Raw genomic sequence first — 50,014 nt, forward strand, 5'->3', positions numbered from 1 at the left:
CATCCGGTCAGGAGGGCGGTGCCGCCGGCCAGAAGGAGGACGGCTGCGATTCGAGATGGGATGTTCTTCATCTCCGCAATGTGTGCGGGTGGGGGTGTTCAGCTCACCGGAGGCGTTTTCGCCCCAGCAGTAGCAGCGCAGCGGTGGCAGCTACGGTTGCCGCCACGATCAACGTCGTCCTGCCACCTGATGACGAGTCGCATTCCAAGTGAGATGGCACCAAGGCTTCCTTAGTCGGAATTGACTTTGGAGATGCAGCGCCCAAAATGGCCGGTACTAGAGAGGCGAGAAGCAACGCGATTATTACGCCGATCAGCACATTTTTCACGATGGCCAGGGACTCATCGCCGTGAGGCAAGTTCTCGGCCGAGTACCCCGGAAGGCCGGTGTTCCAAACATAGAGCAGCGCCATCAGTTCTCCCAGAACGGTCGCGCCGAGCATTCCGACACCGTACACAAGGAGGACCCACGTCTTGGCGTCGGTACGCTGCGAATACTGCCTGAACTCGAGAAGGTGAGCGAAAAAGAAGATCGGGATCACCAGGGCGACAACCACGAAGTATTGCTGGTAGTTCATGGGCCCTCCGCAGGTTGGAGCCGTTCGGTGTGCCCTGAAGCATACCCTCGACCGAACCGGTCGTTACCCCTCGAAGGATCTTTGTCGGACTGCCGCGCCTATAATCAAATATGTGTTCGATGGTCTATCGAGGCACTCGAACATAAGTTTCAATGGTGGGAGGCTCTGGCATGGGCGAAGTAGCGGAGATCGGCGCGCTCGAAGCCGATCTCACCGGTTTCACAGGTGTCGCGGTTGCCCCGGTGTCCGTTGCAGCCGGCTTCCCGTCGCCAGCCCAGGACTATTTCACCGGTCGCGTCGACCTCAACAAGCACCTGATCAAGGACATTACATGCACCTTCCTGGTCCGGGTTGCCGGGCATTCGATGGAAGGCGCCGGCATCTCGGATGGCGACGAGGTTCTCGTTGACCGTTCCCTCACGCCCGTGGACGGCGACATCGTTGTGGCCGTCATCGATGGTGACATGACTATCAAACGACTTCGACTCGATCACGGCAGGGTCCGGCTCGCTGCCGAAAATGCAGGATACCCCGACATCGTCATCTCGGAGCTGAGCGAACTCTCGGTCTGGGGTGTCGTTACGCTTTGCCTGCACCACGTTTACCGCCGGCAGTGACACCTCGAATGCAAGGGCATCCAGGAGGCAAAGTCGACCGGGTCGCCCTGGTGGACGTGAACAGTTTCTATGTCAGCTGTGAACGGGTTTTTGATCCCAGTCTGGAAGGCAAGCCGGTTGTCGTCCTATCAAACAACGACGGCTGCGTGGTCGCCCGCTCCAACGAGGCGAAAGCCCTCGGCATCGATAACGGCGACCCCTGGTTCAAGCTCGCAGCGGACGCCAAACGCACCGGCCTGATCCACCGAAGTTCAAACTATGAGCTCTACGGAGACCTGTCTTCCAGGGTCATGGAGCTGCTTGGCCGCTTCTCGTACCTCATCGAGGTTTACAGCATTGATGAAGCCTTCGTCTCGCTCCGCGGCACCCCGGAGGACCTGTTGAAGGTCGGGCGGGAGATCAAAGCAGCGGTGGCAAAGAACATCGGCTTGCCGGTCTGTGTGGGGATAGCGCCGACCAAGACCCTGGCCAAATTCGTGAACCGGGTGGCCAAACAGAACCCAGCCCTCGAAGGGGTCTGCAGCTGGGACACCCTCCCGCCGGACCATGCCGAGACCATTATGTCCCGTGTCCCGGTGACAGGGATCTGGGGAATCGCCGGGCGCCTGGGCAAGAAGCTGAACGCGATGGGCATCTTCACGATCGCTGACCTGAAAGCCGCCGATCCGGTGGCAATGCGGAAGAAATTCAGTGTCCTGATGCAGCGAACCATCATGGAGCTCAACGGCATCCCGTGCATCCCTTTGGAGACAGAGATCGCAACCAAGCAGCAGTTGATTTTCTCGAGGTCGTTCTCCACCCCGGTGACAACGGCATCCCGTATGCACGAAGTCATGGCCATCTACGCACAACAGGCCGCGATCCGGCTCGCCAAAGACCACCAACAAGCGAAGATCATGTCCTGCTTCGCCGGCACGTCCTACTTCAACGAGAAGTTCTCATCCTTCCCGTCCGCGACCGTGAACCTGGCAGCACCGACGGCGGACCCGGTTCTCCTGACGAAAGCCGCCGTGGGCGCTCTCGAGCACTCGATTGTTGACGGCATCCCCTATGCCAGGGCCGGGGTGATGCTGACCGATCTGTCGCCGGCCGGCGCCGCGCCCCAGCTGCCGGTTTTTGCTACAGCCCACGAAGAGAAACACATCGGGGCCCTGCTCGGCGACGTCATGGACCGCTTCGGGGTCTCATCCATCGGCCTCGGACGGGCCGGAATGGCCGAAGCCCCCGACTGGGGCATGAAGCGCAAAGCCATGTCGCCGCGGTACACCACCGAATGGGATGAACTGCCGTTGGTCAAAGCCTCCTGAGTTGACTCGCGGTCAGACCTCGGGCGGACCCGATTCCAGGGTCCATGAGGCCGCGGCTCCGGCGTCGGCAACATACCCACCGCTCGTGATCGGCTTCGATGGCGCTCGTCAACCCCTCAAGGTAGGTAGAGAATGATCCTCTTGGGCTCTGTTCGTCCAGGAAGTTGACTGCCTTCCCTTGCGGGTACATGGTGCAGTCGATGCGCTCATCGTCATTCAGGAACGGTTCCAGAGCTACGGCGAGCCGGGTGCAGATCGGGTGGCTCGGCTCCAGGGCAAGGAGATGATCCTCGAGCGCGTAGTACCAGTCCTCATCAGCAGGATGCTCCTCCGCTTCCAGGTTCAGATGATCGGAAAGGTAGTCGCGGGCCTCGGCCGGGTCAGTCGTGGTCGTCATGCCCTGATTCTAAGGTCACGTCCGGGCGGTCGTCTGGACGGCCTGCCGATACGCCGATGGGAGAAAAGTTCGGTACTACAAACCCAGGTCCTTCACTGCGGTGATCCAGTTGTGGGCGATTGCCTTCTGCGCAGCGACAAGAGTAACCTGATGCGAGCAGACCGCCTTGTGCAGCGTATTCTCCACGGCATCTTTGGGGTTCGTGGTGCCGGTAGCTCCAGCCTTGTTAGGCTCAGGCCACAGGTTCGACACCGAATTTGATCCGGCAAGTTCCAAGGAAATCAGGTGGTCATACTCGGTCGTTTTTGCCGGACTCAGCCCATACTCGCGCAGGCTCTCGGCTTTGACCTTGTCGGTGTCAGAGGCCGGCGGACGGACCGTGGCCGTATAGCCGGACTTGCAGATGGTCGAGTCGATGTTGTCCTCGGTAATAGCCGGATCGGTGCTGCCTGGAGTGCACGTCGGGTCCGGCAGGTACTCGCCGGTGGCAGCGTCAACGGTCTTCGCCGAGCACTGTCCGGCGGCGAGTTGCTCGTCGATCGCAACGAGTCCCGGGGAGTGAACGGACTTCACATCCGTTGCCGCTGCCGACGTGCCAGCGGGAGCGGCCGCCGGAACGGATGATGCCGCCTGGGAAGCAGCCGCTGGGGCAACCGGTGAGACAGCAGGTGAGACGGCCTTCGTTACCGCCTCGGCGGCGCTGTGGGTGCCTTGCTGGCAACCGGTCAGGGCCAAGGTCGCGAAGAGGAATGCGGCGGGCAGGGTGAGATGTTTGCGGAAGTTCATGGCTCTCATGTGTACGGCAGATCGGAAGGCAGTCACCGGGCGGATTTGCTCGTCAACTCTGCCAGCATCCTATGACGCAGAACCGGTCGGACACGCTGAGGATGAATTTCGCGACGTCCATGATCAGGCGGCGTCGAGAGTATCGAACAACTGGCTGCCTTCGCGGACATGGACGGCGGTTCTCCAAGGGCGGCCCAGGGGATCTGTGCCGGCTTGTACAGCGACACTGTCCAGGACGTGTTTTCCGTTCATGTAGCGGGTCAGCTTGATGCCGATACGCCCGTCGGGCAGGACCTTCGCGGATTGGAAGGTGCCGGACACGAGCCGGCCGTTATGGTCAACGGAGCCCGTCTGGATGTGCAGGCCGTCCAGCTGCTTGGAGAGGGCGATGACGTCGTCGTTGGGGATGCTGCGAATCTGAATATTCATGCGCCCCATGTGTGCGGACCCGGGTGCCGCAGTCACCAGTCAGGTGCCGCACCTCGTGATGAGCTTTTCGTAATCACCGGACCTTGACTACCGAAACGTAATCACCGGGTCAGCTTCCCGAGCCGTGCCCCGGGGACTCGGTGCCTGGCAGATCATCACGGATGCCGAGGAGGTAGTCGTTCCGGACCGCGTCACGCTCCAGCTTGGCGACCTTGTCCTTCTTCGCCTGCAGACTGGCCTCGAACGATGTCAGGTCCTGCCGCGCGTCGGCGAGGTCGATCAGAGTGCGGGAACGCTCGGCGGGAAGCATGTTCAGCAGGTAACGCTCCACATGCGGGGCGAAGGCAGTGTCCTGGCCCGTGCGCTGCAGGTGCTCAACACGCATCCGGTTGACTGCCTCAACCTCCGGGATGCGCTGCAGCGACGGCCCCTGGACGGGGGCCAGATCGGTGGTCCGGATGACCACGAAGCCCTTCACTATCTCGATGCCTGTGACTGCGTGGAAGCTCACCTCGTGAGGAGTGCCGACCCACATCGGGGTCTCCGGCCCGGCCGGGTGAAGGTCGACGAACCCGTTACGGCCGTGACTGCGCCACGTCGTGTTCGGCCCGGTCTCCTTCAGGAAGTCGATGAGTTCGGCGACCGTGAGGTCCAGGGCGCCGCGGGCGATTGTGGGGGTGATCGACAGCCCGTCCACGAACGGGCGGTGCCGGAACAAGACTCCCGGGGTGCTGGCAGACCCAAAACCGGACATCTTTACGACGGCGTCCTGGGGGACCGCGGCGAGGGCGTCCAGGAATCCCTGGAGCGTGAGTTGAGTGGTCATGGACCTGATGTGTGCGGAAGGGCCGCCCCGGCTCACCGGGACGGCCCTTCGATTGTCGGCTTGCGGGATTTGAACCCGGATCTTCCGCGACCGTTCGCGGTGCTCTGGAGCTAACATGTTGGCGGTGCCGTGAGTGTCTAGAATCCGGCCCTGGTCCCTGTTTCGCCCTCGCCTGGTTGAGCTATCGGCCGTGGTGCCGCCGGGGCGAGCCGGCGGCGGGTCTTACTGAGGTGCGAGAAGGTGCATTCCGGCCCGGTAGTAGCGCAGTTCGTTGACGCCGGCGCGGATGTCGGTCAGCGCGGTGTGGTCGCTGAGCTTGGGCGGCATGGCCCTCCAGTAGTCGTACGCCCAGCGGCGGAAGAGTTCGCCCAGGCCGGAGATGTCGATGACGCGGTAGTCCATGTTCTTGCGTGTCTGCGGGAAAAACTTCTCTGTCACATCGAAGTCGTACTTCACGGAGTTCCCGCCGATCACCATGCCCCGGTATGTGGTGCCGTCAGCGAGTTCTTCACCCTTGATGGGGAAGTATGGGGCTGCGAAGCCTGCCAGGGCGGCATCGAACTGGGCCCGTGTGGTTGTGGAGGCCCGGACCTTGTCCAGCAGCCCGGTCTCGGTGTGCATGTTGCGCACGTAGTCCCCCATGTAGGAGAGCTCGTCCTCGGTGGCGTGGACGGTGATGCCTTCGAGGACGGCGAGTTCGTTCAGCTGGCCGTCGGTGATGATGGCGGCGCCTTCCAGCGGAACAGTAAACGGATCGCTCATCAGGCCGGTGGCCTCGTAGTCGATCCACAGAATGTTGTCGGAGTTCGGAGTGATCGTCATGGGGTCCTCAGTCGTTGTAGGGGTTGGCGGTCAGGTCGGCTTGGCCGTCCCAGTCGCGCAGGGCTTCGGTGCCATCCCTCCAAGCGGTGGCAAGTTCAGGGTCATCGTAGGGGCAATCGGAGGCGTCCACATCGCCGAAAATGTCAGCGATCAGCTCGGCGCCGCGCACCCAGGCGGCCGAGAGTGCAGCCAGCTCAGGCACGGTATCCGCCGCGTTCAAGCGCTGTACTGATGTCGATAACAGGATGCAGCCCGCAGTGGTGTTCGTGGATGCAACCCTCGGGGGCGTTCCACGAGGAGGCGACGCAGTTGCATTCCTTGACGTCCACGTGCAGGATGCCGTCCCGGATCACCAGGTCGTTCTCGTCCGGCAGCTCCGGCGCGGGGTGCTTCACCAGCAGTGCCGCCAGCTGCGACTTGGTGACGGCGCCGGGTGCGTTGATCGCTGCCTGGAGGGCCTGGTGCAGGGTGGTGGAAGATGCCATGCCCACCATGTGTGCGGAGGTGGCGGCCCGGCTCACCGCCTAGCGGACTGCCGGCAGGGTGGCAAAGCGTTCGAGTACTGCGGCCTCGTCGACGATCCGGCCGTCGGCGTCGTTATGGATCCCGCCGCCGACCATCTGCGCGTGGCGGGCGTGCCAATACATTGCCGCGAGTTCGGCCTCCGTCAGGGTCCTCGGGACAGCATGGCCGACGACCAGGTGGCCCCAGTTGTCTCTCGGCTTCTCGGCCAGTGTGCCCGGCAGGAAGTAGAGGCCGGTGGACTCCTCCCGGTCATAGAGGACGGCGTCGAACGGCTTGAATGCGGGCTCGGCCTGGGCGGTCATTTCCATGGTTTCTCCTGGGCTAGTCTGTTGCAGTGGGGTGGCGGAGGTGGTTGGCAGCCTGGGTCCAGCCGAGGTTCGTCTCGTCACTCCAGCGGAGCCAGTTCATGGAGGTCCGGATGGCGGCTTCTTCCTCGAGCTTGTCGGCCAGGCGCAGCCGCTCGGCCTTGGCGACGCCGGCGGTTTCGGCGATACCGGACTGTTCCATCAGGTCGGCGACGTGATAGGCGTGCTCGGACCAGATCGCGTCGTCTCCGACCAGATTCGCGTGGCTGGACTGGAAGCCGCAACCCTCGCCCATGCAGTCGATGATGACCGGACGCCCATCAAGGACGGAGGGTTGTGCCCAGTGGTTGGTCAGGATCTTGGCGATGATGTCCTTGCCGGTGGTGCAGCCTGGACCAGAGGTCCCTGCCGGCGCCTTCCGGGGTTGCGCGCGGTCGTAGGGTCCGCCAGTCGTGTTGGTGTGCATCATGCCTCCAGTGAAGTGGTCATGTCGATGAACTTGTAGGCATCCGACGCCCGGCCGGCGTACTGGACCGCGGGGTCGACCGCGGTGGACGCGGTCTGGGCGCGGCGGCCGCCGGCGGTCTTCCAGGGGCCGGGGACTTCGTTGACCCAGCCGTCCCAGTCGCGGAGCCATTCGGTGCCTTCAGTGTCAAACGCGCGAAACGCCTGGAGGCTCGGAGGCTTCGGCCCGGTGTTGCCCCATCCTTCGGAGAACAGGTCGCGGACCTTTTTCTCTTCGACGATGGTGATGGGAAATCGGGTCACCGGTGTGACGGTGTGCAGGCAGCCGAGGTCACAAACCGCCTGGTACTTGTCACCTTTTTCGTCGATGGCCACGACAGCTCCCGCCTGCAGCATCATGCGCTCCTAGCGATGACGACGAGGTTTTCGAGGGCTGAGACCAGCTCGGCGTGCGAGGCGCCTTCGGTCCGGATGCCGAGACGTTCGGCGGCGGTGATGATCGCTTCTTCGAGTTGGGCCAGGCGGGCACCGGGGCCATCTGCCGGTGGAGCGGCATGGATACGGACCTGAACGGACGTGAGCACCGCTGTGCTCCCGGGGTTCCGTTTCTGGATGTCGCTGTTTCGGACGGACAAGTCAGTCAGGACCTCCCAGCTCCGGGTGTTGTGCCGCTGCGGGTTGACGCTGTCCGACCAGCCGCCAGCGCCGCGCATCATGAATCCGGTGGAGGACCCGCCCCCGGACGCGAAGCTGTAGTGGAAGGACGCGACGGTCCCGACCGGTGGTTCTTGCTCGGGAACGAAGTGGTCGAACATCGGCTTGGCGGTGGCTGTCTCGGTGGTCATAGCACTCATGTGTGCGGCGTCCGTCGGTGCTTTCACCGCTGTCTCTCACGTTGCGCCAGCCCGGACGGGGCATTAAGCTCAAACCAACCCGGCAGTTCTGAGAGCTGCGAGTAAAGCATTGGCGGTGGCTTCCTGTGAAAGCGGGGAGCCGCCGCCTTTGTCATTCCCGGGACAAACCGCCGGCGGTCAGCTCGTCTTGCCGAGTTCGAATGCCCGTTGCGGCAGGCCCAGTACCCAGCCAAGTTCACTCGGCAGGAAGTCGGCCTTTGCGGAGTTGCAGGGATCGCAGGCGCCAACCAGGTTAAGCGGGTGGCTTGTGCCGCCCCTGCTGATCGGACGGACATGATCGATGGTCGTCGAGGGTGCCTCCCGGCACCACAGGCAGAGAACGTCCTCGGCCAACACCGCGTCCCGAAGCTCCGGCGGAACGATGTGGATGAGCCTACCGTCGCCGGTGTAGGGCCAGCGTGCGAGGTCGAGGATCCTCGGTTCTCCCAACTCCGCTCCCGGTGGGAGAAACCGGGCGGCTGCCCGCTGCAGCGCGTTGTGCAACCCGCGGGCGTGGTTCCTTTTCACCTTGGCGTTGATCGCTTCCAGTCTTGCCCGGGCTGCGATGACGCGCTTCTCGTGCCTCAGCCGTGCCTCGTGCGAGGAGGTGGCGGGATCATCGCGGTTCATGTGGTGTTTGGCCACGGGGTCTCGTCTCTCCGACCTAGCGCGGCGTCACGGAGTTTCTCGCGTGCGGTCACTTGCTCTCTCCATCGCTGATGAGACGCATGATCTTGTCCAGCGGCAGGCTCATGGCCATGCCCTGGGGTGTGCCGCGGAACGACACCGGGACGGTGACGAGCAGCTCCCCGGTGGTGAGGTGGCGGCGCATGTTCGTGGAGTCGGCGTCGGCTGTCGCGGTCCAGTGCTTGCCGCCGCGGCCGTAGACGAATTTCTGGCCGGCCTTGATGTTCTGGGCAAGGACGTAGTGGCGCGGCGCCAGCGGGTCACGCATGTCGAGCAACGTCCGGGAAACTGTCGTCATGATCTTCATGGCCTACAACTTCTGTCGAGCAGGCGCCGTGATCCACGGTCGTCCCACTCGCCAGGTACATCGAGACAGCGAGGACCATGTAGCCGATGGCAAAAAAAGCGATGAAGAACCCGCCCACGGAGAGTCGTACTGTTGTATCAGGCACTACTTGGTTGCTGACCGTGAAGATGACCGCAGCGAATCCGAACAAACCAAGCAACAGTGTGCTGGCGGCAATGAGCTGAACCAAGGGTGTTCGGTCACCAGCAGCCTGCTTCCTGCTAGCGAGGTACTTGGTGACCAGTGTCGTGACAAGGGCGGTGGCAATGACCAGAGTAATAGCTTCCATTTCCCCAATGTGTGCGGAGGAGGCTTGTGCCCTCACCGGCCGCTGTTCTCCCGGTCAGACCAAAGACCGGCCCGGAGAACGAGCCAGTCCTTCGTGACGATGGCTAGTCGAGGAAGTTCTCATCCTCGTCGGTTCCGTTCGACGCATCGATAAGCAGGTCGAGCAGGTCCTGGGCAAGCAGCTTGAATGTGGGCTCAGTGATCGGTTCGATCGAGGCAGTGCTCGTGATGCCGTCCAGGATGGCGTCGTACGCCTCGGAGTACGGCAGAGCGATGACCACGTCAGGGTGGCCGGTCACGTCCGGTACATCGCAGATGTAGCCGCCGGGGGTGATGATTCTCTCGGGCAAGGGTACCTCTTTCTGTTTGGACTCTGCTCGATCTACTTCGTAGTCGATACGGGCTGTCGAATGTTTAGCCAACGCTCGTGACCGGGGTCATAGCGTGCGTGCCGTCGGCGTCGTTGCGTTCGTGCCGGATGATCAGTTGGTTTATCGACATGTTCCGGACCACCTCGATCCGCTTGCCGTCAAGGTCGATCTGGACAGTGCCGTCGGCGAGGAGTGTCATCTGCAGGAGTCCGTGGACAGTGACCTGGGTGGAGCCGTCAACGGTTTCGACGGAGAGCGGCGTGTGCGCCATAGCGGTGCCTTTCGGGCGGGGTCTATTCGGAGGTTATGTGTGCGGAGGCCCCGGAACAGCTCCCCGGCCCGGTTAGAGGCCGACCTCCGCCCGGACGGCCTCTCGTGCTTCCGGGGCGACATAGGCGAGCCTCGGGTGATAGGGCGCGATGGTCATGCCGTTGACCGACTCGTCGCGCTCCGCGTAGACGCCGTCGTTGGCCAGCCGGATGGTGATCAGCCCGTCAACAATGCTCATCCAGAGGACGTCGTCGACCGTGATCTGGGTGGAGTCCCCGGACGTTTCGGTGGTGACCTTGTGCTGGGACACGGGGTGCCTTTCAGTTCGTGGCGGATTGTTCTGCTGACCCGGCGGCCGGGATGCCCCAGGACAGGCTCATCTCCCATTGCGCGGGGCTGAAGGTGAAGGTGTGCTTTCCGCCGCGGAACGAGGATTCCCAGAACATGAGGTGGAACATCGTTTCGCAGAGCGTGCCGACGACCGATTCGCAGCCGGACCATCCGGCGGTGATCAGGGTCAGTCGCTTCTCGGGCCGGCCGAAGTCGTTGGTGAAGTCCTCCAGGACGGAGAGCCCGTTGTACATGAGGGACCGCACGTAGGTGACGAACTCCTCCGTCGTGCCGGTGAAGGTGCGGAGGTGGTCGAGTGCTTCGTCAGTGGGGTAGCCGTCGTCGTCGATCACTTCGTCGGGCTCAGTCATCCTGGTCCTCCGGGTGGCCGGTATTGAGGGTTCCCCCGTTACGGACCGGTACCTTGGACCAGTCGGTGGAGCCGTCTTCGCGTTCGGCGTCCTTGGCGGCGTAGTAGTCAGTCAGGTATCCCATATTCAATGCTCCTTGGTCTGGTCGTGAAGGGGCTTAGGAGTGCTTGACGAGCCAGCGGTTGTTGATGGCTTTCATGCCGGTGCGTCCCTGGAGTTCGGGGATACGGGCGCCGGCGGTGTTGTGCCAGACGATGCCTTCGGCCATGACGGCCGGGTTCAACACCGACTTCATGCCTTCGACCTGGGCGAGGGCTTCCTCGACAGTGGCGGGCAGTTCAAGTTCCAGGATCGGGGTGCCGATCTCTTCGATCGCGGTTGGCCATTCGGAGCGGGGCACGAACACCCCGTCGCGGAGCACGTTGAAGGCGAGGAACTTCTTGCCCGGCTCCTTGAGTGTGTTTTTGGCCAGAACCCCGGCGCCGTACAACTCGCCCTGGACCGTGTAGCCCTGCGGCAGGCGCTTGAGGATGTCGTACTCGGCGGCGATCTTCCACGGGGTCGTGGCCTCAGCCGGGCTGGCCGGAGCAGCGTATTCCCAGCCGCGGCCGGCGACCCGCAAGGTGCCGTCGTGATTAATAAAAGTTGTGGATTCTCCGTCAATTTTTTCAGTGGCGATCCAGTCGTAGTCGGCACGGAGATCGGCGAAGACGTCGGTCAGGTTCTGGACACGCTCGGCACCGGTCTTGGGGGCGAAACGGGTCGGGAAAGCTCCTGTGGCCTTGCCAGCCATTTCGTCGGGGATCGGTTCCTCGTACTTGGTGACGCCCAAGACGGCGGCGAGTTCTTCGCCGTCGGCCAGGGTTTCCAGTTCCGGGAACAGGGTAGCCGGGATGGCCAGACCTTGCGAGTAGACGCCGCGCATCTTGGCGGACTTGAGGACATGGCCGTGGACACCGTTGAAGGTCTTGGCGCCGCGGGGTTCCAGGAACGCGAAGCGCGGGTCGGCCAGGGGCAAGTGGCTGTCGATTTCAAAGTAGACGACCTTGTCGCCGACCTCGACCTCGTCTTTCTTCACGACCAGGTTCCAGCCGCGGACCTTTGCAATGGCAATGAAGTCGGCGTTTTCAATGGAGGTGAGAGAGGTGACGGTTTCGACAGTGACGAGCGCGCGGACGGCTTCGAGTGTTTCCATGCCCCACATGTGTGCGGATGTGGGGAATTAGCTAACCGTCCACTCAAGGATCCGCTGCCGAGCGCCGTGTTAGCCGGGCTGAGCCAAGATATTGTTGTGCACGTCTAATCAGCCGTATCTTGGGGGAACCTCATGAAGAAGTTTGGTCTCGTCGTCTCATTGGCATGTGCAGTTGCATTGGCAGGCTGCGGGTCTCCGCAGCCTCAGTCTGCGACAACTCCAATATCGACGCCATCTTCGGCTTCGCCCACACCAACTCCCACTCCCACCCCTACGCCTACGGTGCTCACTGATCAGGCAGCGGGAAAATACTTCCTCGATACCATTTGCCCCGCGAACAAGCTTCTTATACCGCTCGAGGCGGCATTCGCAACAAAACCCATAGACTTCGACACGGCACACAGCGCGACAGCCGCGTATCGAGACGGCCTTGCCGCTGCTGCCAAGGCCCTCACTGCTCCTCCGCTTGCTTGGCCGCAGACGGTAAAACCTGACGTTGATTCGTTCGTGAACGCCCTGTACGCCGACGTGTCCGATAATGAGACCCTCGCGCAGCAGACCACCCTGGCCAATCTGATCGACGCATGGCACAAGCAGCCCAACGCCCAGGGAGGAGCACAAGCCGCGGCGATTCGAATCAAGCTGGGGCTGCCATCCGACGCGAAAGCTTCTTGTGGAATGTGATCAACTCACGGCGCAATCCTGATGGTCCTGCCGCCAGCCCTGTTATTGATGGCGTGACTGCAAAGTAGGGTCAAGCGAAGTGCAACTGCCACTCTTCCTTGGTCTCGTCTTCGGACTGGGGCCAGTTCTGGATCCAGGCGCTGGCTTCTGCACCGCAGCTGCATTTCCAGTGCCAGCCGGCGTAGTCGTCGTCCGGCAGCGACACGGTGGCGTAGCGCGGCCCGATCAGGACGTGGCCGATGGCATCTGCGCCGACGTGGTACTCGCGCACCTGGCTGATGTCGCTGATGTCCTGCACAACCGGTCTCCTCGGCTCCACTGGCCTCGCACTCCGGGCGAGTTGCTCGACTAATTGGCGGTGCTCGTCGGAGGTTCCAAAGACGTGGAACTCCTCTACCTCGCTCATGGCCGGACCTTCAGTGCCTCGTCGGTGTACTGGTTGATGAACCGGTTGGCGTAGGCGGTCCTGTCCGCGGGCGCATCATCGAGGGCCTTGAAGAAGGCTTTCATCTCGCCCAGGTCGATGACCGGATTGGGGTCCTCTTCAGTGGCTCGCTGCATTGCCAGCAGGCATGGCGCCTCGGCGTTGGCCCACTCGGTCAGGGTGATGCCGCTCAGGTGTGAATAGTGGCGGAAGACTGCTTCCAGTACCTCTGCCTGGACAGCGCTTACCGCGTCTGCGTTCCCGGCCGACCAGGACGTCTCCGTGTACCCGTCTGTCTGGTGCGGGAACATCGCCGAGATGAACGGGCCGGTCTTCCGGGTGCGGATCTCCTCCTCGAACAAGGGGCCGCCTGTCCAGGCCAAGTGCCAGCCCTGGGCGAAGTAGGCCATCCTGTGGAGCGAGGAGGTGCTCGCGTGACTGCCTTTCCTGGCCAGCAGGTAGGCAATGGCGTCGTGGACGCTGATGGTTGTCATGGGTTCCTAGAGTCCGAGTCCGATGCCGAGGTTTCCGGAGGGCGACATGGTCAGTCCGCCGCCCATGTCGATGCCGACACCGAGCTTCCCGTTCAGCCCGATCTTGGGGACGAGCTCGCCGGTGGTGTCATCACTGGATGAGGTGGACGACGATGGTGCCGGGGTGGGGGCAGTGGGGCGTTCTCCGCTGTGGCAGCCGGCCATGAGCAATGCGGTCAGGGCGACGGCTGCGAGTGAGAGAGCACGGATGGTCTTCATGTCCACTCATGTGTGCGGCGCAGCCGGCGCTCCTCACCGCGCCGGAGCGCTTAGGAGGCGAACTGGCGGGGGATTTCGAGTCCGGAGCGGCGGAGTTTGGCGACGAGGTTTTTCTGGGCGCGGTGGTCACCGGGGGTTCCGGAGTAGAAGACGGTCGGCTGGGCGGGGTACGGACTGCAGAACTTCACGTGTCCGCTGTTGGTGCGGCCGAACTCCCATCCCTGGGATTCGGCGAGCTTGACTAGGTTGCGGAGGTCTTTGGGAGCGTTTGTGTTTGCCATGCACCTCATGTGTACGGCGGTCCGGAGGGCTCTCACCGTTTCGGGCACGCCTGAAAACCCGTCGCCCATAGGAGGGCGGACGGGCTTCCGTGGACGCGCTAGGAGACGACCAGGACCTCGTTGCCGGCGTAGTCCTCGTCTTCGTCGATAACCGGACTGAAGGTGATGGCAACGTTGGTGAGTGTCTGCGGCTTGGTCATCGCCGTGATGGCCGGGATGCCCACGCCAAGGGACGGGGTGATCAGTTCGAAGTCGACCGAGGACTCCTGCTCCTCGCCGGCTGCCCCTTCGATGATCAGCGCGGCGTTCCAGGTGAATGTTCGAAACGGTGCGGAGACTTCGTGGACCCGTTCGGCCAGCAGGGGAGCGGCTTCCTCCATGGAGGTGAAAGCCTCCATTTCCTCTTCCGTGACGACGTCGAAGACGAGGGCTTCGAAGAGTTCGTCGCCGTCGTCCTCGTGAAGGTGCTGGAGCGCGGCGAGAACCAGCGCATAGGTGTCGCCGGTGGCCTTCAGGGTGATGCGCGGACGGGTGCCGTCCGGATTGGCGGGCACCTCAACACTGGTCGGGACGGGGACACTGAGGCTGATAGCAGCCTTTTCATCTCCTGCGGGGTTTGCGGCCAGGTATTTACGGTCAAGAGTTCTCATGCACCTCATGTGTGCGGAAACCGGGCCTGCTCTCACCACGTTCAGATGCTCATGTCGTCGTGCAGACCGACGGTGGCGAAGACGATCTTCCCGTCTGTACCGCGCCAGAAGTGCATGCGCCGGGCCGAGGCGGTCTTCACCTGCAGCGCCACCCGCCAGGCGGTGCCCAGTTCAGGGTCTTCAACGCAGGAGGATGTGCCCGGCAGGCCGCCGCGCAACCGGTGCATGTCCCGTCCGGGCAGCGAATCGGCCAGCCCGGTCAGTACCTCCATGGCGACCGCAACGATCTTGGACCGGTCAACACCCTGGATCTCCTCGGCGGCCGTCAGAAACCCATCGGCAAAGCCGTATTCAGCAAGTGGAGTCTCCGCTTTGGCTCCGGCCGGGATCCGGGTGGCCCATTCCAAGTAAACCTCGTGGCGGAACTGTTCGGCCGGGTCGTTGAACAAAGGGGCGGTGTCGGCGACGTCGTCGATGTCGCGGCTCATCTGGCGCGCACGGTCGGCGCGGGCGCGTTCCTTGCGGACGTCATCGCGGAGTCGTTCGATGGTGTGGGCCATGCGGGCGTTTTCAGCCGCCAGGTCGTCGGCGTCTGCCATCGCGCGGCGGTGGTCCTTCAGCATGTCGACCCGTTCCCGTGTCATCAGAGCCACCTGGGCGCGGAGGCGCCCTACTTCTGCACCGCCAAGGGCAGGGGAGGGGACCGGGATGGCTGCCTCCTCGTCGACGGACTCCACGAGCAGGTCTTCAAGGTCGCTGCTCAAGCGCTCGTTCTCAGCGGACAGGTGTTCGAGGCGTGCACGAACTGCGTCCAGAGCAGCGAAGGCATCCCCGCCCGTGAAGTCGGTGACAGGTGCTTCCTGATGGGTTGCCGCCGGGGCCGGTGCCACGTCATCGGGCTCTGCCGGTGCTTCGTTGACAGTGGGAGCGACTTCTACGGTGGAGGCATCGGTGTCCCAGCGGATCCAGGGCTCGCCGCCGGCCAGGAACGGCAGGGCGTCTGTGACCTCATCCGGATCCGTGACGGTGATCAGTTTCCAGGCCTTACCGTCCGCGCGGCCCGGGATCTCAACACGGACAGCGATAACCGTTCCTGGCTTCGCTTCGCTGGCATGGCGGACCGTCAGTCCGGGGAACAGGGCGATCGTTTTGGACGAGAGCACCAGAGCCGGCTGGATGGTGCCGCGGGCAGCATGGTCGGCGGCGTCGGCGGGCGTGTTCAGTCCTTCGGTGATAGTGAAGAGGCCGTCACGGACGGTGCCGGTAACTTTCTGGGACGGGCTGAAGAGCCGGTCGGGGCTGATCCCCGGCGCCAGCACCGAGGTGTCGATCCGGGCGATGCCGTCCTCGAGCTTGATGAGCACGCCGTCGGGTTCCAGGATGACAGAAACGATTCCGTCCACTGTTGCGGTGCTGGGCTGCTTCCGAGGGCTGGTGGATGTCACCTTGAGCGGTACGAGGGATTCCATGGCAGCGACGTCGTCGACGATCCTGACGATGGCTGCCTGGCCTTCTTCCTCGGTGTAGGCCAGGCGCAGCATCGACTTGAAAGGGTTCTTCACCCAGGCGGTGCCGGGCGGGTAGCAGCGCGCCGCGCCGCCGTAGACGGACGTCTCCAGGGGCATGGCATCGGAGAAGTCGTAGGCGAGGCTGGCGGAGTTGATCAGGTACACGTCGACGTCGTTGCCGAGACGGTCAGCCAGGGCCTTCGGGTTGATGACCGGACCGTTTTTGGTCGTCGACACCACCACGGCCGGACGCTCCCGTTCCGGGTGCAGCAACATGGCCGCGAGCTCGCGGGCGTCCCGCGGCGTGGTGATGGTGTTGTACGGGTTGAAGATGTCAGGCATGGCGGTTCGCATGGTTCCTCCGTCGGGTGATGGTGTGTGTTTCACCATGTGTGCGGACCTTCGAATCGCCCTGCCCGCGGGTGATTCGCGCCCGCCGCACCTACGAGTGATACCGCGCTCAGGACTCGGGCAGGTGCGCCGTCAAGGCCATGCCCAGACACGAGGAGCGGTCTGTCCTGTCCTGGCTCTACGGCTCTACGGTTCAGTCACCCGGAAGCTGCCAGCACACAGAACAGAAAGGGCGTCTCTCCGCTCGTTCGCCGACGCCGGGGATCAGTGTGCAATGCACAACCAACCTCAATCTGTGCTCGCCCCTCAGACGGCAAAGGAAGCCGCCCAGGGAGTAGTGGAGACGTGCTCTAAGAGGGATCACAGGGTGGCCTTTCTCAGGGTTTCCAGCGGAGCTGTTTGCAGGAAAGGTGTGGGAGTCATCGAGTTCTGCGGTCTGACTCGCCTTGCGTGGCGAAGGCGACGAGTTCCTCGTACTGCTCATTAGCCATATCCCGGATCCACTGGGGCAAGTCTTCGTTATAGCGGGGCTTGCCCTCCCAATCGACGCCTCCGCCCCAGTCCGCACTCATTCGCAGTCTTTGGTCCGGGTCGCCCGGGTAGGCGTTGATCCGGTGCCGGTCGTGGCTTGAGTCGACGGCGTTGCAGCTATGCCAGATACTCAATTCCGCCGGCACGAAAGGCTCGTTCGGGTAGCGGAGGGACCGGACCGGTGTCGCATGCTCCAGGGTCCACCTGCGATCGACACTGTAAGCCCAGGTGTCTTCGGTACCAGTATTGGGGCTGGTGGTGTTCTCGATCAGGTCGTCGTGGACGACGTCGGAGAGCTCCTGGATCCACGTCGGTAGGGGGCTGTGGTTGTAGCCATTGGTCCAGTGGGCCGAGACGCTGAGCTCACGCTCCGCGGGCCAGGCATAGATCGAGAGTGTGTGGTCTTCCACTGGTTGCCCGGCTGCCGTCTGCCACCAGATACGCAGATCGGCCGGGACGAAGGTCAGGTCACGGTGGAGGTACGAGTGGACCGGCTCGGCGTCGGTGAGCAGCCAGCGGCGCTGCAGCGAGCGGCTTGTGCTGATCTTTCTCAGAGTCGCTTTCATTCGGACTTGCCGAAGGTGTTGCCGTGGACAGCGGAGTCAGCGTAGATGGTCAAGGTGTGTCCTCTCAGGGAACGAGTTCGTTACCGACCATGTGTGCGGAACCCGAGGAGGGGCTCCCCGCCAGATGCAGGGGTCAGGGTGCTTTGCCCGAATCCTTGACCCGAACGATTGTGGGCAAGTGGAAGAACTGGTCCTTGGTGACCCGGAGCGTAACGTTGTGTCCGATCAGTCCGCGAAGCGTTGCGGTCAGCGTAGTGTCGTCCGGATCGTTGCGCGGCGGAGTGTAGGCGCTGCCGCGGCGGCCGGTTTTGCCGTTCCAGCCGGTGACGTAGTCGACGTGGTCGTTGTAGGCGTTGTCGAACCCGGCAGTGGACACTTCCTGGATGGTGACCTTGAGTCGCCTCGTGTCAGGCTTGTAGGCGGGCTCAACGGGTCCGGCCACCTCAGCGGCGCACTCCAGGACCATCACGGCTGCGGAAGCATGGCCCGGGGCTGTCGCCGGCCGGGTGTGGTATCAGGCGGCAGCGTCCTCGTCTTTGACCACGGCCAGGTGAGGTCGGGTTACAGTATTCGACGGCTCATCGTCGGTTTTGGTCGCCGGGCTGTCGGACTTGCGTGATCTAAACGCAGTCCATTTCGCCTTTATGGCCGGCAGTACCTTCTCGTCGAGGCCGCGCTTCATCTCCGGAGCCTTGACGGCAACAAAGGTCACCGCGGCGCCCACAGCGATGAGTATGGCATCGCGGATTGCCTTGTCGGAATCTGACTGGGACTCCGGATCCCTCACCTCGGCCGGACCCAAGTTATTACCGGATTCACGGTCAAACAGGAGCGCGCGTTCCGCGCCGGGAGTCTCATGGGACGACGCCAGATAGGACCCATCCGGCACACGAACGTCTTTGTTTACCCATTCATCGTTGCTCACTGGACTCCTCTGGTTGAACGCCTCAAGCAGGAGCCTACACAACCCGAGGGCCTGCAATGCGAGAAGCGCTCTACCAGTCCCGCTCCTCGGTCATAATGACGACGACACCCCCGTCGACCCGGACGCCCGAGACGTGCTGATGGCTGTTCTCGCCATACTCGGCCACCCAGACACCGGTGTTGTCGGTGACTGGGTAGTCGCCGCCCTTGTAGCCGGTGATGCCGTTCCTGCGGAAGCGGCGCAGGTCCTTGAGGAGGTCGGCGACCGTCCTGGGTTCGCGGCCGTTCGGTTCGATCCGCAGCTCGTCGTGGTAGCCGCGGTAGGAGCCCATGCTTCCAGGGCGTGACTTCCGGCCGAGGTATTCGACGACGACGGAGGCGTTCCGAGGCTGCTTGGCAAGGACGGCGATGATCGGGCCAAAGGTGGACGCTTCGACAGGCACGCCGTGGGCCGGCTGCTTCAGCTTGGCCGGCGAAACCAAGTACGTCAGCCGCTCCACCTCGGCGAGCAGCATCTCGTGGGATGACTCCACCGTCTGGCTGGTAGCGCGGCCGGTCTCGATCTGCCGGGCGACGTAGCGGTGGTGGTTGATGTCGAAGGCGGACAGTTCCTGGGTATCCATGAGTTTCATGTGTGCGGATCCAGTCGGCCGCCTCTCCGCCCTGTGCGGTGTCTGGACGATCCGATTCTTTAGTCGTCCCTGGCCATTGCCCGGGCGAAGTAGCTGTCTTCCCCGTATCCGGAATCATCGTCTAGACCCCGGGCGGAGTGGTCGTCGTCTAAGGAATCGTCGATGCCTGGGCGACTGCCCTTTCCGTCGCGGATCTGCGCGATTATCTCCGCCGATGAGTCCATAGCGTAGCCGGCTGCAGCGTGACGGATGCGGTTGATGCGCTCAGGCCGGAGGATGCGCTCCACCTGCTGCCAGAACTCGTCATCGTCGCACAGCTGCGCCGGTTCGTCCGGCATGACCCGCTCCTGCTCCAGTCCGTCAACGAAAGCGCTCTGCTCCTCTGTGGCCGGGACGAAATGGCGGGCTGTCTTGGCGTGGTGGCAGTCGGCGCACAGCAGCTGCAGATTGCCGGGGTCGCTTGAGTCGCCCTCAATGTGGTCAATCTCTTCGCCGGGTCCGCCGCACTGGACGCAGACCTTGTCGCGGCTGATAACCAGTGTCCGAACGTCAGCCGGGATTGTCCGGGCCACGGCGTTGTAGCCTCCGGCGAGGAGGTGAGCGATCCTAGTGTGCAGTGCCAGCCTGACATCCGGGTCGTTCTGCAGGCGCCCGTCCCGGAGGGCTTTGCGCCAATACCTGATGTCCTTGGCGACGCTGTTGCACAGCTCCGAGCAGAACAGGGCCGGTTTGTGCTTTTCATCGTTCGGGAGGGGCTCGAAGCAGTTCGCGCAACAGTCTGCCTCGAAGCGAAGTATCGGTGATTCTTTGGCTGCAGCGGGCGTCATGTCCTGATTGTGACAGAGGAGATGCCCGAAAGTGGCTACTCGCGGTGGTGAGACCGCAGATGGGAGAGACATCGGTCCCGAGGGCCCGGGTTCCAGTCCACCCGCGTCATGTCCGCTGTCTAATCAACTAGCCCGCTAGGCTGTGCACGTCACAACGCATCGTAGGGGGCGCATTGGAGTTCAGCAAGTCGGCTGGCGTATTTCTTTCCGGCATCATTTTTATCGTGGGAGGTGCAGTCCTGTCTGGGGTTTTCTCGTTCATGGCGGCACAGTTAGTCGCTCGCAACTCCGACCCCCAGCTATTTCTGATCCTGGTCTTCTGCGCAGGTGGACTAGTGCTCCTGGGTTTCATTCAGTTGCTTGTCGCTGTGTATCGTGCCCTCGTGAAGATTGACGCACTGCGTGTGCCGGCACCCCGGGCAGCTGAGTCTGAGTGGCGTAGGTAGCTGAAACCAAGGAAGCCCACAAACACTTCTTTGTGGGCTTCCTTGGTCTCTAGGCATTTTGAGAATTCGAGGACCTGGACAACTGGGACTAGCCTTCGCCGTCCTTCAGCATCCGGGCGAACTCCTCTGGGGTGACGATCTTGATGCCGAGTTCCTTGGCGCGGTTCCACTTCGCCGAGCCTTCCTCGCCGCAAACCAGCAGGTCCGTGGTCTTGGAGACCGAGCCGGATGCCTTGTGATTATGGCAGCTTGAATGGAGACCACTTCTGCAGTTTGAATCGAGCCCACTCGCGGCTCGCCGGTCGAGGAATCGCAGTTTGAACTGAGCCCACCCCACCGTTGATTTCATCAGGGTTGTTTTTCCGATGGTGGAAGGCAGTGATGGGGTTGAGGGTGGAGCTTTTTGCAAGGATCCGGCGGGACGCGCGCGTCAAGGGATTCTCGATCCGCGCGCTGGCCAGGGAGCATCATGTTTCCCGAAGGACTGTCCGGCAAGCCCTCGCAGCTGCTGAGCCGCCCACCCGCAGGATTCCTGCCCGCACGGCACCGAAACTGGATCGGATCAGGGCTGTGATCGATCAGATACTTACGGCTGATCTTGATGCTCCGAGGAAGCAGCGCCATACCGCACAAAGGATCTTTGACCGTTTGGTCGATGAGCATCAGGCGGTGATTTCGTATTCGACGGTGCGCCAGTATGTGAAGGCCCGCAGGGCCCAGATTGCCATCGAGGCCGGGCGGGCCCCCGTGGAAGTCTTTGTGCCTCAGGAACATGCCCCTGGCGCGGAGGCCGAGGTTGATTTCGGTGATGTGTATGTGGACCTCGCCGGCGTCCGCACCCGTTGTTACATGTTCGCTTACCGGCTCTCCCACTCGGGCAAGGCTGTCCACCGCGTGTACCCTACATGCGCGCAGGAGGCATTCCTGGAAGGCCATATCGAAGCCTTCAATGCTTTGGGCGGGGTCCCCACGAAGCACATCCGGTACGACAACCTCACGTCCGCGGTCACGAAGGTCATCTACGGTGGCGGCCGGCAACGCGTGGAGAACGAACGATGGGTGTTGTTCAAATCCCACTATGGCTTCGACTCATTCTTTTGCATCCCGGGCATCGAAGGGGCCCATGAGAAGGGCGGGGTCGAAGGAGAAGTGGGACGGTTTCGCCGGAACTTCCTGACCCCTGTCCCGGCCGTGGATAGCTTGGTAGAGCTCAATGACCAGATCCGGGTCTGGGACGAGGCTGAGGACCGCCGCCGGATTTCCCAGCGGCTCCGCACGGTCGGGCAGGACTTCGCCGTTGAGCAGCCCCTGCTGGCACCGTTGCCCCTCGAGGACTTCGACCCTGGGCTGATCCTGACACCAAGGGTGGACCGTTCATCCCTGGTGACGGTCCGCTCGGCGAAGTATTCCGTTCCGGTGCGGTTCATCAACCGAAAGGTCAGAGTGTCCCTGCGCGCTACCGAGGTGAGGATCTTCGATGGCAGAACCCTGATCGCCAAACATCCAAGGACCGTGGCCCGCGGCGGGCAATGCGTGCAGCTGGACCACTATCTTGAAGTACTCAGGATTAAGCCCGGCGCTTTGCCCGGGTCCACAGCCCTGGCGCAGGCCCGCGAATCGGGGGCATTCACCCCCGCCCACGACGCTTTCTGGGCTGCGGCCAGGAAGACCGATGGTGATGCTGAGGCCACCCGGGAACTTATCGATGTTCTCCTGCTCCACCGGAGCATGGACGCGCGTGACGTCATCGACGGGATCACCGCGGCGCTTCGTGTCGGTGCGGTCAGCGCAGACGTCGTCGCGGTCGAAGCCAGGCGTGTGGCCTCCGAAAGCAACACAGGGTGGGTCCGGCCCGATTGCCATCCCGGCGCAAATGCCGATGTTCTCGAGCACCGTGTTGTCAGTCTCACCCAGCGCCGGCTGGCGGATCCTGCAGCGGTCATCGCAGGTCTCCCACCGGACAAACGCCCGCTGCCCTCAGTGGCCGGCTATGACGACTTACTCAAATTCCGCGCCCAGCCCTCATCCATCCCGCCGTCCAAGGAGCAGATTTCATGAGTCCCACCGCACCCGTTGTTGTTTCCCAGACCCTCCGGCGCCGTCGGGGCCTGACTGAACAAGCCGCGGTCGCGGCCGTTGACCAGGCCTGCCGCCGGCTGCGCCTGCCCACGATCCGCGCAGTCCTGGATGAGGCCCTGGCAGTGGCAGGAAAGGAACAGCTCTCCTACCAGGGATTCCTCGCCGAGATTCTGCTGGCAGAGTGTGATGACCGGGACCGGCGTTCCTCCCTCCGGAGGGTGAAATCAGCGAACTTCCCACGGGACAAATGGCTCGGGGACTTCGACTACGAAGCGAACCCGAACATCAACCAGGCAACGATCAATACCCTGGCCACCGGGGACTGGATCCGCAAAGGCCAGCCCCTGTGTCTGATCGGGGATTCCGGGACCGGGAAATCACATCTGCTCATCGGACTCGGCACGGCGGCCGCAGAGAAAGGCTTCCGGGTCAGATACATCCTCGCCACCCGGCTCGTGAACGAACTCGTCGAAGCAGAAGACGAGAAAATGCTCGCCAAAACCATCGCCCGCTACGGGCGCGTGGACTTACTTTGCATCGACGAGCTCGGCTACATGGAACTGGACAAACGAGGCGCCGAACTCCTCTTCCAAGTCCTCACCGAAAGGGAAGAAAAAGCATCCGTGGCCATCGCAACCAACGAATCCTTCTCCGGGTGGACCAAGACCTTCACTGATCCACGCCTCTGCGCAGCGATCGTGGACCGGCTCACCTTCAAAGGCACCATCATCGAAACCGGCACCGACTCCTACCGCCTCGCCCACACAAGAAACCACCAACCCAGCAGCGCCGCCTGACCACACTCAAACCAGGCTGCCATCGCCTCCGCACCAGGACCAAGGCGGGCCCCAATCAAACTGCGATTCCCGACCAAAGTGGGCTCAAGTCAGATTGACAAAATCAGCCTTGCCGCCGTTGGCCTCGATGAGCTCCTGGACACCGCTCCGGGACAGCGACGCGAGGGTCGGTTCGCCCTTGACGCTACCGGTGATGACCACCGAAAGCGGCTTTCCGTCCGGCCTGGCCAACTTCGGGGCCTTGGCGCCCGCGGCCGGCGTCGGCTTCGGGGTGCCCATGTTCACGCCGGAGGCCCGCAACTTGGCGATGACCGGCTCGTTCTTCTTCAGCTGCTCGTGGATGACGAAGGCCTTCTTCTCACCGATCCCTTCGACGTTGGCGAGCTGGGACACCGTGGCAGCCTGGAGGGCTTCCATCGTCTCGAACTGGGCGGCCAGGCGGCGGCCGAAGGTGCGGCCGGTGAACCGCATGGACAGGGATGTGATGACCCGGTTCAGCGGCTGGGCCTTGGCCTTCTCGATCTCGGCCATGATCTTGGCAGCGTTCTTCTGGCCCAGGGTGCGGGTGCCGCCGGTGGAGGTCTCGCCCAGGTCCAGGTCCGCGAGCTGGTCCTCGGTCAGGGAGAACAGGTCGCCGACGTCCTTGACCAGGTCAGCCTCGATGAGCGCATCGCCGATAGAACCGCCGAGGCCCTCGATGTCGAAGCCGGCGTCACGGGACGCGGCGTACGCGATGCGACCGCTCACGCTGCACTCTGGCGTGTGGCAGCGCCACAGCTCCGTGGACTTGTCGAACGGCTCCGAGCACTGCGGGCAGACCGACGGTGGCTGCCACGGCTGAGAGCTCTCATCGCGGAGATCGGCACGGGGCAGGTGAACTTGGGGAATGATGTCGTTCGCCTTAAAAGTTTGGACTGTGTCCCCGAGTCGGATGTCTTTCCGCAGCAGATCGCCGACATTGTGAAGCGAGGCGTATTCGACGACGGAGCCGTCCACCTCGACCGGGGTCAGCCGGGCACGGATGGACAGGCGGCCCGTCTTGCCGATGTTGTACTCGATGTCTTCGATCACGGTCGGTTCTTCCACCGCTGGGTACTTGTACGCCACGGCCCACTTCGGGGCACGGGAACCCTCACCCAGCTCGTCACGTTCCGCGGCGGTGTTGACCTTCAGAACGGCACCGTCCATCAGGAAACCGAGGCCCTTGCGCTCTGCGCCCAGGGCGGCGATGGCGGCCATCGGGTCTTCGGCGTCCAGAACGGACTGGGGGAGCAGGGACCGGGCCGTCGTAAAGCCCATACCCTGGAGGCGCTCCATGTTGTCCAGATGATCTGCCTTCTCGTCGATCGTCGTGGAGTACGCAGCGAAGGAAAACAGACCGGCGTAGGAGCCGTCCTGCTTGTTCAGCATCCCGGCGACACCGTTGCGGGCGTTCGCGAACGGTGCCTTGCCGGCCGCGGTGCGGACCGCGTTGGCCTTCTCCTTGTTTTCGTCGTTCAGGTACAGCTCGCCACGGACTTCGTAGTCACCGTCGCCTGCCATTTCGGGCAGGCCGTCGACGCCGCGGACGCGGTCGGTCACATCCTCGCCGGTGTAGCCGTCGCCTCGCCTGGCGGCGCGGACCATCTTGCCGTCCTCGTAGCGGACGCTGATCGCCAGGCCGTCGATCTTGGGCTCGATGACGGCCTGCGGGTGCTTGGCCGCGAACTCGATGACGGCGTCTTCGCCTGGCTTGTCCAGGGACTTCATCATGGTGGCGTGCTCGACGTCTCCGCCGGCGGCACCGCCGTGGCCGACCGAGTCGTGCAGGTCGTGGGCGGGTTCGATCCCATTGGCTTCCTCATGGGAAGCGATCTTGGCCAGCAGCCGGTCGAAGTCGGCGTCCGTCATTTCTTCGATGTCGGTCGTCTCGTAGGCGCGGGCTGCGGACAGTGCGCTGGCGACCGCCGCCTCATACTCCTCGGCGCTGGCGAAGGTGCCGAGACCGATGCCCGGCTCGGCGTGGTTGGTGGCTGCGAACTGGCCGCCGACGGGGATTCCGACCGGCTGGCGGTTCTGGGGTGAAAGACTCATGTTCTTCCTCTGGTTGTCGTGAACTTCCTACACCTTTATGTGTGCGGCGAGCCACGCGAAAGTGCCCGATCCGCGCAGGCAGATCGGGCACTAGAAGGGTATCGCTACTCGGCGTCGAACTCTTCGAGGTCGTGCTGCCAGAAGACGCTGGCGGCCTTCTCGGCCAGGTCTCTGGCTTCGGTCAGGCTGGCCCGGGTCAAGGTGCCGTAGAGGATGTCCCGTGCCTGGGCCGCCAAGGTCCTGATTTCCGCGCGTGCCGCGGCGAGGGCATCCGTCTCCGAAGGAATCTTGAACACCGACGGGTCCAGGATGGTCGCCTTCGGAGTCTTCCGGATGACCCCGATCGTATTGGTGTCCCCGCGCTTGATGGCGAACGAGACGGCAGCTTCGACAGCGGCGTCGTAATCGGTGAGCGTGTACCGCCTGGAATAGCGTCCGGCGTAGTCGATTTCCAGGTAGGTACCACCGTGATTTCCGCCCAGACCCATCGTGACGATCGCGTAGGCGGGCTCCGGTGTCGCCTTCCAAACTTCGCCGTCAACGATCAAGATGTCTTTGAACCGCTTGCCTGCCTCCTCGATCGCCTCATACTCCCAGGCGCTCCAGGACTCATGGCTGTCTGTTGACGGGAATGCGCCGGAACCGGCCATGACCGGCAGCCGGCCACGCATCTCAGCGACGTAAAGCTTTCCGGCATGAGCACGCAGCGGGGCCTCATCGCGGGTCATCGTGCCGTAGTAGCCGCGGTCATCCGGCACCAGCGCAACCATAGGGGCATCAGCAGAGCTGACGCACGGGACGGGGAACTCGTGCGTGAACGTCTCCTGCACCGGACGGGGCTTCCGGCAGCGCGGCGGAATCCGGTGCGGACGGAACGTAATGGTGCTCGTGACGGTGAAATCGCTCATGGTTTCCATGCCCACAATGTGTGCGGACCCACCGACAGTCCTTCCCGCCGATCAGAGGATTCTTCGGGTGAAATGGTCGCCATCCCACTCGATCACCGCAACGCCGTCTCCTGCTGGGTCAGTGAGTCGGAGCAACTCATTGATTGCCCGTGATGCAGTTGCCTCGTCAACATTGTCGACGAGTTGACCGCCTATTGACATTTTGCCGATCGGGGTGAGGGACACCCATGAATTGTTGCCACTGAGGATATGTGAGAACCCCTCGATGTTGTCGAGAAGGTAGTGGGAATGATGGTGCTTGATGTAGATGCGCATGCGTGGAAGGTACCAGCCGGTGAGCCGTTCCCGGTGGTGAGCGGGGGCGCCTCGCCCGGACACATGACTAGGGAAAGCCATCAATCCAAGGAGTTCTACCATGTCAGCCCATGCCGGAAGCAAAGCGATCGTCGCTGCGCTCGGCGCCAACTTGTCCATCGCAGCCATGAAGGTTGTCGCGTTCGCCCTGACCGGGTCCGCGTCCATGCTTGCCGAAGCGATCCACTCGGCCGCCGACTCGGTGAACCAGATGCTGCTCATGTTCGGTGGCCACAAGGCCCGGCGGAAGGCCACGACCGAGCATCCGTTCGGTTACGGTCGCGAACGCTACATTTACGCCTTCGTCGTCGCTATCATCGTTTTCACTCTCGGCGGTCTGTTCGCCCTCAACGAGGCGATCGAGAAGTTCCAGCACCCGCACGCCCTCGACATGGCCTGGGCCTGGGTCCCGATCGCCGTCCTGGTCGGATCCATCGGCTTGGAAGGCTATTCGTTCTCCACTGCGATCCGCGAATCGAACACCACTCGTGGCAAGAACACCTGGGCGCAGTTCATCCGCACCGGCCAAGGCACCGGAACTGCCCGTGGTCCTGCTGGAAGACTCCGCGGCCCTGACCGGCCTGGTCTTCGCACTGTTCGGCGTCGGTATGACCGTCCTCACCGGCAACGGGATGTGGGATGCCGCCGGCACCGCCCTGATCGGCCTGTTGCTGGTCGCCGTCTCCGTTGTCCTGGTCGTGGAAACAAAGTCCATGCTGATCGGCGAGGCAGCCGACCCGACCGACGTCGACGCGATTGCCGCCGCCCTGGTCGGCCCCGGCGTGGAGAAAGTCATCCACCTCAAAACCATGCACCTGGCGCCCGAAGAGCTGCTCGTCGCCGCCAAGATCGCCGTCTCGAAGACTGCCAGCTGTGAAGAGATCACTGAGGCCATCGACGCTGCCGAGAAGCGCGTACGCGCCATCGTGCCCATCGCCCGCTACATCTATCTGGAGCCGGACGTCTACTCGACGCTGAAGTTTGGTGGTGTTAGTTCCTATGACAACTGACACCGCCATCGCCGTGGCTCGTACAGCACCACTTGGGTCCGGGGTTTCTCTTCAGGTTTTCCAAGCCGGAGCCTTCGCCTTGCTTGCCGGGGCTGAAAGTCACATGGACCGGGTTGGGCCCTTCAGGTGCAATCCCGAGAAGACTTAAAAAACTAGCGGGGTCGAGTATGAAATCGCTTATATTTTCATGCATTACGTCGAAATGGTAGATGACGGGATCATCCTCCATTCCCTCAACACCCGGTCCAGAAATCCTGCGGACTTTGGCTGCATTCCTTAGCTCTTTCTCGTCCATTTCCCCTCCTTGATGAGGACTAGATAGTACGGCTGGGTGTTGCGAATGTGAAGACACTGCGTCTCAAAGATGCCCGCGTATCCGTATTCCAAGAATCATCTGAGAATCGCGTAGCGGTGTGTCCGCCGGGCCGGTGCCTGCCGGTTCGGCATTGTGAGCCATGGAGCTTTCGATGGGCGAACGCAAGGCTGTCACGAAGGCGATCGCCACCCGGTACGCCCGGTCGGGCCGGGCGGCGAAGAAGACGATTCTGGACGAGCTGTGCGCGACGACGGACTGGCACCGCGATCATGCGCGCAAGGTCCTGCGGCTCGCGTCTGCTTGCTGCGGCACTGCCGGATTTGGTGCCGCGCCTGCGCCGGTTCAAGGAACTCCAGATCGATGACGGCCCCGCGGCGCTACTGCTGAAGATAGCCCTTGCCACGATTGACCTCCGGCTCAACGCAGACCGGGCAAAACTGGATCCACGGGGCCGGTCCCATACCAAGCCCGGTACACTTGACGGCGCACATGGTCTCTCATGGAGCGCTCATGACTTCATGTGTGCGGTCGCTCCTGCCTCCCTCACGACATCTATGACCAGTAGGTGTAGTGCACCGGTACGGGGGTCTTCCAGGTTCCCGGGTCGGTGAACAGATTGCCGAAGGACGCCAGTTCACGGATCTCGGCAGGGACCAGGCGGACCAACCGGTCGGCGGCCGCACCGGCGTCACGGAACAGTGGCTCGGATTCGACTGCCGGCTTCTCCATGGGGTTGCCGAGGACCAGCGAGGTCAGGATCTCGTATTCGTCGAAGTCGGGCACGGGGGAAATCTTGCGGGCCGCGGCCAGGAGCTGCTCGGGTGTGGCACCGTCCTGCAGCAGGCGCCGGAACCGCATCGGGAGGCCGTCGAACGGGTCAATGCCCATGCAGAGCTCCCGGACCATCGGGGCGAGATCCGGTTCGTCGCCGAAGTGGGCCCCGATGTAGTCGAAGGTGTCGTCGGAGCGCAGCCAGTCATTCGCCTGGGACGCGAGATGAGGACCAGCACCTCTTCCGAACCGGTCTCGGCGTTGTAGACAACGCAGTCGTCAAGGCCCCGGCTCGGGTGCGCCTGCCCGATCCGGCGGACAGTGTCGGCGGGATCGAGCCAGCTGAACTCCCGGCCCTTGACGGCATCGAGATGGTTGGCGAAGTCCGTGAACGCGGGCGCCGCGGTGAAGTCGAGCAGCGGTGATTCCCAGTTGATGCGCGGGTCGTGTGGCTGGACGTCGGTGAGGCCGTAGCCGAGGACCTTTTTGATGACTGATGACATGGACCTCATGTGTGCGGAAGCGGTTCTAGGTCTTCCCGCTGGCTTGCCCGCGCTTGACGGCTTCGTCAGCGGCGCGTGCGGCTTCAAGAATGCGCTTGGCGCCGGGGGCGTCCTCACCGAGGTACTCAGCCGTGATCCTCTCCACCTGTTCCGCCAGGACGCGCAGTATGTTGGCGGCAGCCTCAGCGTGCGTGGCGGGGTTGGCCGGCCGCCAGATCTCGGCAAGCTCCGAATACAGGTCCTGGTGGAGGCTGAAAGCCATCTCTTCCGGGGTGCGAGCCCTGACGACGAAGCTCTCCCGGCACTCTTCAGCGGTGTACGGGTAGGGCGGGTACTCGGCGTCGTCGAGAGCGGAGTTGTCAGCCATGGCTTGAGCCTAACCTTCCGTCGCTACGGCGGCGGTCTTCTTGTCGGCCGCGATGCGCTTCGCGATGCGCTTGGCGACCCGAATGCATCCCGGGCAGGTGATGCCGATCAGGGTGCGGATCGGCTGACTACTCGTTCGGGAGACGCTTCGCCCGCAGAATCCGATCGAATCGAATAGGCCGGGTGTCAGGTGTTGGACGAACCGGCCCTCACCGAACCATGGCTCACCGCCTGGCTCATTCGGCTTGCCGTAATCCCCAACCAGCAGGCCACGGAATTCACGGCGGGGAATGTTCAACCCTTTTACTTTGGCCATGGATTCAGGCCTCCACGTCGAGGAGTTCGCGGATGTCGTAGTCGAGCTCGGCGCCCCAGATTTTCGGGATGAACCGTCGGATGTCGGCGGCCTCGGGTCCGTCGTCCATGCACTCCCCTTTGTTGCGGCGCCGCAGGTAGTCGGCAATGAGCGCACGGTCTGCGTCCTCCCCGTCAACCTCCGGGTCATAGCGGAATTCGGTCAGGGCGCGGGAAACCAGGTACTCAAAGGCGCGGCTCACCTGCTCGTCAGTATCGAAGGGCAGTGCGACTTCGACCTGACCGACCGAGCGGCGGTTGATGTTGAGGATCTTCATGCACCCAATGTGTACGGCGGCCGCCGGCCGGCTCCCCGCGGGTCAGCGGAGGCGGCGAGCTCCGCGATCTCGTGCTTGAGCGCCTTGCGGGTCACGTCCATCTCGGTCGCGTCGAACAGGCCGCCTCGGCCCACCGTACCCAATGCCTTCAGGTATTCAGTTTCCACCATCTCCAGAGCCTCCGGGAGGTGCTTCTCGTATCGCTCCATGGTCCTGTCGCGGAACTCGTACAGCTCCGGGAGCAGCCTGGCGTTCTCGATCTCTCGCAGGCCAGCACGGTCGACGGCGCGCCAGGCAGTGATGCATAGCTGGCTGTGGTCGAAGCTGCCGCGGCCCATCAGGCCGTCAGCGGCCTCCTCTTTCCACCGTTTCGAAGCCATGGAGTGGAAAGCGATCTGCCTGACCGCGTGCTCGAAGTCGTCGTCGGGGACACCCATCAGGTGGATGTGGTCTGGCTCGGCGTGGGCGGTGGCAGTGAATTGGCCGCCGGCAGGTGTGCCCGCGGGCTTGTGTGCTGGTTTGAACGTCATACTCGTCTGTGTGCGGCTCAAGTCAGGAGTTGAAGGGTTTGGTAGCGCAGCGCCGCGGCGCGTGCGGTGGGGCGGAAGTGTTCGCCGCGGCCGAACCGGCCACGCACATGGCGCAGGCACAGTTCGAAGCACACGTACTTCATACGTTCGCGATTGCGGCGCCGCAACGCCTTCTTGCGTGCACCGACAGTCGCAGAGAGGAGGTTGCGTTTCACCGGGTCGCCTTCGTGAAGCTGAACAGGTCGAGGCCCGGCAGTGGCGCCCGGTCCGGCATCGGGTGCTCGTGCAGCGTCGTCGTCTCGGCCAGTTCTGCCTCGCCCCAGGTGCCGACCTGGAAGCCGCCGGACTCTTCAAGCGTCTCTCGCATGCGCTCGTGGAAGGCCATCGGGATGTCGTGGGAAACCATCTCGGCCGGGTCAGCTTCGAGGTAGGTGTAGACCTGCGGAATTTCCCAGGACTCCTGATCCTCTATGAGGCGGATCGGAATGCGTACCGTCAGGTGGCCGATTACTTCGTTCTTGAGCATGGGGGTTCTCCTTACAATGCCGCCGGCGGGCGCCGCGGCTTCACCTCATGTGTGCGGCAGGGGTGCGCGCGGTCCCCGCCTCGAGCTTCCGGACAAAGTGATCCAGGAACACCGGCGGGAACGCGGCCGCGTCTGCGGTGGCCGACCAGTCCAGCCAAAACACAGCTGCGGTGCGGGCCCAACCCTCGGTCACCGGCTCGGGCCGGATGAGCTCGCGGGGGTAGCCCTGGCGGACGGACCTGTCACCCAAGTAACGGCTGACCTTGATCCGGTCGATACGGGCGGATCCCGGGGGAGTGACCCACAGGTCTTTGCCATCAGTTTCGAAATTGTGGCCATCCAGGGAAAGGGCCAGCGGTTCGGCCGGCGCCGGACGGGTCCGGAGGTAGCCGCGTCCGCGCTCAAGAGGGCCCGGCCTACCCATCGGCCTTCTTCTCGGGTTTGATCCGCTCGGAGCGTCGCACCGCGGCGAAGGTGCCGACGACGGCCAGGAGCGCCAGGACGGGGCCGAGCCGGTCGACGGTGAAATAGATATTCAGCAGCTCATGCATTGGCAGTCCCTTGTGCGGGGATCGTGGCCGGGTCGAAAGCCTTCCCTGCGAGGGAAGCTTCGCTGCAGGCGTGGAAGATCCGACCGGCCCACTCATGGGTCATGCCGGCGGTGTCCTCCAGATAATCCTCCATGGCGAATTCGTTGCGGAGGCGTAGCCGGTTCCAGTTGTTGTCATCCGCCGGGTCCTCGGCGGAACCCCAGACGTAAGTCTGTTCCGGGAACTGCTCCGTGGCTCGGAAGATGCGGTGGATGACAGAGTTTGCCTGCATCCTCTTCATGCAGGGTGTGCAGATGAGCAGCTCGAGGTGCTCGCCGCCGAACGTGTCGTAGACGGTCGAGCCGTAGTGGCCGGTGCTGGTGAAGATGTTCGCCCCGTAGGGGACGTCGGCGTGGCCGTCCATGCGTTCCTGCGGTGTGAGGCAGACGGCGCAGGGCAGGGTGGTGTGTGGCGCGGCGGGGCCGTTCCCGGTCATTGTGCTCCAATCAATTCGTGGTCTACCTCTTCACATGCGTTGATGAACTGACCAAGCTCGTCGAAGGAGACGGGGCGCTCCCAGGCGTCGAAGCCGACGTTGACCTGGCGGCCCTGCACCTTCCACGCTTTGTGGACGTGGCCGTGCAGCAGCCATAGGCCTTCATCACGCAGCCGCCACTGGCTGTAGCGGTCCTCTTTAGCGACTCCGTCCCCTTCATAAGGGAAGTGGGAGAGCAGGACGGTGCGGTCACCGATGCGGCGGCTGGCAGCCATCTGCACAGAGGAGAAGACGCCGAGGTATTTGCGGAAGTGCCTGTGAGCGTCCGTATACAGGGCATGCACAGGGTCGTGGTTGCCGGTGACCAGGTGTTTGGTGCCGGGAAGTTTTGCCAGCAGCTCCAGAGCCGGTTTCGGGTTGGACGAGGCGAGGTCGCCGAGGATCCAGACCGTGTCCTTCTTGGTCACGTTTTCCACCCACTGCTGGGCGAAGAAGTCATCGTGGTCTTTGGTGCAGGAGAAGCCGCGGTCCGCTGCGACAATGGCGTGGGCAATGTGGGGGTCACTCGTGGTCAGGACAGTAGTCACTCTGCACCCTTCAGCTCCAGCGCTTTGCGCAGGTCTTCGGTCATAAGGAAGAAATCTCCGGGGATGACAGCATTGCGGTCGAGGAGGTCTTCCATGGTGGTGAGGACCTCCTCAACCTTCTGCAGCCGCGCGGCCATCGCCGGGACGTCGGTGAATGCTGCGGCAACGAATCGAGCCGTGGCTTCGTCTTCGCCGAAGCTGACGGTGTTCTTGCCGTAACGTTCGCGGGCGAGATCGCAGATCAGCCATTCCTGACCCCCGGGAAAACCGGTGTGATCGTCAATGACGTCAACGAATTGAGGGCCGGGTGTAGCGGCCGCGTGGCGGTCAATGATGGTCTGCAGGTCTCTCATGGACACAATGTGTGCGGAGCGGGAGCTTCCACTACCCGGTCAGGCGCCTGCGCCGGCAGTGGCAGGCGAGGATGACGTGAACATAGACCGCAGCTTCTTCTTCAGCTTGGTGCCGCGGCCCTTCCACCAGTCATCGTTGTCCTTGATGTGTTGCCAGTCGCGGTGCATGGTGTAGGCCAGATAGCCATCGATCAGGACCCCGAGCCATTGCTGGGTGAAAACATCCAGTGCGACATCAAAGACGAAAGCGCCGAAAAGGGGCAGGCAGAGCGTCTTCATGATCGTCGATGCCATGTACTCGCGGTGGCTTCCTTCCACTGACATCCGCCAGTCGATTTTAGCGGTGAGGTAGGTGAACATGGCCATGGTGATGGCGAAGCTGATTCCCACCCAAAGTGGCGATGAACCGAACCGTGTCCAGTAGTCAATGATCATTGTGGAGGCCTGCAATTCAGTTGTTCGGAGTTTCGGAGGGCTGATCGGGCACCGTGGCGCGGCCGCTTCGAATAAGCGCTGCGTAATAGGGAGCCGAGCCGGCCTCGTATTCTGCTCGGAGTCGGTCGAGCTCGGCTGCGCTGCGACGGCTGACGACCACATAAGCGATGACGATAAATGTCATGAACGCCGACGCGACTCCAGCAGCCACGAGAATGGTTTCGATACGGTCCGAGGTCATGTTGCGCCTGCTTGCTGGTTCCGAAGGTCTCGGGCGACGGCAATGATGAGGTCTTTGAAGCGGGCCGTCTCAACCTTGGTCAAGTACTTCTTGCGGCGCCGGCCCCGAGGAGTGCGGATGCGGAGCACTGCGAGCCGATCCAGCTTCCGTTCCTGGTGGCGGCGGAAGTTGTCCCGGACGGGGTCGCCGCCAATGGACGGAATCGTCTTGGATTTCGGGCGCGTCATCGGCTTCCTTCCGGTGAGTGGGCGGGCTGGCCCGTAGTGACGCGCTCCGCCTGGGCTTCGAGTTCTCGGATGCGCTCAATCAGGGACAGGACGGTTTCCGGGTTGGCAGACGCGAGATGCTGTGCGATCGGGCTGCGGACATCGACGATGTTCCCCCGATGGATCCCGTCATGCGTCCTGGGTGTGTTGTCGGGAAGGCCACGGTGGCGGGCAACCTCGTAGACGACCAGGTCCCTGACCGGCTGCTTGACGTTCCGCTCATCCGTGACGGTGAGGCGGGAGTCGGTGTTGGCGACTTCGTAATCCTCGTCAGCCCAGAGCCACTGACGCAGGTACCTTTCCTTGACGTCCTCGGCCAAGGTGCCGAAGCAGTCCTCGAGTCCGCGGATGTATTGGCGGGCTTCGAACGAATCGCGGACCCGGTCCACAGGACAATGGCCGAGGACTTCGACCCGGCCCAGGTTGGGCACGATGCAGCTCAGGGAAGGGTCTTCGTAGTCGGTGTTGCCGCGCCAGAACCATGGACCAGGCGCCATTTTGACGGCGGCCCGGGCGGTCTCTTCGAGAGCGTCAAGGTCCAGGACGTGCACGGTAGGTGACGCGGAAGTTTCAGTCATAGGGCCCATGTGTGCGGCGCCCTGGATCGGTCTTCCCAAAACAGTTCCGGGACAGGCCTGTTCGAGCACTTCGTTAGACGGTATGTTCTTGCCCGGGGGACGATCGACGGCCGGCAAGTGCGGCATGCGCAGGAAGCCCCGCGTAACCAGCACTCAGAAAGGTCCAACATGTCCTACCCGCAAGGCCCCGGCCAGCAACAGCCCTACCAGCCGAACTACCCGAACGTGCAGCAGAACAACTCGCTGGAGCACTTCCACGGTTCGAAGTTCAAGGAAAAAGCGACCATCTTTGGGGTGATCGGTTTCTTCTTCCTCGGCATTGTGTTCGGACCGCTCGCGATCTCGAACGCCAAGAAGGCAGAAGCGCTGCACCACTCGGCCACCCTTGGAAAGGTCCTTGGCTGGGTAGACACCATCGCGGGTGTCATCTGGCTGCTGGTCGTCGTGCTCATCATGGCCAACGCAGGCCATCACTAAACCCGCCCGGAAGAAGGGACCGGCCCCGGTGGGTCGGTCCCTTCTTCATTTCCCTGCCGCGGCGCGGGCGGCGTCCCGTTGTGGTCTGTTACTTGACGGGAAGCGGCTGGTAGTCGCCAGACGAGAGCATGACCGCAGTCAGTTTGCTGTCGTGTTGGACAAAGCGGACGAGGGTCGTCTCGCCATCACGGGTCAGCTCGGTGTCCATTTTGCCTTCGTCGTGATTCATGACGTTCGACACCATCTGAGATTATTTGAGCGACGTGTACGGAACAGCTGCGGCGTCTCCCCGCTACTTCCTGACCGGGATTTCCTTGGCGTCCTTGTCGACCAGAATGATCTGGCCGGCGGCCGAGGTGCCGTGGATGAGGGCGCCGTTGAAGATTACCGGGTTGGTCTCGTTCGAGGTCACCATGAAGCCTTTGTTGGTGAGCTTCTGCAATTCGGCTGCTTGAACGCCCGTCAACGGCACCTGATACCGGTCCCGCGCCCAGGAGATGAACTCGCCGTTCTTGTCCGAGGTCTGTGCACCTTTGACCAGGCCAACGAAATTGGGGACACCGTCGCCGCTGCCTGTGGCGAGATTCATGGCACCGGAGGCAAGGACGGGCAACACGAGCAACAGTCCGGCCGCCCAGAACGACCGTCTCGCCCAGACAGCGGAAAGCCTTGATTTATCCACTCTGCGTACAACGTAGATGACGATGCCGATGGCCAGAGCAAGGAACCAGCCTCCACTGAGAATGATGCCGTACAGCGTGTCATACACGGGGTTGTGGAACTGTGTCAGGACGGCGTAATCAAAGGCCCCGGCTGGGTCCTGCGAGGTCGGTAGGCTCATGGCGGGGATCTCCTAGGTCTGTCACACGCACACATGCGTAGACCCTGGAAGAACGCTCACCAATGAGATCACTGGGACCGGCCGTCGAACGGGTGTCGCGGGGTGTATTCGGCTTGTCAGCGCAATCTACGACTTCATGACCAGATGGGCGGAAGGAGACTTGACGGGAAGAATCATTGACTTACAAAGCGGTCTAGGGCGACGATGCTCCGCGAGTAACCAACGAAATAAACCGGTGAAACGGCGGAATACCGCGCGGGGTAAGCAAGGGCAAATGTATCGTTGGGCCGAAGTCATTCGCAGCGCAGGAGGAGTTAGCCCATGTCTAACCGTCAAATTCGTGCCCTGGCAGTATTACTGCCCCTTGGAATCGTTCTATCAGCATGCGCTGGAGGGTCGCCGGCAACGACGGCTAGCCCCACTCCGTCCGCGACTCAATCGTCCACGGCCTCGTCGATGCCATCAAGCTCTTCCTCATACTCGGCGCTTACATCTGTGACCCCGGTAGCAAAGCCAACCGCGGATGTTATGCCAGCCTCACTCGAAAAATATAGAGCGATGTCTGTCGAAGAGTTTGGGGCACTCTCAATCGCCGAACGCCAACCGTATGTACAATGGCTAGCAAAAGACCTGCAGGCACTTGCGGATGATTGGTACAAGGAGACAGGGAGCCCTGCAGACAGGTTAGTTCCTGCTTCTGAGACAAATACACCAACAGAAGCCTCTAATGATTTTGCATATAAAATACGCCTCGCCTTCACGTTGCCCCAAGGCCCTGATCGCGACAAAGTAATCTTGGGGGCTCTCCAACTTGGCACTGCGTCGGATGCCTATCCGATCTGGCATGCAAAGTCAGAAAGTGTGCCTATTGCTCTTGGTAAGATCAGCGGGTCAGCTTTCAACATTAAGCTCCTTACAAATGCCGACTTTCTCGGTAGTAGTACAGTTACCAAAAGCGATGGCCTTAAGAGGGAGTATGGCCAGATATGCCAGGTTACTCACTTTATCGACCCGACTGGGGCTAACGCCGACCCAACACAGAAGCTGTGCTTGGTCGAGTATGCCAATGCAAATGGGCAACCAGCAAAAACCTGGGTCCGCGGGCAATAGGTACCCCCTGGAACACTCAAAGAACCAAAGTGCAAGCACCCGGTCAGGAACTAAAAGACAGGGCTTCCACTTTTAATATTCGTCAATTTGTGCATAAATAAACGCAACATATGGCAGACACTCCAATACCAGTAGAACCAGAAGAAAAACACAAGGGCGTACGGCATTTCCCACAACGAGCAGCGACTTGAGGTAACACTTCGTCGACCACGCGGAACGCCTAAATCGCATCCGAATGTTCGGCTGGGAGAACATCGAGACTGCCCCCGGCAAGAAGTACAGCTTAGTTGGCTGGATGAGCCGGACTCGATGCATGCCTTCATGGATTTTCACCTTCTGGCAACTCATTGTCCTGCCTTGCGACGCGGCCTGCACTTCAACGGCCGGCGCAGAGCTTCACAGTCTCGTTGATGATCAGGTCCACTAGATTTTCGCGGCCGTCCGAGTCGACGAACTCGATTCCGGCATCGGTGAATTGGAATTTGCCCTGTCTGGACGGGGCCGAGGGTAACTGGACGGGCTCCGCGACCCGGGCGTACGAGTCGTTTGGACCGATCCCAATCTTGGCGAACCGTTGAGCGGTCGACGAGACGAAAAACCCGCGATTTGAGTCAACATCTTTACGGCCGCGGATTTCGCTGATCGCCAAGTTGACTATGAAGGGGCTGTAGAGCGTTCCGCTGCGTCCTAGTCCGAGGGAGTAGGACCCGAGCGCCCACAGCTTCTCCATCTGAATGGGGCGTAACTCGAGCCTCCCGTACTGGACAGAACTGAGATCAACGCGGGGGGTGGGCGGAACGCCGAGTGTGTCCAGCTTGGTGGCCGCACTGCGGCAGACGTCCTCAAGCTCGGCCCTGGCCTGTGTCCAGCGGGCAGTGCAGTCGGATTCGATGGCGGCTGCATTCCTGGCCTCGACTTGGTTGCCTTCGGAGCGTTTGGCGAACTCGGCGTCGAAGTCGACCATGGTGGCACTCCCTGTCTTGGATGAATGAGCCGCAAAGCTTTAGGGCCCGCGTAAAAACTGTCAATCAAAGGATGGTGCTTAGACCCTCTCATAGGATCGGATCCAAACACCATGTTGGCCACTAGTGTCCCGCGGGATCAGCCGGTTTCACCGGGGCGGAAGGAACCTCGGGTGGGGCCTGGTCGAGGATCGCCGGGCGTGCGGCAGGACATCCCGGTGGCGCGCTGGCGCTCGGGGATGGTGTCAGCGTCGCTGAGGCAGATGCTGACGGGGAGGCGGTCGCCGAAGGGGACGGTGACGGGCTGGCTACGGGCGCGGGAGACGGCGCTGCCAGGCATTGTGCGTTCTTCGCGTCGTAGTCTTTTCGGGCTGCGTCCTGGCGGGCAATGAAATCTGCACGCTCGGCGGCCTTTTGGTCGTGGTCTTTTACGGCCTGGTCGTAGTTGGCCCACGAAGTCGCAATGGCGGACCATGCCTTGTTAACCTCGTCAACCCTAGCCACGTAGTCGTTGTAGGTTGCGGCGTCCTTTTGATACTTCGCGTAATCAGTCCAGTACGTCACGACGCTGTCCTGCCAGGCTTTTGCGCCGGCTTCGAGTTTTGTGCGGGTGTCCGTGAGAAGGGTGTTTCGGGTCTTGGTGGCTGCCGCGTCGTCGAACGCGAGGGGCTTCATTCCAGTGAACGCCCACCCGCAGCCAGGGCCTTTGAGGTCGTTGGCCGGGACCTGCACCTGGGCCTCGGTGGTGGCCTTCGCGGCGGGTGCGGCCGGTGCCGCGGGCTCCATGACCGGGGCAGGCATCGACGGTGACACCGCGAAGGCCGGCTTGTCCATCGGAACCGCCTTATGGTCCACCAGGCCCGGCGCCGGGATGGGGACCCGGACAAAGGCCGGGGAAGGTGTGGAGGCCGGATCAGGGGCAGGCCCCGTGGCAGGAGCGGCGGTCGCCGTGGTGGTCAACCCGGCGGACGGCAACTGCACGTCGGGGATAGCGACCTTGGCCTCCTCGGTGTACTGCTTGTAACCGGAGGCTGTCCACGGGGACCGGGTGGCGTCGGCAACGGTGGATTGCTGGTTCACGCAGCTCGTGCTCAACCGGCCGGTCAATACACCGTCGAAGGCCTGGGCGAGAGTTTGCAGCGGGTCGTTCGGGGAACCGGTGACGTAAGTGATGACGTCGCCGCGTCGGAAGGACAGGACAGCCGCCCGCACCCCGCCACGGGTCGTCGTCGCCTGCTTCGTGTCTGACCCGGGGCCGTTCACACCCCACATGCTCAGTCCTGTCTCGGGACCGGCGCAGACGTACGCGTTGGCGGCCTGCTTCTGCACGGCTTCAGCACCGATCCCCGCCGTGTAGGCGAGGGTGATGACCTGGAACCGGGAGCTGCCTGAGGTGAACGTCCGGGCCAGGGACACAGACGGGGCTACGCCGGCCTGCGGGCAGGAATACGGCAGCGGCGCGGTGACAAGCTGCTGCAGGTCACCCTGCTTCGCCCAGCCCGCCGGCGGATTGTTCAACGCGTCGGTGAGCACACCTGTGGCAGGGGACTGCTTCCAGTCGGCGGTGACGACGCTCGGGCCAGCCGCGGACTGCGGTGCCGGCACGGCGGCGGGGGGCAGCCCGATCAACACCATCGCCAGGGTGGTCAGTCCCGCTATCGCGGTGACGATGCCGGTGCCGGCAAGGACGGCTGTGGATGATTTCTGAGTGAGTCGCTGGAGTCCCATGGTCCTACTTCTGTTCCGGGAGCTTGATGGTGGTGTCGCTGCCCTGGCTGAGGGTGATGCTGACCTTTTCCCTGTACGAGAAGGTGCTGCCGGCTGCAGGGGTCTGGGCTGTGACGATGTCCTTGTCGAACAGCGGATTCGGGTCCGCCGTCTTCACGGCGATGTCCGGGGTCAGGTTGTTCTGCAGCAGCAGAGTTGCAGCGTCGCTGACGGAGAGCCCCCGGACGTCCGGGATGGTCCGGGCGGTACTGGAGCTGGTGGCGACATCGTCGGCCTTGGGAAGCGGAATCGCGGGCAGCCCGGCGGTCAGGTGGGTCATGATGTCTTTCCAGACCGGGCCGGCGACCTCACTGCCGGTGAGATTGAAGTAGTCGCGGCCATAGGCGTGGACCATGTTCAACGGATACTGGGTGCCCCCGCGCGGATCACCCAGCCAGACGGCGGTGACGTACTGCGGGACCAGTCCGACGATCCAGTTCGCGGCGAAGTCGTTGGTCGTACCGGTCTTGGCCCCGGCCTCGCGGCCGGGGAGCCCGCCCATCTGGGACAGGGTGCCGTCGCCGGTGAACGGCATTTTGAGGATGTCCGCGACCGTGTGGGCTACCGCCGGGGCGATGGCTTGGTGGCAGTCGGGGTTCGGGGTGTTGATCTTGGCGCCGGTGTCGGCGCGGACCCCGGCAATGATGGTGACGGGCCGGCAGGCGACGCCGTCCCCGGCGAACACGGCGTAGGCGTTCGCCATTTCCAGCGGGGACACCTCGTAGGCGCCCAGAGTCAGGGATGCTTCCTGGCCTTTGATGGCGTTAGGGCCGGTCCGCGGGAGCGAGGTGATGCCGAGACGGGCAGCCATGTCGGCGACCGGAAGGACACCGGTGCGTTCGATGAGCCGGATGAAGTAGATGTTCAAGGACAGTTGAATGGCCCTGCGCGCGTCCACGGTGCCCCAGCTGTAGCCGCCGTAGTTGATGAAACCGCCCGGCGGGGAGTCCAGGGTCGGCGAGACATAAGGGCTGTCGGCGTTCAGCTTCGTAGTGGCCGGGATGCCTTGTTCGAGTGCGGTCGCGAGCGTGATCGGCTTCATGGACGAGCCGACCTGGAACGGGGACTTCGCGTAGACGATTTCGGTCTGGCCGGGCCCGTTGCCCCAGGTACGGTTCTGGGCGATCGCGGCGATCTGCCCGGTGCCGGGTTTGATCACCGCGGTGGCCAGGGCGGCCCGGTTGTCGTTGCCGAGGGCCCCGGTAACGGCGTTCTGCGCTGCAGCCATGGCGGCCGGGTCCAGAGCCGTCGTCAGGGTCATTCCGCCGCGGGAGAGCTTTTCGGCGCGGGCTTCGGCGGTGGCACCGAACGCCGGGTCGGTGAGGATCTCGTCGCGGACCATTGAGCAGTAATACGGGTAGGTGGAGCTGGCGCAGCCGTTGGCCAGAGTCCCTTTCTTGATCCCGAGGGGTTCCGCGGCGGCCGCGGCGGATTCGGCTTCGGTGATTTTGCCGGTCACCTGCAGGCGTGACAGCGCGGTGTCCCGGCGGCCGCGCGCACCGTCGGGGTTGGTGAACGGATCGTATGCTGCCGGGCCTTTGAGGATGCCGGCGAGGGTGGCGCCTTGGGCGCGGGTCAGGTTTTTGGCTGTCGTGTCGAAGTAGACCCGGGAGGCTGCTTCGATCCCGTAGGCGCCGTTGCCGAAGTAAACGGTGTTCGAGTACATCTCCAGGATCTGGTCCTTGCTGAGCTTTTTCTCCAGCCCGGCAGCATATTTGAGCTCCTGGAGCTTGGCTCCCAGATCCCGGGACGGGGGAGCGGTCTCGCCGGACTGGGCGACGAGGAGATTTTTGACCAGCTGCTGGGTGATGCCGGAGGCACCCTGGGCGGCGTTTCCATTGGCGTTGTTGACGGTAGCCCGGATTGTGCCGACAACGTCGATGGGCCCGTTGGTGTAGAAGCGGGCGTCCTCGGTAGCCAGCAGTGCATCGGTGAAGTTGGGGGAGATGCTTGAGAGTTTGACGTCGATCCTGTTTTCACTGAAGAAGCGGGCAAATTCCTTGCCGTTTTTGTCGAGCAGGACGGTGTGCTGGGGGAGGGAGACGTCGAGCGGGATCTCGGACGGAAGCTTGTTCCAGTAGTCGATGGCCATGCCGACACCGCCGGCGGCAAACAGGCCGACCGGGGCCGCGAGAAGCCCGGTCAGGGACACCAGAAGCACGGAGGCGATGAAGCCGCCGAGGCGGGCCGAGAACGGACGGACGGTGGACTGCTCTTCGTGCATGGATGATCCGAGCAGTTGCTCGACACTGGCCAGCTCGGTGTGTGCGCGTCTCAAAATCTGGTGCTCCTGGTGATGCTTGCGTGGCAGCTGAACGCTGCGCAGGTCATGGCGATACGCGACATGTGTGCGGACAGCCGGACAACCCTGCCCGCCGGGACCCCGAAGACTCATCTTTGAACGGTCGCCAGCTCCTGATCCCTGCCGGGCTGAGGGCGCCGGAACACTGACCCTCGACGCACAGAAAGAGTCGGCGCGGATGATCCGCGCCGACTCTTTCTGTCTGGGTGTTCTTGCTGTAGCGTCCCGTGTCTTACCGGGTGATGGCCAGACGGGCTCGCCTGTCAACGACGTCGGCGCCGTGAGGCTCCCTCATAGTGTCGGGCGCGTCGACAATATCGGCGATGTAGGTTTCCTTCAGCGGGGCTGCAGCGGGCTGGTGGCTGGCGATCTGGCCGAGGATGGATTCAAGGGCTGGATTCTTGCGCTTTGCTCCCAGACCGAAAAACGGTCCGGCCACCATCGCGGCCCCCACCAAGAGCGCGGTGATGGCGAATACCAGCAGAGGTGTTCCGTTGTAAGAGTAGATGCCGGTCATGAGAGTCTCCTGTAGTCATCCTGTCCCGGCGTATCCGGTCCTTGGTAACCCTCATGTGTGCGGATCAGCCCGTGGAGCTCACCGTTGCCTCTTCAGCCTCAACGGGAGAGAGCCGGACGACGGCGTACCGGTCGGTGCTGCCGTGGTCATCATGGCCGCTGCTGGCGGTCACAGTGTAGGCCCGGTATTGGCCGTCCGTATGCATCAGTCGCACCGTTGCGCGGTTGTAGGGCTGGGCTGCTTCAACCGTGTCCCTGAAGTCCCGGTAATCGTCGGGGTAGATCACGTGTGGCAGGTAGCCGTAGCGCGGGGATTGAATACCGAACCGGTGCCAGGTGTTGGACGTCATGAACGTCTGCCAGCAGCTGGTGTCGACAGCCATCAGCACCTGGTCCACGGCAAGCTCGAACACGGCGCGAAGGAGGCTGCTGGATTGGAAATCTCCGAAGCCAGGTGTGATCGGAGAGGGGGTGATTTCCTGGACTTCCCGGGTGATGGCCCTCAACCATTTGCCCTGCCGCTTCTCGTCGGTGACGACCCTGCCGGAAACTTCGAGGTTCTTCACCCCTGGCGAATCGCTGTTGAAACGGGTGATGATCCGGTACGGGACCAAATACCGCTCCGCGTTCACTGACGTGATGGCCGCATCAATGGTGACCTTCATGCGGGTTCTGTCCTCAGCGGAGATCAGCTCGCTCACCCACTGATTCATGTCCCCGGTCGGGCTCTCGCCGGTACGGTCGAGCTCATAGATCGCGAAAAGGTCATCGTTCCAGGAGGTTTCGATGTGCCCGTTGAAGGAGATTTTCCACTCTAGTGCCCCGATTGGCGGGCGGGGTGGAAGGTCATCGCCGGCAGCAACATAGATGGCCAGCACGGCGAGGACCATATCAGTCATCGGGGAGTTGATCGGCCTCGCCAGGACACGGTAGTCCTCGCCTCGGTGGTTGACGACATCGTCGATAGCCTTGCCGGTCTCGGCGACAGTGCGGATTCTTTCTACAAGCAATTCACGACCCAGCGGGTCCAGATTCTTTCGCACACTGGAACCGGAGAAGTTCACATCCCCGATGCTTAGCAGGCCGGGCTGATCCTTGTTGAGGTGATCAACCAGGACCCATCGGCTTCGAGTGCTAATAGCGTTCAAGATAGTCCTGTCATTCAAGTCAGGGGGCAGGTCGTGCCCCCAAAGTTTGATGCCCCCTGAGCCCCCCCATAGAGCCAAGGGACAGTTTTTCACCCTGAGTCATATTTGTCACAGCCCCACTGTGATTTCTGTCATTACTGTCATGTGATCTCCAGCACAAGCATTGGAGTGAATGCCTGGATGGTCTCGTTGATTTGTATTAGACATGTCCAATTGTTAGTCTTGATCGCATCAAGCCCATCTGGCGGATGCCCGGCAGGCTGTACGAAGCACCATCTGATCACCATTTTCAGGAGTACAGCCTTTTGTCCAAACGTTCCGAGCATTCCAGCCCATGGCACCCTTTCTCCCGGGTCAGCGAAACGGCTCCCGGCGTGTTTTTCGTCGAAGGACCGGCATCCAACTGGATCATCGTCCGTGACGAGACCGGCTACATTCTCATCGATAGCGGATACCCGGAAGACTCGGCCCTTGTCCGGAAGTCGATTGAACATGTCGGCCTGAAACCCTCAGCAGCCAAGGCCATGCTCATCACGCACGGCCACGTCGACCACACCGGTTCCGCTGCCTTGTTCTCCCGTACGTTCGGAACCCCGGTCCTGTGCAGCCCCGAAGAGTTGCCACATGTCCAAGGCCATGAAAAGCACCAGGTCACCCTCGGCCAGGTCCTCATCCGTGCATGGCGTCCGAAGGTGCTGCGCTGGATGAAGCACGCGATCGCCGCCGGATCCCTGTCTGCAACTCCAGCAACAGCCGCACAGGCGTGGACTGCCGAGCAACTGGCGGGTCTGCCGGGTAGCCCTGAAGCCATCCTGGTCCCCGGGCACACACCCGGAAACGTTGCGATCCTTTTCCGCGCGGCCGGAGTGATTGTCACCGGCGACTCCTTTATCACCGGCCACCCGCTGAGCCGACATACGGGCCCCCAGATGCTCCACCCTATGTATCACAGCGAACCGGCCACGGCATTGTCCGCCACCCACGCTTTGGACAGCGTCGAGGCCTCAGTGATCCTTCCCGGCCATGGCCCCGCTTTGGCCATGCCCCTCGGTGACGCCTTGGCGTCCCTGCGTCGCTAACTCGCCCCGACACTTTCTTCCTTTTTCATCCTCTGCGCGTCGATCAGCGCACCCTGTGAAAGCCGAAAACCTTGCCAATCCTTGCCATAGCTGTAACCACCATCGACTGTGACGGACACGACGGAACCCCCTGCCCGGACAACACCGTCGTCGAATTCCCGCACCCGCAGAGCGTCGCGATCCGGCTCGCAAAGCAGTCCGGCTGGACAGTCTGGATCGAGACGATGTGCCCGGAGTGCACCAGCGTGCAGGCTGCGGCGGCAGCCCCGACACCCTTGGACCTGCCGCCGGTCACGGTAGATGCGATAGTGCCTGCCCTGATGGTTCTCGCGGCCGATGCCGGCGAAGACGCGACAGGATGGTGCGCCAGAATGAAGGCTGAACGCCGCCAACTGGTAGGCGCGTAAGCCGTTAGGCGGCCTCGTCCAGGATCAGGTCAGGGTGGTCCTCGACGTCCTGGAGCCGGGCAATGACGAGCCGGTCCATCGGGGTCAGGTTAATGACCACCGTGCGGCCGTCCTTATCAACGATGGCACCGAAGCCAATGGGCTCCACGGACTCCGTCCCGGTGCTCATGCTGTCCTGCCGTACAGGCCGGCCAAAGCGCCGAGACGTCCTGCGAGGACGGAGAGTCTCAGCTCGATGTCGTTGTAGCCGCCCATGGAGAGCAGTGCCCGGATGGCGTCGGAGTTGGAGGCGAGCTCGGCCTCGAAGATGGCCACCATCGGGTGGTACTTCTGGACCAGGTGTCCCACCATTATTTCATTCCCGTCGACCGCATTGTGGTGCAGACCGCCGGCGTTGTCCATGAAGTCCGCGAACTTGCCAATGAAGGCACCCGCGTTGCCGCGAATCTTCGCCGCGACGTTCGCTGCGTACAGCTCGCGCTTCTGGGCTTTCGTGAGGTTCTCTCCCGTGGGGACGGGGTTGGTCAGGGACCGCACCAGGTCCGAAGTCTCCTGGCCGAACTCCCCGGCGATCCACGCATATGCCAACTCCCGCTGCGTGGCCAGATCAATGCCGACGTGGCAGCCCGGAACGAACGATTCCAAGATGCGGTCCAGGCTGTCCTCGACCGTGTCGTGCAGGATCACGGAGACCAGGATGGGTTCGGACGTCACGCCCCACCGGAGCACGCGAAGAGAGTTCCGAAGCGGATGTTCAATATAGGCGGTCCTCGGAAAGCCCTTTCGGTTCGCGCGGGTCTGGTTCAGGTGGAAGAACGAGGCGGCCGAGATCGCCGTGGAGACTTTCACCCCGTCAATGGAGGGGATGTCCTTGATGTCGGCGAAAATCGCCATCGTCAGGGCCGAGGGGTCCATATCCTTGAGCGGTACGCGGTCAAAAAGTGTGGTCGTCATGCCCGCTATGTGTACGGACGCGCCCGGCTGCGTCACCGGAAAAATCTACCCGCCCGTCCCGCCGCCCGCCTGGGCGGGGCAGGTGGAGAGACTACTTTTTCTTCACGGCAGCTGCCTGCTCGGCTGCGGCGCGGACCATGACGCGGGCCACGACGGAGACGCACAGCGGGCACTGGAGCCGGGTCAGGGTAGTGAACGGCTGGTCCGAGACGAGCATGACCGAGCCGCCGCAGAGCGCCTTGGGGGAGAGCCGGTCCAGTGCGTAGTGCTGGACGAAGGTCCCTTTGCCGTAGAGTCGTTCCACTGCCGGCTGGCCGGGCCGGCCCATCTGGGCGATCACCCGGCGGCGGAAGCGATGGCCTTCGATGATCCTGTTCTTGAGCTGCACGTCACGGCCTTTCGATGACGAACGCCGTGGCGGTGTCCGGGGCGATCTCGGTCAGGCCGGCGTCGACGATCAGTGGCCCTGCCGCTATCATGCGCAGGGCCGCGAACTCCTCGGCCGTGGCGATGACCAGGCCCGTGGACAGCAGCTGGAGCGAGGCGAGTTCGGCGTCATCGAGTCCGCGGTTCAACTGCCAGGCGAAGAGTGCGTGCGCGGCCTGGGCTGCCGCCTTGCCCGTGGACATCCCGAGGGCGCCGTTCAAGACGATGACAGGATCTCCGCTGCGTTGCCTCGAGGGGACCGTGGCGGGAACGTCCGGGAGATCGGTCCCTGAAACCTGGAGCCGGAGGATGGACTTGGGCATCTCCTCGTAGGCTGCCGGGGCGTACGCCATGGCCTTCGCCTTGCCGATTGTGATAAGACTCTCACTTTTATTGCTTACATCGGCGGCCAGCTTGCCGAAGGTCTTCAAGTCGGCCCGGCGGACCGATTTGGTGAACCGGCCCGAGAGCCAGTGCGCCCACGCCTCGTCCTGCACGGCCCCGGAGGTCGAGGTCCCGGCATAGGCTTCGACGCTCGCGATCGCCGCGGCAAGAATGCTGTCTCGGTGCCCGGCAGGGTCGTTCTTGTCCACGAGCAGCACGATCGGCTGCACGAGGCTGGGTGTGGCGGTCATTGTGTTCCTGATCCGTCGGGGATGGGTCGGGCCTCATGTGTGCGGAGTGCCGTGCCTGGCTCACCGCTCAGGCCGCCGCCGCGACCCGGTGAGACGGGAGGGCGCCGCCGGTCAGTGTAACGGGAATGCCGAGCCGCTCATAAGCCCGGGCCACGTCGGGGCGGGACTCATAGGCGTGAATGACGTGGTGCCGTTCCTGGACACCTGCGACGAGTTCGCGTTTGGTAAGTGCATCAGGGCGGTGGTCGCTGACCTGGCGGAGATGGATTTCATCGGCTGCGATGCTGTGCAGATCCAGCCAGGACTGCAGGTGCGGGCGGTAGTGGTCCCGGCTGGCGGCAACAATGATGATGCGGCGGCCGATGCTCCGTTCCAGCTCCAGCAACCGGACCACTTGTCTCACTGGAGGACAAAGCAGGGATTCGACATGGAACCGGTCAGCCTCCGGTGCGTCACACGCAGGATGGTGTCCGGCGACAAGATGGTCGATCGTGGAGGTGTCAACGAGTGTGCCGCCGAAGTCGAAGATGACGGCTTCCGGTAGAAGTTGCATGTGCCCCATGTGTGCGGCACCGCTGAATTGTTACTCCGCGGGCGGGTTGAATTGCCGGTAAGTGCCCGGGTCGACCTTGTTCGCTTCGAGGTGGCGGGCTGCCCGGGCCTCATCCCAGGGCTCCCCGCTGGTCATCTTGTCGGCGCGCTGAATCCAGGCGACGCCGGAAACCTGGATGAAGGGATCCTCGACCCCGAAGAACATGCGGCGTCGGTGCATTGCCCAGCGCAAGGCAGATGAAGCCATCTTGAAGAAGGCGGCACCGTCCGCCGGAGAGAGCGTGGCGCCCATGACCTTGTTGGACTCCAGCCAGGTCAGGGCTGCATCCCAGCCTTGGGAGGCGACGGCGACCAGCTGCGCCGCGTCGTCACCGATCGGGTTCTCCAACGCAGCCAGACCCAGGTCGGCGCGGATGTCTTCAATGGAGACGTGCACGATGTCGTTGGCATCGACCCAGGTGCCGAACGGGCTCCTGTCCGGATGAATCGTTTGGCCATCAACAATGGACAAGTTCCGCCAAGGATCCTCCGGGTCAAGGGACCGGACGATGTCCGATATGTAGCCTGCAAGCCAGGCAGCAAACCAGTGGGGATGCCGGGTGACGAGGTCAACCATTCGTTCTTCGATCTGAACTCGCGCTTCGGTCTCGATCAGAGGTTCGCAGAGAGCAACGATCCACCGGGCAACCCACCCGCTGTCTAGTTGACTCATGATTTTGTTCCCCGGAGGCTCGGACATACTGCGCACGATAGTCAAATGTACTTGCAAAAATGAACCAGAGTCCATATTTGAGGCCCGTCGGCGAAGTTGACGCATAGAGCTGTTTGTGAACACACCAGACAGCGCAGTAATCACCCGTGGCCGCATCGGGCTGATTGAACTGCCGGCCCTCGCCGAAACCCTGACGCAGTGCGGCCTGCAGGTGGTGACCGGTCCCGACTTCCGGGCTGCCGCCACCGCCATCATTGCCGAGTCGAAAACCGCCGGGGCTTTCCCGATCGTGGTCGCCGACGTCCCGGCTCCGGGCCTTCGCGCCTGGGTCGGGCACCTCCAGGCCAAAACCCCGGTAAAAGTCGCTGTGGTGCGCGGCGACGGGGACCCGGTCGCTTTCACAGACACGGTCGCAGAGATCCACCTGCCGTCGACCGTCAACGCCATTCTGGCTTCGGTCGGGCTCCCTGCGCTGGACGGGCCGGAGGGCCTGCAGTCCTTCCCGCCGGCCGCCGAGACAGCCGAGCCGGTCGGCATTGAACTGCCGGACATTGACTTTTTCGACGAGCCTGAACACGCTGCGCCTGTAGTTGCGGCCGTTCCCGCCGCGGCCCCTGCACTGGTGGATGAGGACCCGTTCGCGTCCGTTCCGGTGGTGCCGGCAGCCGCTGCCCCGGCTTTCGACGACTGGGAATCCCCGGCGCCTGCACCAGCTCCCGCCCCGGCCGCCGTGGCACCAGCTCCCGCCCCTGTCCAGGATGACTGGGACACCCCGGTGGTGGCCACGCCGGTCTCCTTCGAACCCGCCCCCGCCGCGGTATCGGTGGCTCCAGCGGCGTCAGCACCTGTTCAGGACGAATGGGACACCCCGGCCGTTGCCCCTGCCGTCCAGGCGCTCGAGCAGCCCGGATCCCGCAGGGCCGCCCGCGCCGCCCAGCAGGTACAACAGCAGGTACAACAGCAGACCTGGTCCGCACCTGCCCCGGTGGCGGCGCCGGTCCTGATGGCTGCCCCGCCGATCATGAACGAATGGGACACCCCGCAGTACCAGCCGCCTGTCATGGCCTCACCGGCCGAGGAATTCGGAGACTGGGACACTCCGGAGCTTCCGGTTGTCCCCGTCCAGGTCGCGCAGCCGGTCCCGGCCGAGAATTTCTTCGGCCCCGGCGCGCCCCAGGCGCAGCAGTCGTTCGTGCAGGCCCCGACCGGCACGCCGGCATGGCACGGCGTCCAGGCTCCCGGCGCTCCCGTGCCGGATTCCACCGGCATCTTCGATGACTTTGAAGCATCCAAGCTGCTCGGCACCGGTCGCTCCGCCGCGGGCCTGGGCGCGTTCGTTATCAACTACTCCGGCAAGGGCGGTGTGGGTAAGTCCACGACCAGCCTGCAGCT

80 protein-coding genes and 1 pseudogene (2 of these 81 cut by a window edge) are annotated in these 50,014 nt (G+C 63.0%); 14 read left to right on the forward strand and 67 right to left on the reverse strand.

The window, feature by feature from the left end; translation table 11 throughout:
- Together ABD884_RS08180 and ABD884_RS08185 are read right to left on the reverse strand one after the other, a co-directional pair.
- Positions 1-71 carry the 5' portion of a hypothetical protein gene (locus ABD884_RS08180; RefSeq protein ID WP_345042793.1) on the reverse strand. Its footprint begins 229 nt before the window's first position, so the window shows 71 of its 300 coding nt (coding positions 1-71); it begins with the start codon at positions 69-71; its stop codon lies off the left edge, out of view.
- Positions 72-103: 32 nt separating this feature from the next.
- The gene (locus tag ABD884_RS08185; protein ID WP_345042799.1) at positions 104-577 is read right to left on the reverse strand and encodes a hypothetical protein; all 474 of its coding nucleotides are present in this window, start codon (positions 575-577) and stop codon (positions 104-106) included.
- 170 nt (positions 578-747) lie between these two features.
- Here ABD884_RS08185 and ABD884_RS08190 point away from each other — a divergent pair, with 170 nt between their 5' ends.
- Together ABD884_RS08190 and ABD884_RS08195 are read left to right on the forward strand one after the other, a co-directional pair.
- Positions 748-1,194: a LexA family protein gene (locus ABD884_RS08190; RefSeq protein ID WP_345042806.1), complete on the forward strand. Its 447-nt coding sequence runs from the start codon at positions 748-750 to the stop codon at positions 1,192-1,194.
- An 8-nt stretch (positions 1,195-1,202) separates the two neighbouring features.
- The gene (locus ABD884_RS08195; RefSeq protein WP_345042813.1) at positions 1,203-2,501 is read left to right on the forward strand and encodes a Y-family DNA polymerase; all 1,299 of its coding nucleotides are present in this window, start codon (positions 1,203-1,205) and stop codon (positions 2,499-2,501) included.
- Here ABD884_RS08195 and ABD884_RS08200 read toward each other — a convergent pair.
- From ABD884_RS08200 to ABD884_RS08295, 20 genes are all read right to left on the reverse strand, one after another.
- A complete protein-coding gene (locus tag ABD884_RS08200) occupies positions 2,488-2,898 on the reverse strand; it encodes a hypothetical protein (RefSeq protein ID WP_345042818.1) in 411 nt (136 codons plus the stop codon). The two genes, ABD884_RS08195 and ABD884_RS08200, sit on opposite strands and share 14 nt — an antisense overlap.
- 75 nt (positions 2,899-2,973) lie before the next feature.
- The gene (locus ABD884_RS08205) at positions 2,974-3,684 is read right to left on the reverse strand and encodes a hypothetical protein (RefSeq protein ID WP_345042825.1); all 711 of its coding nucleotides are present in this window, start codon (positions 3,682-3,684) and stop codon (positions 2,974-2,976) included.
- A gap of 123 nt (positions 3,685-3,807) precedes the next feature.
- Positions 3,808-4,113 (reverse strand): hypothetical protein, encoded by a 306-nt coding sequence (locus tag ABD884_RS08210; RefSeq protein WP_345042830.1) that lies wholly within the window; start codon positions 4,111-4,113, stop codon positions 3,808-3,810.
- 109 nt (positions 4,114-4,222) lie between these two features.
- Positions 4,223-5,056: a hypothetical protein gene (locus ABD884_RS08215; protein WP_345042835.1), complete on the reverse strand. Its 834-nt coding sequence runs from the start codon at positions 5,054-5,056 to the stop codon at positions 4,223-4,225.
- A gap of 105 nt (positions 5,057-5,161) precedes the next feature.
- Positions 5,162-5,761, reverse strand: a complete 600-nt coding sequence (gene orn / locus ABD884_RS08220) for an oligoribonuclease (RefSeq protein WP_345042841.1) — start codon at positions 5,759-5,761, stop codon at positions 5,162-5,164.
- Between the two features lie 7 nt (positions 5,762-5,768).
- The gene (locus ABD884_RS08225; protein WP_345042848.1) at positions 5,769-5,963 is read right to left on the reverse strand and encodes a hypothetical protein; all 195 of its coding nucleotides are present in this window, start codon (positions 5,961-5,963) and stop codon (positions 5,769-5,771) included.
- Positions 5,956-6,246: a hypothetical protein gene (locus ABD884_RS08230; RefSeq protein ID WP_345042853.1), complete on the reverse strand. Its 291-nt coding sequence runs from the start codon at positions 6,244-6,246 to the stop codon at positions 5,956-5,958. Before ABD884_RS08230 ends, ABD884_RS08225 begins: the two co-directional genes overlap by 8 nt.
- 39 nt (positions 6,247-6,285) lie before the next feature.
- Positions 6,286-6,594 carry a hypothetical protein gene (locus ABD884_RS08235; RefSeq protein ID WP_345042860.1) on the reverse strand — a complete coding sequence of 103 codons (309 nt, stop codon included), beginning with the start codon at positions 6,592-6,594 and terminating at the stop codon, positions 6,286-6,288.
- Between the two features lie 13 nt (positions 6,595-6,607).
- A complete protein-coding gene (locus ABD884_RS08240) occupies positions 6,608-7,060 on the reverse strand; it encodes a hypothetical protein (RefSeq protein WP_345042864.1) in 453 nt (150 codons plus the stop codon).
- On the reverse strand, positions 7,057-7,455 hold the full coding sequence (locus ABD884_RS08245; RefSeq protein WP_345042869.1) for a hypothetical protein: 399 nt from the start codon (positions 7,453-7,455) through the stop codon (positions 7,057-7,059). Before ABD884_RS08245 ends, ABD884_RS08240 begins: the two co-directional genes overlap by 4 nt.
- The gene (locus ABD884_RS08250) at positions 7,452-7,901 is read right to left on the reverse strand and encodes a hypothetical protein (RefSeq protein WP_345042876.1); all 450 of its coding nucleotides are present in this window, start codon (positions 7,899-7,901) and stop codon (positions 7,452-7,454) included. Before ABD884_RS08250 ends, ABD884_RS08245 begins: the two co-directional genes overlap by 4 nt.
- Positions 7,902-8,087: 186 nt before the next feature.
- Positions 8,088-8,579: an HNH endonuclease gene (locus ABD884_RS08255; RefSeq protein ID WP_345042885.1), complete on the reverse strand. Its 492-nt coding sequence runs from the start codon at positions 8,577-8,579 to the stop codon at positions 8,088-8,090.
- Positions 8,580-8,646: 67 nt separating this feature from the next.
- The gene (locus ABD884_RS08260; protein WP_345042892.1) at positions 8,647-8,934 is read right to left on the reverse strand and encodes a hypothetical protein; all 288 of its coding nucleotides are present in this window, start codon (positions 8,932-8,934) and stop codon (positions 8,647-8,649) included.
- Positions 8,897-9,271 (reverse strand): hypothetical protein, encoded by a 375-nt coding sequence (locus ABD884_RS08265; protein WP_345042899.1) that lies wholly within the window; start codon positions 9,269-9,271, stop codon positions 8,897-8,899. Before ABD884_RS08265 ends, ABD884_RS08260 begins: the two co-directional genes overlap by 38 nt.
- A 103-nt stretch (positions 9,272-9,374) precedes the next feature.
- Positions 9,375-9,620, reverse strand: coding sequence for a hypothetical protein (locus tag ABD884_RS08270; RefSeq protein WP_345042904.1), 246 nt, complete (start codon positions 9,618-9,620; stop codon positions 9,375-9,377).
- Between the two features lie 64 nt (positions 9,621-9,684).
- Entirely contained in the window at positions 9,685-9,912 is a 228-nt protein-coding gene (locus ABD884_RS08275; protein WP_345042909.1) for a hypothetical protein, read from the reverse strand.
- 72 nt (positions 9,913-9,984) lie between these two features.
- Positions 9,985-10,221 carry a hypothetical protein gene (locus ABD884_RS08280; protein WP_345042915.1) on the reverse strand — a complete coding sequence of 79 codons (237 nt, stop codon included), beginning with the start codon at positions 10,219-10,221 and terminating at the stop codon, positions 9,985-9,987.
- A gap of 10 nt (positions 10,222-10,231) precedes the next feature.
- Positions 10,232-10,612, reverse strand: a complete 381-nt coding sequence (locus tag ABD884_RS08285; protein ID WP_345042923.1) for a hypothetical protein — start codon at positions 10,610-10,612, stop codon at positions 10,232-10,234.
- Entirely contained in the window at positions 10,605-10,736 is a 132-nt protein-coding gene (locus ABD884_RS08290; protein ID WP_345042928.1) for a hypothetical protein, read from the reverse strand. Before ABD884_RS08290 ends, ABD884_RS08285 begins: the two co-directional genes overlap by 8 nt.
- 33 nt (positions 10,737-10,769) lie before the next feature.
- A complete protein-coding gene (locus tag ABD884_RS08295; protein ID WP_345042938.1) occupies positions 10,770-11,807 on the reverse strand; it encodes an RNA ligase family protein in 1,038 nt (345 codons plus the stop codon).
- Between the two features lie 132 nt (positions 11,808-11,939).
- On the opposite strand from ABD884_RS08295, the gene ABD884_RS08300 reads away from it, so the two are divergent.
- Entirely contained in the window at positions 11,940-12,491 is a 552-nt protein-coding gene (locus tag ABD884_RS08300) for a hypothetical protein (protein WP_345042943.1), read from the forward strand.
- Positions 12,492-12,561: 70 nt separating this feature from the next.
- Here the strand turns inward: ABD884_RS08300 and ABD884_RS08305 are convergent, their stop codons facing one another.
- From ABD884_RS08305 to ABD884_RS08355, 11 genes are all read right to left on the reverse strand, one after another.
- On the reverse strand, positions 12,562-12,897 hold the full coding sequence (locus ABD884_RS08305; protein WP_345042949.1) for a hypothetical protein: 336 nt from the start codon (positions 12,895-12,897) through the stop codon (positions 12,562-12,564).
- A complete protein-coding gene (locus tag ABD884_RS08310; protein WP_345042958.1) occupies positions 12,894-13,409 on the reverse strand; it encodes a Panacea domain-containing protein in 516 nt (171 codons plus the stop codon). Before ABD884_RS08310 ends, ABD884_RS08305 begins: the two co-directional genes overlap by 4 nt.
- A gap of 6 nt (positions 13,410-13,415) precedes the next feature.
- Complete coding sequence (locus ABD884_RS08315; protein ID WP_345042965.1) at positions 13,416-13,667, reverse strand: hypothetical protein; 252 nt, start codon at positions 13,665-13,667, stop codon at positions 13,416-13,418.
- Positions 13,668-13,717: 50 nt separating this feature from the next.
- Positions 13,718-13,948, reverse strand: coding sequence for a hypothetical protein (locus ABD884_RS08320; protein ID WP_345042970.1), 231 nt, complete (start codon positions 13,946-13,948; stop codon positions 13,718-13,720).
- Positions 13,949-14,046: 98 nt separating this feature from the next.
- A complete protein-coding gene (locus ABD884_RS08325) occupies positions 14,047-14,598 on the reverse strand; it encodes a hypothetical protein (RefSeq protein WP_345042979.1) in 552 nt (183 codons plus the stop codon).
- 41 nt (positions 14,599-14,639) lie between these two features.
- Positions 14,640-16,460, reverse strand: a complete 1,821-nt coding sequence (locus ABD884_RS08330; RefSeq protein ID WP_345042986.1) for a hypothetical protein — start codon at positions 16,458-16,460, stop codon at positions 14,640-14,642.
- A gap of 416 nt (positions 16,461-16,876) precedes the next feature.
- Positions 16,877-17,554, reverse strand: coding sequence for a hypothetical protein (locus ABD884_RS08335; protein ID WP_345042991.1), 678 nt, complete (start codon positions 17,552-17,554; stop codon positions 16,877-16,879).
- A gap of 133 nt (positions 17,555-17,687) precedes the next feature.
- Positions 17,688-18,020, reverse strand: a complete 333-nt coding sequence (locus ABD884_RS08340) for a hypothetical protein (protein WP_345042996.1) — start codon at positions 18,018-18,020, stop codon at positions 17,688-17,690.
- A gap of 48 nt (positions 18,021-18,068) precedes the next feature.
- Positions 18,069-18,479 carry a hypothetical protein gene (locus ABD884_RS08345; protein WP_345043001.1) on the reverse strand — a complete coding sequence of 137 codons (411 nt, stop codon included), beginning with the start codon at positions 18,477-18,479 and terminating at the stop codon, positions 18,069-18,071.
- Between the two features lie 70 nt (positions 18,480-18,549).
- On the reverse strand, positions 18,550-19,110 hold the full coding sequence (locus ABD884_RS08350) for a hypothetical protein (RefSeq protein WP_345043008.1): 561 nt from the start codon (positions 19,108-19,110) through the stop codon (positions 18,550-18,552).
- Between the two features lie 59 nt (positions 19,111-19,169).
- Positions 19,170-19,937 (reverse strand): HNH endonuclease, encoded by a 768-nt coding sequence (locus ABD884_RS08355; RefSeq protein WP_345043015.1) that lies wholly within the window; start codon positions 19,935-19,937, stop codon positions 19,170-19,172.
- A gap of 260 nt (positions 19,938-20,197) precedes the next feature.
- Between ABD884_RS08355 and ABD884_RS08360 the strand changes: the two genes are divergently transcribed.
- Complete coding sequence (locus ABD884_RS08360) at positions 20,198-20,383, forward strand: hypothetical protein (RefSeq protein WP_345043022.1); 186 nt, start codon at positions 20,198-20,200, stop codon at positions 20,381-20,383.
- An 88-nt stretch (positions 20,384-20,471) separates the two neighbouring features.
- Here ABD884_RS08360 and ABD884_RS08365 read toward each other — a convergent pair whose 3' ends face one another.
- Positions 20,472-20,732 carry a BRCT domain-containing protein gene (locus ABD884_RS08365; RefSeq protein WP_345043033.1) on the reverse strand — a complete coding sequence of 87 codons (261 nt, stop codon included), beginning with the start codon at positions 20,730-20,732 and terminating at the stop codon, positions 20,472-20,474.
- Between the two features lie 32 nt (positions 20,733-20,764).
- On the opposite strand from ABD884_RS08365, the gene istA reads away from it, so the two are divergent.
- Positions 20,765-22,441 carry an IS21 family transposase gene (gene istA, locus ABD884_RS08370; RefSeq protein WP_345054681.1) on the forward strand — a complete coding sequence of 559 codons (1,677 nt, stop codon included), beginning with the start codon at positions 20,765-20,767 and terminating at the stop codon, positions 22,439-22,441.
- The gene (gene istB / locus ABD884_RS08375; RefSeq protein WP_345043042.1) at positions 22,438-23,259 is read left to right on the forward strand and encodes an IS21-like element helper ATPase IstB; all 822 of its coding nucleotides are present in this window, start codon (positions 22,438-22,440) and stop codon (positions 23,257-23,259) included. The genes istA and istB overlap by 4 nt, the downstream gene beginning before the upstream one ends.
- An 84-nt stretch (positions 23,260-23,343) precedes the next feature.
- Here istB and ligA read toward each other — a convergent pair whose 3' ends face one another.
- From ligA to ABD884_RS08390, 3 genes are all read right to left on the reverse strand, one after another.
- Entirely contained in the window at positions 23,344-25,332 is a 1,989-nt protein-coding gene (gene ligA / locus ABD884_RS08380) for an NAD-dependent DNA ligase LigA (protein WP_345043051.1), read from the reverse strand.
- 104 nt (positions 25,333-25,436) lie between these two features.
- On the reverse strand, positions 25,437-26,249 hold the full coding sequence (locus ABD884_RS08385) for a hypothetical protein (RefSeq protein WP_345043058.1): 813 nt from the start codon (positions 26,247-26,249) through the stop codon (positions 25,437-25,439).
- A 42-nt stretch (positions 26,250-26,291) separates the two neighbouring features.
- Positions 26,292-26,816 (reverse strand): hypothetical protein, encoded by a 525-nt coding sequence (locus ABD884_RS08390; RefSeq protein ID WP_345055332.1) that lies wholly within the window; start codon positions 26,814-26,816, stop codon positions 26,292-26,294.
- Here ABD884_RS08390 and ABD884_RS08395 point away from each other — a divergent pair.
- Positions 26,707-27,604 (forward strand): annotated as a pseudogene (locus tag ABD884_RS08395) (cation diffusion facilitator family transporter). The gene ABD884_RS08390 and the pseudogene ABD884_RS08395 sit on opposite strands and share 110 nt — an antisense overlap.
- Here ABD884_RS08395 and ABD884_RS08400 read toward each other — a convergent pair.
- Entirely contained in the window at positions 27,585-27,899 is a 315-nt protein-coding gene (locus tag ABD884_RS08400) for a hypothetical protein (RefSeq protein WP_345043065.1), read from the reverse strand. The pseudogene ABD884_RS08395 and the gene ABD884_RS08400 overlap by 20 nt on opposite strands.
- 172 nt (positions 27,900-28,071) lie before the next feature.
- Here ABD884_RS08400 and ABD884_RS08405 point away from each other — a divergent pair, with 172 nt between their 5' ends.
- Positions 28,072-28,284, forward strand: a complete 213-nt coding sequence (locus ABD884_RS08405) for a hypothetical protein (RefSeq protein ID WP_345043070.1) — start codon at positions 28,072-28,074, stop codon at positions 28,282-28,284.
- Positions 28,285-28,472: 188 nt separating this feature from the next.
- Here the strand turns inward: ABD884_RS08405 and ABD884_RS08410 are convergent, their stop codons facing one another.
- Positions 28,473-28,808, reverse strand: coding sequence for a hypothetical protein (locus ABD884_RS08410; RefSeq protein WP_345043077.1), 336 nt, complete (start codon positions 28,806-28,808; stop codon positions 28,473-28,475).
- A 179-nt stretch (positions 28,809-28,987) separates the two neighbouring features.
- Between ABD884_RS08410 and ABD884_RS08415 the strand changes: the two genes are divergently transcribed.
- The gene (locus ABD884_RS08415; RefSeq protein WP_345043082.1) at positions 28,988-29,116 is read left to right on the forward strand and encodes a hypothetical protein; all 129 of its coding nucleotides are present in this window, start codon (positions 28,988-28,990) and stop codon (positions 29,114-29,116) included.
- 103 nt (positions 29,117-29,219) lie between these two features.
- Here ABD884_RS08415 and ABD884_RS08420 read toward each other — a convergent pair whose 3' ends face one another.
- From ABD884_RS08420 to ABD884_RS08490, 15 genes are read right to left on the reverse strand one after another with little or no spacing between them, the layout of a single operon-like run.
- Positions 29,220-29,561, reverse strand: coding sequence for a hypothetical protein (locus ABD884_RS08420; protein ID WP_345043087.1), 342 nt, complete (start codon positions 29,559-29,561; stop codon positions 29,220-29,222).
- A 9-nt stretch (positions 29,562-29,570) separates the two neighbouring features.
- Positions 29,571-29,876, reverse strand: coding sequence for a hypothetical protein (locus ABD884_RS08425; RefSeq protein ID WP_345043094.1), 306 nt, complete (start codon positions 29,874-29,876; stop codon positions 29,571-29,573).
- 4 nt (positions 29,877-29,880) lie between these two features.
- Positions 29,881-30,192, reverse strand: a complete 312-nt coding sequence (locus tag ABD884_RS08430; protein ID WP_345043099.1) for a hypothetical protein — start codon at positions 30,190-30,192, stop codon at positions 29,881-29,883.
- Positions 30,189-30,722, reverse strand: coding sequence for a hypothetical protein (locus ABD884_RS08435; protein ID WP_345043105.1), 534 nt, complete (start codon positions 30,720-30,722; stop codon positions 30,189-30,191). The genes ABD884_RS08430 and ABD884_RS08435 overlap by 4 nt, the downstream gene beginning before the upstream one ends.
- Before the next feature lie 17 nt (positions 30,723-30,739).
- On the reverse strand, positions 30,740-30,937 hold the full coding sequence (locus ABD884_RS08440) for a hypothetical protein (RefSeq protein WP_345043114.1): 198 nt from the start codon (positions 30,935-30,937) through the stop codon (positions 30,740-30,742).
- Complete coding sequence (locus ABD884_RS08445; RefSeq protein WP_345043119.1) at positions 30,934-31,248, reverse strand: hypothetical protein; 315 nt, start codon at positions 31,246-31,248, stop codon at positions 30,934-30,936. The genes ABD884_RS08440 and ABD884_RS08445 overlap by 4 nt, the downstream gene beginning before the upstream one ends.
- Positions 31,249-31,288: 40 nt before the next feature.
- Complete coding sequence (locus tag ABD884_RS08450) at positions 31,289-31,672, reverse strand: hypothetical protein (RefSeq protein WP_345043124.1); 384 nt, start codon at positions 31,670-31,672, stop codon at positions 31,289-31,291.
- Positions 31,665-31,799 carry a hypothetical protein gene (locus tag ABD884_RS08455; RefSeq protein ID WP_345043132.1) on the reverse strand — a complete coding sequence of 45 codons (135 nt, stop codon included), beginning with the start codon at positions 31,797-31,799 and terminating at the stop codon, positions 31,665-31,667. The genes ABD884_RS08450 and ABD884_RS08455 overlap by 8 nt, the downstream gene beginning before the upstream one ends.
- Positions 31,792-32,274, reverse strand: a complete 483-nt coding sequence (locus ABD884_RS08460; protein WP_345043139.1) for a hypothetical protein — start codon at positions 32,272-32,274, stop codon at positions 31,792-31,794. The genes ABD884_RS08455 and ABD884_RS08460 overlap by 8 nt, the downstream gene beginning before the upstream one ends.
- Positions 32,271-32,861, reverse strand: coding sequence for a metallophosphoesterase family protein (locus ABD884_RS08465; protein WP_345043144.1), 591 nt, complete (start codon positions 32,859-32,861; stop codon positions 32,271-32,273). The genes ABD884_RS08460 and ABD884_RS08465 overlap by 4 nt, the downstream gene beginning before the upstream one ends.
- Positions 32,858-33,214 carry a hypothetical protein gene (locus ABD884_RS08470; RefSeq protein WP_345043149.1) on the reverse strand — a complete coding sequence of 119 codons (357 nt, stop codon included), beginning with the start codon at positions 33,212-33,214 and terminating at the stop codon, positions 32,858-32,860. Before ABD884_RS08470 ends, ABD884_RS08465 begins: the two co-directional genes overlap by 4 nt.
- 39 nt (positions 33,215-33,253) lie before the next feature.
- Entirely contained in the window at positions 33,254-33,649 is a 396-nt protein-coding gene (locus ABD884_RS08475; protein ID WP_345043156.1) for a hypothetical protein, read from the reverse strand.
- 16 nt (positions 33,650-33,665) lie between these two features.
- On the reverse strand, positions 33,666-33,890 hold the full coding sequence (locus ABD884_RS08480) for a hypothetical protein (protein ID WP_345043163.1): 225 nt from the start codon (positions 33,888-33,890) through the stop codon (positions 33,666-33,668).
- Complete coding sequence (locus tag ABD884_RS08485) at positions 33,887-34,117, reverse strand: hypothetical protein (protein ID WP_345043168.1); 231 nt, start codon at positions 34,115-34,117, stop codon at positions 33,887-33,889. The genes ABD884_RS08480 and ABD884_RS08485 overlap by 4 nt, the downstream gene beginning before the upstream one ends.
- Positions 34,114-34,734, reverse strand: coding sequence for a hypothetical protein (locus tag ABD884_RS08490; protein WP_345043174.1), 621 nt, complete (start codon positions 34,732-34,734; stop codon positions 34,114-34,116). Before ABD884_RS08490 ends, ABD884_RS08485 begins: the two co-directional genes overlap by 4 nt.
- Before the next feature lie 9 nt (positions 34,735-34,743).
- On the opposite strand from ABD884_RS08490, the gene ABD884_RS08495 reads away from it, so the two are divergent.
- Positions 34,744-35,211 (forward strand): hypothetical protein, encoded by a 468-nt coding sequence (locus ABD884_RS08495; RefSeq protein WP_345043180.1) that lies wholly within the window; start codon positions 34,744-34,746, stop codon positions 35,209-35,211.
- A gap of 88 nt (positions 35,212-35,299) precedes the next feature.
- Here the strand turns inward: ABD884_RS08495 and ABD884_RS08500 are convergent, their stop codons facing one another.
- Positions 35,300-35,440, reverse strand: coding sequence for a hypothetical protein (locus ABD884_RS08500; protein ID WP_345043186.1), 141 nt, complete (start codon positions 35,438-35,440; stop codon positions 35,300-35,302).
- A gap of 63 nt (positions 35,441-35,503) precedes the next feature.
- The gene (locus ABD884_RS08505) at positions 35,504-36,052 is read right to left on the reverse strand and encodes a hypothetical protein (RefSeq protein WP_345043193.1); all 549 of its coding nucleotides are present in this window, start codon (positions 36,050-36,052) and stop codon (positions 35,504-35,506) included.
- Between the two features lie 558 nt (positions 36,053-36,610).
- Between ABD884_RS08505 and ABD884_RS08510 the strand changes: the two genes are divergently transcribed.
- A complete protein-coding gene (locus ABD884_RS08510) occupies positions 36,611-37,162 on the forward strand; it encodes a hypothetical protein (RefSeq protein WP_345043200.1) in 552 nt (183 codons plus the stop codon).
- A 376-nt stretch (positions 37,163-37,538) separates the two neighbouring features.
- Here ABD884_RS08510 and ABD884_RS08515 read toward each other — a convergent pair whose 3' ends face one another.
- The 5 genes from ABD884_RS08515 to ABD884_RS08535 form a co-directional block, all read right to left on the reverse strand.
- Entirely contained in the window at positions 37,539-38,126 is a 588-nt protein-coding gene (locus tag ABD884_RS08515; RefSeq protein WP_345043206.1) for a hypothetical protein, read from the reverse strand.
- Positions 38,127-38,247: 121 nt separating this feature from the next.
- Positions 38,248-39,852: a hypothetical protein gene (locus ABD884_RS08520; protein WP_345043214.1), complete on the reverse strand. Its 1,605-nt coding sequence runs from the start codon at positions 39,850-39,852 to the stop codon at positions 38,248-38,250.
- Positions 39,853-39,856: 4 nt separating this feature from the next.
- Complete coding sequence (locus ABD884_RS08525) at positions 39,857-42,169, reverse strand: penicillin-binding protein (RefSeq protein ID WP_345043218.1); 2,313 nt, start codon at positions 42,167-42,169, stop codon at positions 39,857-39,859.
- Positions 42,170-42,425: 256 nt separating this feature from the next.
- Positions 42,426-42,710: a hypothetical protein gene (locus tag ABD884_RS08530; protein WP_345043223.1), complete on the reverse strand. Its 285-nt coding sequence runs from the start codon at positions 42,708-42,710 to the stop codon at positions 42,426-42,428.
- Positions 42,711-42,774: 64 nt separating this feature from the next.
- Positions 42,775-43,857, reverse strand: coding sequence for a hypothetical protein (locus tag ABD884_RS08535; protein WP_345043229.1), 1,083 nt, complete (start codon positions 43,855-43,857; stop codon positions 42,775-42,777).
- A 305-nt stretch (positions 43,858-44,162) separates the two neighbouring features.
- Here ABD884_RS08535 and ABD884_RS08540 point away from each other — a divergent pair, with 305 nt between their 5' ends.
- Positions 44,163-44,936 carry an MBL fold metallo-hydrolase gene (locus ABD884_RS08540; RefSeq protein WP_345043238.1) on the forward strand — a complete coding sequence of 258 codons (774 nt, stop codon included), beginning with the start codon at positions 44,163-44,165 and terminating at the stop codon, positions 44,934-44,936.
- 71 nt (positions 44,937-45,007) lie between these two features.
- Entirely contained in the window at positions 45,008-45,343 is a 336-nt protein-coding gene (locus ABD884_RS08545; protein ID WP_345043243.1) for a hypothetical protein, read from the forward strand.
- 4 nt (positions 45,344-45,347) lie between these two features.
- Here the strand turns inward: ABD884_RS08545 and ABD884_RS08550 are convergent, their stop codons facing one another.
- The 6 genes from ABD884_RS08550 to ABD884_RS08575 all read right to left on the reverse strand — a co-directional run bounded on the left by ABD884_RS08550 (position 45,348) and on the right by ABD884_RS08575 (position 48,622).
- Positions 45,348-45,512 carry a hypothetical protein gene (locus tag ABD884_RS08550; RefSeq protein ID WP_345043248.1) on the reverse strand — a complete coding sequence of 55 codons (165 nt, stop codon included), beginning with the start codon at positions 45,510-45,512 and terminating at the stop codon, positions 45,348-45,350.
- Positions 45,509-46,297, reverse strand: coding sequence for a hypothetical protein (locus tag ABD884_RS08555; RefSeq protein ID WP_345043253.1), 789 nt, complete (start codon positions 46,295-46,297; stop codon positions 45,509-45,511). The genes ABD884_RS08550 and ABD884_RS08555 overlap by 4 nt, the downstream gene beginning before the upstream one ends.
- A 91-nt stretch (positions 46,298-46,388) precedes the next feature.
- Entirely contained in the window at positions 46,389-46,685 is a 297-nt protein-coding gene (locus tag ABD884_RS08560) for a hypothetical protein (protein WP_345043260.1), read from the reverse strand.
- Position 46,686: 1 nt separating this feature from the next.
- Positions 46,687-47,358: a peptidyl-tRNA hydrolase gene (locus ABD884_RS08565; RefSeq protein ID WP_345043268.1), complete on the reverse strand. Its 672-nt coding sequence runs from the start codon at positions 47,356-47,358 to the stop codon at positions 46,687-46,689.
- A 67-nt stretch (positions 47,359-47,425) separates the two neighbouring features.
- A complete protein-coding gene (locus ABD884_RS08570) occupies positions 47,426-47,911 on the reverse strand; it encodes a phosphatase domain-containing protein (protein WP_345043273.1) in 486 nt (161 codons plus the stop codon).
- 30 nt (positions 47,912-47,941) lie between these two features.
- The gene (locus tag ABD884_RS08575; RefSeq protein ID WP_345043280.1) at positions 47,942-48,622 is read right to left on the reverse strand and encodes a hypothetical protein; all 681 of its coding nucleotides are present in this window, start codon (positions 48,620-48,622) and stop codon (positions 47,942-47,944) included.
- 115 nt (positions 48,623-48,737) lie between these two features.
- On the opposite strand from ABD884_RS08575, the gene ABD884_RS08580 reads away from it, so the two are divergent.
- Positions 48,738-50,014 carry the 5' portion of a ParA family protein gene (locus ABD884_RS08580; protein WP_345043287.1) on the forward strand. Its footprint extends 787 nt past the window's final position, so only the first 1,277 of its 2,064 coding nucleotides appear in the window; the start codon lies at positions 48,738-48,740; its stop codon lies off the right edge, out of view.

The sequence above is a fragment of the Arthrobacter methylotrophus genome, from assembly GCF_039539965.1.
Taxonomy (GTDB): Bacteria; Actinomycetota; Actinomycetes; order Actinomycetales; family Micrococcaceae; genus Arthrobacter; species Arthrobacter methylotrophus.

What these genes read in the sequence shown, in the direction of transcription:
- ABD884_RS08530 (WP_345043223.1), bottom strand. Translation starts at nt 42,710, where the DNA reads ATGACCGGCATCTACTCTTACAACGGAACACCTCTGCTGGTATTCGCC.
- ABD884_RS08295 (WP_345042938.1), bottom strand. Translation starts at nt 11,807, where the DNA reads ATGGAAACACTCGAAGCCGTCCGCGCGCTCGTCACTGTCGAAACCGTC.
- ligA (WP_345043051.1), bottom strand. Translation starts at nt 25,332, where the DNA reads ATGAGTCTTTCACCCCAGAACCGCCAGCCGGTCGGAATCCCCGTCGGC.
- ABD884_RS08215 (WP_345042835.1), bottom strand. Translation starts at nt 5,056, where the DNA reads ATGTTAGCTCCAGAGCACCGCGAACGGTCGCGGAAGATCCGGGTTCAA.
- ABD884_RS08190 (WP_345042806.1), top strand. Translation starts at nt 748, where the DNA reads ATGGGCGAAGTAGCGGAGATCGGCGCGCTCGAAGCCGATCTCACCGGT.
- ABD884_RS08235 (WP_345042860.1), bottom strand. Translation starts at nt 6,594, where the DNA reads ATGGAAATGACCGCCCAGGCCGAGCCCGCATTCAAGCCGTTCGACGCC.
- ABD884_RS08570 (WP_345043273.1), bottom strand. Translation starts at nt 47,911, where the DNA reads ATGCAACTTCTACCGGAAGCCGTCATCTTCGACTTCGGCGGCACACTC.
- ABD884_RS08300 (WP_345042943.1), top strand. Translation starts at nt 11,940, where the DNA reads ATGAAGAAGTTTGGTCTCGTCGTCTCATTGGCATGTGCAGTTGCATTG.
- ABD884_RS08200 (WP_345042818.1), bottom strand. Translation starts at nt 2,898, where the DNA reads ATGACGACCACGACTGACCCGGCCGAGGCCCGCGACTACCTTTCCGAT.
- ABD884_RS08240 (WP_345042864.1), bottom strand. Translation starts at nt 7,060, where the DNA reads ATGATGCACACCAACACGACTGGCGGACCCTACGACCGCGCGCAACCC.
- ABD884_RS08260 (WP_345042892.1), bottom strand. Translation starts at nt 8,934, where the DNA reads ATGACGACAGTTTCCCGGACGTTGCTCGACATGCGTGACCCGCTGGCG.
- istB (WP_345043042.1), top strand. Translation starts at nt 22,438, where the DNA reads ATGAGTCCCACCGCACCCGTTGTTGTTTCCCAGACCCTCCGGCGCCGT.
- ABD884_RS08285 (WP_345042923.1), bottom strand. Translation starts at nt 10,612, where the DNA reads ATGACTGAGCCCGACGAAGTGATCGACGACGACGGCTACCCCACTGAC.
- ABD884_RS08230 (WP_345042853.1), bottom strand. Translation starts at nt 6,246, where the DNA reads ATGGCATCTTCCACCACCCTGCACCAGGCCCTCCAGGCAGCGATCAAC.
- ABD884_RS08450 (WP_345043124.1), bottom strand. Translation starts at nt 31,672, where the DNA reads ATGGGTAGGCCGGGCCCTCTTGAGCGCGGACGCGGCTACCTCCGGACC.
- ABD884_RS08515 (WP_345043206.1), bottom strand. Translation starts at nt 38,126, where the DNA reads ATGGTCGACTTCGACGCCGAGTTCGCCAAACGCTCCGAAGGCAACCAA.
- ABD884_RS08510 (WP_345043200.1), top strand. Translation starts at nt 36,611, where the DNA reads ATGTCTGTCGAAGAGTTTGGGGCACTCTCAATCGCCGAACGCCAACCG.
- ABD884_RS08350 (WP_345043008.1), bottom strand. Translation starts at nt 19,110, where the DNA reads ATGAAACTCATGGATACCCAGGAACTGTCCGCCTTCGACATCAACCAC.
- ABD884_RS08355 (WP_345043015.1), bottom strand. Translation starts at nt 19,937, where the DNA reads ATGACGCCCGCTGCAGCCAAAGAATCACCGATACTTCGCTTCGAGGCA.
- ABD884_RS08505 (WP_345043193.1), bottom strand. Translation starts at nt 36,052, where the DNA reads ATGAGCCTACCGACCTCGCAGGACCCAGCCGGGGCCTTTGATTACGCC.
- ABD884_RS08470 (WP_345043149.1), bottom strand. Translation starts at nt 33,214, where the DNA reads ATGAGAGACCTGCAGACCATCATTGACCGCCACGCGGCCGCTACACCC.
- ABD884_RS08245 (WP_345042869.1), bottom strand. Translation starts at nt 7,455, where the DNA reads ATGATGCTGCAGGCGGGAGCTGTCGTGGCCATCGACGAAAAAGGTGAC.
- ABD884_RS08490 (WP_345043174.1), bottom strand. Translation starts at nt 34,734, where the DNA reads ATGACTGAAACTTCCGCGTCACCTACCGTGCACGTCCTGGACCTTGAC.
- ABD884_RS08400 (WP_345043065.1), bottom strand. Translation starts at nt 27,899, where the DNA reads ATGGACGAGAAAGAGCTAAGGAATGCAGCCAAAGTCCGCAGGATTTCT.
- ABD884_RS08430 (WP_345043099.1), bottom strand. Translation starts at nt 30,192, where the DNA reads ATGAAGATCCTCAACATCAACCGCCGCTCGGTCGGTCAGGTCGAAGTC.
- ABD884_RS08250 (WP_345042876.1), bottom strand. Translation starts at nt 7,901, where the DNA reads ATGACCACCGAGACAGCCACCGCCAAGCCGATGTTCGACCACTTCGTT.
- ABD884_RS08310 (WP_345042958.1), bottom strand. Translation starts at nt 13,409, where the DNA reads ATGACAACCATCAGCGTCCACGACGCCATTGCCTACCTGCTGGCCAGG.
- ABD884_RS08340 (WP_345042996.1), bottom strand. Translation starts at nt 18,020, where the DNA reads ATGGTCCTGGAGTGCGCCGCTGAGGTGGCCGGACCCGTTGAGCCCGCC.
- ABD884_RS08195 (WP_345042813.1), top strand. Translation starts at nt 1,203, where the DNA reads ATGCAAGGGCATCCAGGAGGCAAAGTCGACCGGGTCGCCCTGGTGGAC.
- ABD884_RS08330 (WP_345042986.1), bottom strand. Translation starts at nt 16,460, where the DNA reads ATGCGAACCGCCATGCCTGACATCTTCAACCCGTACAACACCATCACC.
- ABD884_RS08335 (WP_345042991.1), bottom strand. Translation starts at nt 17,554, where the DNA reads ATGAAAGCGACTCTGAGAAAGATCAGCACAAGCCGCTCGCTGCAGCGC.
- ABD884_RS08455 (WP_345043132.1), bottom strand. Translation starts at nt 31,799, where the DNA reads ATGCATGAGCTGCTGAATATCTATTTCACCGTCGACCGGCTCGGCCCC.
- ABD884_RS08555 (WP_345043253.1), bottom strand. Translation starts at nt 46,297, where the DNA reads ATGACGACCACACTTTTTGACCGCGTACCGCTCAAGGATATGGACCCC.
- ABD884_RS08290 (WP_345042928.1), bottom strand. Translation starts at nt 10,736, where the DNA reads ATGGGATACCTGACTGACTACTACGCCGCCAAGGACGCCGAACGCGAA.
- ABD884_RS08255 (WP_345042885.1), bottom strand. Translation starts at nt 8,579, where the DNA reads ATGAACCGCGATGATCCCGCCACCTCCTCGCACGAGGCACGGCTGAGG.
- ABD884_RS08305 (WP_345042949.1), bottom strand. Translation starts at nt 12,897, where the DNA reads ATGAGCGAGGTAGAGGAGTTCCACGTCTTTGGAACCTCCGACGAGCAC.
- ABD884_RS08325 (WP_345042979.1), bottom strand. Translation starts at nt 14,598, where the DNA reads ATGAGAACTCTTGACCGTAAATACCTGGCCGCAAACCCCGCAGGAGAT.
- ABD884_RS08390 (WP_345055332.1), bottom strand. Translation starts at nt 26,816, where the DNA reads ATGAGCAGCATCTGGTTCACCGAGTCGGCGGCCGAGTGGATCGCTTCG.
- ABD884_RS08360 (WP_345043022.1), top strand. Translation starts at nt 20,198, where the DNA reads ATGGCGGCACAGTTAGTCGCTCGCAACTCCGACCCCCAGCTATTTCTG.
- orn (WP_345042841.1), bottom strand. Translation starts at nt 5,761, where the DNA reads ATGACGATCACTCCGAACTCCGACAACATTCTGTGGATCGACTACGAG.
- ABD884_RS08445 (WP_345043119.1), bottom strand. Translation starts at nt 31,248, where the DNA reads ATGCTCAAGAACGAAGTAATCGGCCACCTGACGGTACGCATTCCGATC.
- ABD884_RS08550 (WP_345043248.1), bottom strand. Translation starts at nt 45,512, where the DNA reads ATGAGCACCGGGACGGAGTCCGTGGAGCCCATTGGCTTCGGTGCCATC.
- ABD884_RS08210 (WP_345042830.1), bottom strand. Translation starts at nt 4,113, where the DNA reads ATGAATATTCAGATTCGCAGCATCCCCAACGACGACGTCATCGCCCTC.
- ABD884_RS08275 (WP_345042909.1), bottom strand. Translation starts at nt 9,912, where the DNA reads ATGGCGCACACGCCGCTCTCCGTCGAAACCGTTGACGGCTCCACCCAG.
- ABD884_RS08575 (WP_345043280.1), bottom strand. Translation starts at nt 48,622, where the DNA reads ATGAGTCAACTAGACAGCGGGTGGGTTGCCCGGTGGATCGTTGCTCTC.
- ABD884_RS08485 (WP_345043168.1), bottom strand. Translation starts at nt 34,117, where the DNA reads ATGACGCGCCCGAAATCCAAGACGATTCCGTCCATTGGCGGCGACCCC.
- ABD884_RS08500 (WP_345043186.1), bottom strand. Translation starts at nt 35,440, where the DNA reads ATGAATCACGACGAAGGCAAAATGGACACCGAGCTGACCCGTGATGGC.
- ABD884_RS08320 (WP_345042970.1), bottom strand. Translation starts at nt 13,948, where the DNA reads ATGGCAAACACAAACGCTCCCAAAGACCTCCGCAACCTAGTCAAGCTC.
- ABD884_RS08425 (WP_345043094.1), bottom strand. Translation starts at nt 29,876, where the DNA reads ATGGCCAAAGTAAAAGGGTTGAACATTCCCCGCCGTGAATTCCGTGGC.
- ABD884_RS08520 (WP_345043214.1), bottom strand. Translation starts at nt 39,852, where the DNA reads ATGGGACTCCAGCGACTCACTCAGAAATCATCCACAGCCGTCCTTGCC.
- ABD884_RS08475 (WP_345043156.1), bottom strand. Translation starts at nt 33,649, where the DNA reads ATGATCATTGACTACTGGACACGGTTCGGTTCATCGCCACTTTGGGTG.
- ABD884_RS08265 (WP_345042899.1), bottom strand. Translation starts at nt 9,271, where the DNA reads ATGGAAGCTATTACTCTGGTCATTGCCACCGCCCTTGTCACGACACTG.
- ABD884_RS08385 (WP_345043058.1), bottom strand. Translation starts at nt 26,249, where the DNA reads ATGGAAACCATGAGCGATTTCACCGTCACGAGCACCATTACGTTCCGT.
- ABD884_RS08205 (WP_345042825.1), bottom strand. Translation starts at nt 3,684, where the DNA reads ATGAACTTCCGCAAACATCTCACCCTGCCCGCCGCATTCCTCTTCGCG.
- istA (WP_345054681.1), top strand. Translation starts at nt 20,765, where the DNA reads ATGGGGTTGAGGGTGGAGCTTTTTGCAAGGATCCGGCGGGACGCGCGC.
- ABD884_RS08435 (WP_345043105.1), bottom strand. Translation starts at nt 30,722, where the DNA reads ATGACGTTCAAACCAGCACACAAGCCCGCGGGCACACCTGCCGGCGGC.
- ABD884_RS08365 (WP_345043033.1), bottom strand. Translation starts at nt 20,732, where the DNA reads ATGAAATCAACGGTGGGGTGGGCTCAGTTCAAACTGCGATTCCTCGAC.
- ABD884_RS08460 (WP_345043139.1), bottom strand. Translation starts at nt 32,274, where the DNA reads ATGACCGGGAACGGCCCCGCCGCGCCACACACCACCCTGCCCTGCGCC.
- ABD884_RS08480 (WP_345043163.1), bottom strand. Translation starts at nt 33,890, where the DNA reads ATGACCTCGGACCGTATCGAAACCATTCTCGTGGCTGCTGGAGTCGCG.
- ABD884_RS08185 (WP_345042799.1), bottom strand. Translation starts at nt 577, where the DNA reads ATGAACTACCAGCAATACTTCGTGGTTGTCGCCCTGGTGATCCCGATC.
- ABD884_RS08315 (WP_345042965.1), bottom strand. Translation starts at nt 13,667, where the DNA reads ATGAAGACCATCCGTGCTCTCTCACTCGCAGCCGTCGCCCTGACCGCA.
- ABD884_RS08405 (WP_345043070.1), top strand. Translation starts at nt 28,072, where the DNA reads ATGGGCGAACGCAAGGCTGTCACGAAGGCGATCGCCACCCGGTACGCC.
- ABD884_RS08410 (WP_345043077.1), bottom strand. Translation starts at nt 28,808, where the DNA reads ATGGGCATTGACCCGTTCGACGGCCTCCCGATGCGGTTCCGGCGCCTG.
- ABD884_RS08420 (WP_345043087.1), bottom strand. Translation starts at nt 29,561, where the DNA reads ATGGCTGACAACTCCGCTCTCGACGACGCCGAGTACCCGCCCTACCCG.
- ABD884_RS08565 (WP_345043268.1), bottom strand. Translation starts at nt 47,358, where the DNA reads ATGACCGCCACACCCAGCCTCGTGCAGCCGATCGTGCTGCTCGTGGAC.